The 56,406-nt window shown below is 72.0% G+C and carries 52 protein-coding genes and 1 pseudogene (2 of these 53 running past the window's edge); 23 read left to right on the top strand and 30 right to left on the bottom strand.

Translation table 11 applies throughout. The features are described from left to right. Window positions 1-1,634, top strand: the 3' portion of a protein-coding gene (locus ACBJ59_RS07355) for an MFS transporter (protein WP_375109375.1). Its footprint begins 88 nt before the window's first position; only the last 1,634 of its 1,722 coding nucleotides appear in the window; the start codon falls outside the window, past its left edge; it ends in the stop codon at window positions 1,632-1,634. Between the two features lie 151 nt (window positions 1,635-1,785). Here ACBJ59_RS07355 and aspS read toward each other — a convergent pair whose 3' ends face one another. From aspS to ACBJ59_RS07330, 5 genes are all read right to left on the bottom strand, one after another. After that, window positions 1,786-3,048: an aspartate--tRNA(Asn) ligase gene (gene aspS / locus ACBJ59_RS07350; RefSeq protein ID WP_375109374.1), complete on the bottom strand. Its 1,263-nt coding sequence runs from the start codon at window positions 3,046-3,048 to the stop codon at window positions 1,786-1,788. Window positions 3,049-3,344: 296 nt separating this feature from the next. Continuing rightward, the gene (gene der / locus ACBJ59_RS07345) at window positions 3,345-4,736 is read right to left on the bottom strand and encodes a ribosome biogenesis GTPase Der (protein WP_364134876.1); all 1,392 of its coding nucleotides are present in this window, start codon (window positions 4,734-4,736) and stop codon (window positions 3,345-3,347) included. A gap of 38 nt (window positions 4,737-4,774) precedes the next feature. After that, window positions 4,775-5,431, bottom strand: a complete 657-nt coding sequence (cmk, locus tag ACBJ59_RS07340) for a (d)CMP kinase (RefSeq protein ID WP_375109373.1) — start codon at window positions 5,429-5,431, stop codon at window positions 4,775-4,777. 54 nt (window positions 5,432-5,485) lie between these two features. Then, a complete protein-coding gene (locus tag ACBJ59_RS07335; RefSeq protein ID WP_375109372.1) occupies window positions 5,486-6,844 on the bottom strand; it encodes a carotenoid oxygenase family protein in 1,359 nt (452 codons plus the stop codon). Next, window positions 6,841-7,467: a TetR/AcrR family transcriptional regulator gene (locus tag ACBJ59_RS07330; protein ID WP_375109371.1), complete on the bottom strand. Its 627-nt coding sequence runs from the start codon at window positions 7,465-7,467 to the stop codon at window positions 6,841-6,843. Before ACBJ59_RS07330 ends, ACBJ59_RS07335 begins: the two co-directional genes overlap by 4 nt. A gap of 115 nt (window positions 7,468-7,582) precedes the next feature. Here ACBJ59_RS07330 and ACBJ59_RS07325 point away from each other — a divergent pair, with 115 nt between their 5' ends. The 3 genes from ACBJ59_RS07325 to ACBJ59_RS07315 are packed head-to-tail and all read left to right on the top strand — an operon-like array spanning window position 7,583 to window position 9,535. Continuing rightward, window positions 7,583-8,431 (top strand): glycosyltransferase family 2 protein, encoded by an 849-nt coding sequence (locus tag ACBJ59_RS07325; RefSeq protein WP_375109370.1) that lies wholly within the window; start codon window positions 7,583-7,585, stop codon window positions 8,429-8,431. After that, complete coding sequence (locus ACBJ59_RS07320; RefSeq protein ID WP_375109369.1) at window positions 8,424-9,320, top strand: glycosyltransferase family 2 protein; 897 nt, start codon at window positions 8,424-8,426, stop codon at window positions 9,318-9,320. Before ACBJ59_RS07325 ends, ACBJ59_RS07320 begins: the two co-directional genes overlap by 8 nt. 20 nt (window positions 9,321-9,340) lie before the next feature. After that, entirely contained in the window at window positions 9,341-9,535 is a 195-nt protein-coding gene (locus tag ACBJ59_RS07315) for a DUF2795 domain-containing protein (protein WP_364134888.1), read from the top strand. A gap of 93 nt (window positions 9,536-9,628) precedes the next feature. Here ACBJ59_RS07315 and ACBJ59_RS07310 read toward each other — a convergent pair whose 3' ends face one another. The 10 genes from ACBJ59_RS07310 to ACBJ59_RS07265 form a co-directional block, all read right to left on the bottom strand. Continuing rightward, entirely contained in the window at window positions 9,629-10,777 is a 1,149-nt protein-coding gene (locus ACBJ59_RS07310) for an NAD(P)/FAD-dependent oxidoreductase (protein WP_375109368.1), read from the bottom strand. A 73-nt stretch (window positions 10,778-10,850) separates the two neighbouring features. After that, window positions 10,851-12,011, bottom strand: coding sequence for a prephenate dehydrogenase (locus tag ACBJ59_RS07305; protein WP_375109367.1), 1,161 nt, complete (start codon window positions 12,009-12,011; stop codon window positions 10,851-10,853). A gap of 96 nt (window positions 12,012-12,107) precedes the next feature. Next, the gene (gene aroH / locus ACBJ59_RS07300; protein ID WP_364118642.1) at window positions 12,108-12,467 is read right to left on the bottom strand and encodes a chorismate mutase; all 360 of its coding nucleotides are present in this window, start codon (window positions 12,465-12,467) and stop codon (window positions 12,108-12,110) included. A 72-nt stretch (window positions 12,468-12,539) separates the two neighbouring features. Continuing rightward, window positions 12,540-13,403 carry a pseudouridine synthase gene (locus ACBJ59_RS07295; protein WP_364118640.1) on the bottom strand — a complete coding sequence of 288 codons (864 nt, stop codon included), beginning with the start codon at window positions 13,401-13,403 and terminating at the stop codon, window positions 12,540-12,542. Window positions 13,404-14,476: 1,073 nt separating this feature from the next. Beyond that, complete coding sequence (gene scpB, locus ACBJ59_RS07290; protein ID WP_364118670.1) at window positions 14,477-15,028, bottom strand: SMC-Scp complex subunit ScpB; 552 nt, start codon at window positions 15,026-15,028, stop codon at window positions 14,477-14,479. A gap of 433 nt (window positions 15,029-15,461) precedes the next feature. Continuing rightward, the gene (locus ACBJ59_RS07285) at window positions 15,462-16,280 is read right to left on the bottom strand and encodes a segregation and condensation protein A (RefSeq protein ID WP_375109366.1); all 819 of its coding nucleotides are present in this window, start codon (window positions 16,278-16,280) and stop codon (window positions 15,462-15,464) included. Then, window positions 16,277-17,212, bottom strand: a complete 936-nt coding sequence (locus ACBJ59_RS07280; RefSeq protein WP_375109532.1) for a ParA family protein — start codon at window positions 17,210-17,212, stop codon at window positions 16,277-16,279. The genes ACBJ59_RS07285 and ACBJ59_RS07280 overlap by 4 nt, the downstream gene beginning before the upstream one ends. Before the next feature lie 123 nt (window positions 17,213-17,335). Beyond that, the gene (locus ACBJ59_RS07275) at window positions 17,336-18,241 is read right to left on the bottom strand and encodes a site-specific tyrosine recombinase XerD (RefSeq protein WP_375109365.1); all 906 of its coding nucleotides are present in this window, start codon (window positions 18,239-18,241) and stop codon (window positions 17,336-17,338) included. 15 nt (window positions 18,242-18,256) lie between these two features. Beyond that, a complete protein-coding gene (locus ACBJ59_RS07270; protein ID WP_375109364.1) occupies window positions 18,257-18,868 on the bottom strand; it encodes an NUDIX domain-containing protein in 612 nt (203 codons plus the stop codon). Beyond that, complete coding sequence (locus ACBJ59_RS07265; RefSeq protein WP_375109363.1) at window positions 18,865-20,529, bottom strand: CTP synthase; 1,665 nt, start codon at window positions 20,527-20,529, stop codon at window positions 18,865-18,867. Before ACBJ59_RS07265 ends, ACBJ59_RS07270 begins: the two co-directional genes overlap by 4 nt. A 131-nt stretch (window positions 20,530-20,660) precedes the next feature. Between ACBJ59_RS07265 and ACBJ59_RS07260 the strand changes: the two genes are divergently transcribed. The 3 genes from ACBJ59_RS07260 to ACBJ59_RS07250 all read left to right on the top strand — a co-directional run bounded on the left by ACBJ59_RS07260 (window position 20,661) and on the right by ACBJ59_RS07250 (window position 23,312). Beyond that, window positions 20,661-21,284: an acyltransferase gene (locus ACBJ59_RS07260; protein ID WP_375109362.1), complete on the top strand. Its 624-nt coding sequence runs from the start codon at window positions 20,661-20,663 to the stop codon at window positions 21,282-21,284. 94 nt (window positions 21,285-21,378) lie between these two features. Further along, entirely contained in the window at window positions 21,379-22,503 is a 1,125-nt protein-coding gene (locus ACBJ59_RS07255; protein ID WP_375109361.1) for an NAD(P)H-dependent flavin oxidoreductase, read from the top strand. Window positions 22,504-22,553: 50 nt separating this feature from the next. After that, the gene (locus ACBJ59_RS07250; RefSeq protein ID WP_375109360.1) at window positions 22,554-23,312 is read left to right on the top strand and encodes a GntR family transcriptional regulator; all 759 of its coding nucleotides are present in this window, start codon (window positions 22,554-22,556) and stop codon (window positions 23,310-23,312) included. On the opposite strand, the gene ACBJ59_RS07245 is transcribed toward ACBJ59_RS07250, so the two are convergent. After that, complete coding sequence (locus ACBJ59_RS07245) at window positions 23,290-25,650, bottom strand: FAD-dependent oxidoreductase (protein ID WP_375109359.1); 2,361 nt, start codon at window positions 25,648-25,650, stop codon at window positions 23,290-23,292. The two genes, ACBJ59_RS07250 and ACBJ59_RS07245, sit on opposite strands and share 23 nt — an antisense overlap. A 69-nt stretch (window positions 25,651-25,719) precedes the next feature. Here ACBJ59_RS07245 and ACBJ59_RS07240 point away from each other — a divergent pair, with 69 nt between their 5' ends. Next, complete coding sequence (locus ACBJ59_RS07240; RefSeq protein ID WP_375109358.1) at window positions 25,720-26,625, top strand: phosphotransferase; 906 nt, start codon at window positions 25,720-25,722, stop codon at window positions 26,623-26,625. A 4-nt stretch (window positions 26,626-26,629) separates the two neighbouring features. Next, window positions 26,630-27,235 (top strand): DUF4126 domain-containing protein, encoded by a 606-nt coding sequence (locus tag ACBJ59_RS07235; protein ID WP_375109357.1) that lies wholly within the window; start codon window positions 26,630-26,632, stop codon window positions 27,233-27,235. A 166-nt stretch (window positions 27,236-27,401) separates the two neighbouring features. Here the strand turns inward: ACBJ59_RS07235 and ACBJ59_RS07230 are convergent, their stop codons facing one another. Together ACBJ59_RS07230 and ACBJ59_RS07225 are read right to left on the bottom strand one after the other, a co-directional pair. Next, window positions 27,402-28,217, bottom strand: a complete 816-nt coding sequence (locus tag ACBJ59_RS07230; RefSeq protein WP_375109356.1) for an alpha/beta fold hydrolase — start codon at window positions 28,215-28,217, stop codon at window positions 27,402-27,404. After that, entirely contained in the window at window positions 28,218-28,994 is a 777-nt protein-coding gene (locus ACBJ59_RS07225; protein ID WP_375109355.1) for a glucose 1-dehydrogenase, read from the bottom strand. 135 nt (window positions 28,995-29,129) lie between these two features. Between ACBJ59_RS07225 and ACBJ59_RS07220 the strand changes: the two genes are divergently transcribed. The 3 genes from ACBJ59_RS07220 to ACBJ59_RS07210 all read left to right on the top strand — a co-directional run bounded on the left by ACBJ59_RS07220 (window position 29,130) and on the right by ACBJ59_RS07210 (window position 30,726). Next, complete coding sequence (locus ACBJ59_RS07220) at window positions 29,130-29,735, top strand: hypothetical protein (protein ID WP_375109354.1); 606 nt, start codon at window positions 29,130-29,132, stop codon at window positions 29,733-29,735. Window positions 29,736-29,926: 191 nt separating this feature from the next. Continuing rightward, a complete protein-coding gene (locus tag ACBJ59_RS07215; protein WP_375109531.1) occupies window positions 29,927-30,307 on the top strand; it encodes a helix-turn-helix transcriptional regulator in 381 nt (126 codons plus the stop codon). Between the two features lie 5 nt (window positions 30,308-30,312). Then, entirely contained in the window at window positions 30,313-30,726 is a 414-nt protein-coding gene (locus tag ACBJ59_RS07210) for a VOC family protein (RefSeq protein ID WP_375109353.1), read from the top strand. 87 nt (window positions 30,727-30,813) lie between these two features. Here the strand turns inward: ACBJ59_RS07210 and ACBJ59_RS07205 are convergent, their stop codons facing one another. Then, window positions 30,814-31,374, bottom strand: coding sequence for a hypothetical protein (locus ACBJ59_RS07205; protein WP_375109352.1), 561 nt, complete (start codon window positions 31,372-31,374; stop codon window positions 30,814-30,816). 241 nt (window positions 31,375-31,615) lie between these two features. On the opposite strand from ACBJ59_RS07205, the gene ACBJ59_RS07200 reads away from it, so the two are divergent. Further along, window positions 31,616-32,497, top strand: a complete 882-nt coding sequence (locus ACBJ59_RS07200; protein ID WP_375109351.1) for a serine protein kinase RIO — start codon at window positions 31,616-31,618, stop codon at window positions 32,495-32,497. Window positions 32,498-32,724: 227 nt separating this feature from the next. Here ACBJ59_RS07200 and ACBJ59_RS07195 read toward each other — a convergent pair whose 3' ends face one another. Next, entirely contained in the window at window positions 32,725-33,276 is a 552-nt protein-coding gene (locus ACBJ59_RS07195) for a PadR family transcriptional regulator (protein ID WP_375109350.1), read from the bottom strand. Window positions 33,277-33,334: 58 nt separating this feature from the next. Between ACBJ59_RS07195 and ACBJ59_RS07190 the strand changes: the two genes are divergently transcribed. Then, on the top strand, window positions 33,335-34,096 hold the full coding sequence (locus ACBJ59_RS07190) for an alpha/beta fold hydrolase (protein ID WP_375109349.1): 762 nt from the start codon (window positions 33,335-33,337) through the stop codon (window positions 34,094-34,096). Between the two features lie 102 nt (window positions 34,097-34,198). On the opposite strand, the gene ACBJ59_RS07185 is transcribed toward ACBJ59_RS07190, so the two are convergent. Genes ACBJ59_RS07185 through ACBJ59_RS07165 form a run of 5 tightly spaced genes read right to left on the bottom strand, consistent with a single transcriptional unit; the run spans window position 34,199 to window position 39,020 of the window. Next, window positions 34,199-34,801 carry a PepSY domain-containing protein gene (locus tag ACBJ59_RS07185; protein WP_375109348.1) on the bottom strand — a complete coding sequence of 201 codons (603 nt, stop codon included), beginning with the start codon at window positions 34,799-34,801 and terminating at the stop codon, window positions 34,199-34,201. A gap of 58 nt (window positions 34,802-34,859) precedes the next feature. After that, a complete protein-coding gene (gene uvrB / locus ACBJ59_RS07180) occupies window positions 34,860-36,971 on the bottom strand; it encodes an excinuclease ABC subunit UvrB (RefSeq protein WP_364118601.1) in 2,112 nt (703 codons plus the stop codon). Between the two features lie 35 nt (window positions 36,972-37,006). Continuing rightward, a complete protein-coding gene (locus ACBJ59_RS07175) occupies window positions 37,007-37,240 on the bottom strand; it encodes a helix-turn-helix transcriptional regulator (RefSeq protein WP_375109347.1) in 234 nt (77 codons plus the stop codon). A 14-nt stretch (window positions 37,241-37,254) separates the two neighbouring features. Further along, entirely contained in the window at window positions 37,255-38,109 is an 855-nt protein-coding gene (locus ACBJ59_RS07170; RefSeq protein ID WP_375109346.1) for an ABC transporter permease, read from the bottom strand. After that, on the bottom strand, window positions 38,106-39,020 hold the full coding sequence (locus ACBJ59_RS07165) for an ABC transporter ATP-binding protein (RefSeq protein ID WP_375109345.1): 915 nt from the start codon (window positions 39,018-39,020) through the stop codon (window positions 38,106-38,108). Before ACBJ59_RS07165 ends, ACBJ59_RS07170 begins: the two co-directional genes overlap by 4 nt. 140 nt (window positions 39,021-39,160) lie before the next feature. Here ACBJ59_RS07165 and ACBJ59_RS07160 point away from each other — a divergent pair, with 140 nt between their 5' ends. From ACBJ59_RS07160 to ACBJ59_RS07130, 7 genes are all read left to right on the top strand, one after another. Further along, window positions 39,161-40,786, top strand: a complete 1,626-nt coding sequence (locus tag ACBJ59_RS07160) for an SPFH domain-containing protein (protein ID WP_375109344.1) — start codon at window positions 39,161-39,163, stop codon at window positions 40,784-40,786. Continuing rightward, a complete protein-coding gene (locus ACBJ59_RS07155; protein ID WP_375109343.1) occupies window positions 40,786-42,027 on the top strand; it encodes an SPFH domain-containing protein in 1,242 nt (413 codons plus the stop codon). The genes ACBJ59_RS07160 and ACBJ59_RS07155 overlap by 1 nt, the downstream gene beginning before the upstream one ends. A gap of 9 nt (window positions 42,028-42,036) precedes the next feature. Beyond that, complete coding sequence (locus ACBJ59_RS07150) at window positions 42,037-42,810, top strand: sporulation protein (RefSeq protein WP_375109342.1); 774 nt, start codon at window positions 42,037-42,039, stop codon at window positions 42,808-42,810. 188 nt (window positions 42,811-42,998) lie between these two features. Then, window positions 42,999-44,057: a hypothetical protein gene (locus ACBJ59_RS07145; RefSeq protein WP_375109341.1), complete on the top strand. Its 1,059-nt coding sequence runs from the start codon at window positions 42,999-43,001 to the stop codon at window positions 44,055-44,057. Then, the gene (locus ACBJ59_RS07140) at window positions 44,054-44,671 is read left to right on the top strand and encodes a hypothetical protein (protein WP_375109340.1); all 618 of its coding nucleotides are present in this window, start codon (window positions 44,054-44,056) and stop codon (window positions 44,669-44,671) included. Before ACBJ59_RS07145 ends, ACBJ59_RS07140 begins: the two co-directional genes overlap by 4 nt. 10 nt (window positions 44,672-44,681) lie before the next feature. Then, the gene (locus ACBJ59_RS07135) at window positions 44,682-45,482 is read left to right on the top strand and encodes an inositol monophosphatase family protein (protein WP_364118587.1); all 801 of its coding nucleotides are present in this window, start codon (window positions 44,682-44,684) and stop codon (window positions 45,480-45,482) included. A 107-nt stretch (window positions 45,483-45,589) separates the two neighbouring features. Continuing rightward, window positions 45,590-45,832 (top strand): hypothetical protein, encoded by a 243-nt coding sequence (locus ACBJ59_RS07130; protein WP_375109339.1) that lies wholly within the window; start codon window positions 45,590-45,592, stop codon window positions 45,830-45,832. 16 nt (window positions 45,833-45,848) lie between these two features. Here the strand turns inward: ACBJ59_RS07130 and ACBJ59_RS07125 are convergent, their stop codons facing one another. Then, complete coding sequence (locus ACBJ59_RS07125; RefSeq protein WP_375109338.1) at window positions 45,849-47,021, bottom strand: SLC13 family permease; 1,173 nt, start codon at window positions 47,019-47,021, stop codon at window positions 45,849-45,851. A 57-nt stretch (window positions 47,022-47,078) separates the two neighbouring features. Between ACBJ59_RS07125 and ACBJ59_RS07120 the strand changes: the two genes are divergently transcribed. Continuing rightward, window positions 47,079-52,658, top strand: coding sequence for a TIR domain-containing protein (locus ACBJ59_RS07120; RefSeq protein ID WP_375109337.1), 5,580 nt, complete (start codon window positions 47,079-47,081; stop codon window positions 52,656-52,658). Here the strand turns inward: ACBJ59_RS07120 and ACBJ59_RS07115 are convergent. Beyond that, on the bottom strand, window positions 52,655-54,052 hold the full coding sequence (locus ACBJ59_RS07115) for a family 43 glycosylhydrolase (protein ID WP_375109336.1): 1,398 nt from the start codon (window positions 54,050-54,052) through the stop codon (window positions 52,655-52,657). The genes ACBJ59_RS07120 and ACBJ59_RS07115 overlap by 4 nt on opposite strands. Window positions 54,053-54,115: 63 nt before the next feature. Next, window positions 54,116-54,718 (bottom strand): dephospho-CoA kinase, encoded by a 603-nt coding sequence (gene coaE, locus ACBJ59_RS07110; RefSeq protein ID WP_375109335.1) that lies wholly within the window; start codon window positions 54,716-54,718, stop codon window positions 54,116-54,118. A gap of 62 nt (window positions 54,719-54,780) precedes the next feature. Between coaE and ACBJ59_RS07105 the strand changes: the two are divergent. Beyond that, window positions 54,781-54,933, top strand: a pseudogene (locus tag ACBJ59_RS07105) (Clp protease N-terminal domain-containing protein); the annotation flags it as partial. A gap of 421 nt (window positions 54,934-55,354) precedes the next feature. Here the strand turns inward: ACBJ59_RS07105 and ACBJ59_RS07100 are convergent. Both ACBJ59_RS07100 and ACBJ59_RS07095 read right to left on the bottom strand, forming a co-directional pair. Then, the gene (locus ACBJ59_RS07100) at window positions 55,355-55,825 is read right to left on the bottom strand and encodes a GNAT family N-acetyltransferase (RefSeq protein WP_375109530.1); all 471 of its coding nucleotides are present in this window, start codon (window positions 55,823-55,825) and stop codon (window positions 55,355-55,357) included. A gap of 18 nt (window positions 55,826-55,843) precedes the next feature. Continuing rightward, a protein-coding gene (locus ACBJ59_RS07095) for an alpha/beta hydrolase (protein ID WP_375109334.1) crosses the window boundary here: on the bottom strand, window positions 55,844-56,406 show its end. Its footprint extends 1,351 nt past the window's final position; 563 of the gene's 1,914 nt are visible here — the last part of the coding sequence; its start codon lies beyond the right edge, outside the window — the gene reads right to left on this strand; it ends in the stop codon at window positions 55,844-55,846.

Genomic DNA, 56,406 nt, shown 5'->3' with positions numbered 1-56,406 from the left:
TGATCGACATCGCCGAAGACGTGGACATCCCGCTGAACCACCTCGAGCGCGCCACCCCGATCGTCACGGGCTTCCTGCTCGGGTACATCGCCGCGATGCCGCTGCTCGGCCAGCTCTCCGACCGGTACGGCCGGCGCCCCCTGATCCACGCCTGCCTGGCGGCGTTCGCGCTCGGCTCGGTGCTGACGGCGCTGGCGACCGGTGATGTGATGGTGGTGGCCGGGCGTACCGTCCAGGGGGTGGCCGGGGGCGCGCTGCTGCCGATCACGATGGCCCTCATCGGGGACCTGTGGGAGGCGCGGGAACGCCCGGTGGCCCTCGGCGCGGTGGGGGCGGCGCAGGAGCTGGGGAGCGCGCTCGGGCCGCTGTACGGCGGGCTGCTGGCGCTGGTGCCCAGCACGGTGGTGGCGGGGATCGAGCTCGGGGAATGGCACGCGATCTTCTGGATCAACGTCCCCCTCGCCGCCCTGGCCGCCCTGGCCGTCCACTTCACCGTCCCACCCCGCACCACCACCCCTCCGTCCGGCTCCGACACGCCAGGCCAGGTCCAGGCGGACGCGGCCACGGCGACCCCCCTCGGCGCCCCCAGCGCCACGTCCCCCAGCACGCCGAACACCGGCCAGGCGAGCGCGGGCCGAACGGGCGCGGGCCAAACGAGCGGGGGCCAAACGAGCACAGACCAGGCGGGTGCGGTGGCCGCGAGCGCGCCGGACGCCACAGCCGTCAGCCGGAGCCGGGAGGGCGGGCGGGTGGACGTGGTCGGTGGGGCGTTACTGGCCCTGGCGCTCGGCCTCCTGGTCGTGGGCCTGTACAACCCCGACCCCGCCAGCTCCGTGCTCCCCCCGTGGGGCCTGCCCGTGATCGCGGCCGGCGCCGTGACGGCCGCCGGCTTCGTCTGGTGGGAGATCCGCTCCCCCGTCCGCCTCCTCGACCTCACCGGCACCCGCAAGGGCCCGCTGCTCGCCACCCTGGCCGTCAGCTTCCTGGCCGGGGCGGCGCTCCTGGTCACCATGGTGTTCGTCCAGTTCACCGCCCAGACCCTGCTCGGCGAGGACGCGCTGGGGGCGTCGCTGGTCCTGGCCAGGTTCCTGGCGGCCCTCACCGTGGCCGCCCTGCTGGGCGGGCTCCTGGCGCGCCGGCTGGGCGACCGGGCGGTGGCGGTGGCGGGCATGGCGGTGGCGGCCGTCGGCTACTGGCTGATGAGCCGCTGGCCGCTCGACCTGGCCGGCGCGGGCCTCGTCATGGACGTCGACCTGGTGGTCGCCGGGCTGGGCCTCGGCCTGGTGATCGCCCCGGTGTCGTCGGCGGTGCTGCGCGTGAGCACGGCCGCCCAGCACGGCGTGGCGTCGGCGGCGGTCGTGGTGGCCAGGATGATGGGCATGCTGATCGGCATCGCGGCCGTGTCGGCCTGGGGCTTCTACCGGTTCCAGTCCCTGACCGCCCACCTGGACACGCCGCTCCCGTTCGGCGTGGACCCGGAGACGTATCAGCGGCGGCTGGCCGACTACACCGCGAAGGTGCAGGGGGCGCTGCACACGGAGTACACCGAGATGTTCCTCGTCACGGCGTTCATCTGCCTGCTCGGCGCGGCGGTCGCCCTCCTGATGCCGTCCCACGACGCCAGGCGCCGCTGACCGGGCGACCGGAACGCGACCGCGCCCGACGACCCCCCGGCGAGGACGCCCACACAGGGCGCCTCACCGGGCGCGTCGATCCGTCGGGTTTCCGCGAGGCCGTCCGGGCGGCCTCGCGGGGCTCGGGAACTCGCGGAGCGTCAGAAAAGGGTCATGGCGAGAGGCGGTGGAGGTCCCGGGGGAACGCGGTGGTCTGGCGGATGTTGGCCGCCCCCGTCAGCCGCGCCGTCCACCGCTCCAGCCCCAGGGCGAACCCGCCGTGCGGCGGCATCCCGTACCGGAACGCCTGGAGGTAGCCCTCGTACGCCTCCACCCCTTCGCCACGCTCGGCCAGCGCCCGCGCGTAGTCCTCGTACCGGTGCAGCCGCTGCCCGCCCGTGACCAGCTCCATGCCCCGGAACAGCAGGTCGAAGCCGTTGGAGTAGCCGGGCCGCGCGGGGTCCGGGTGGGTGTAGAACGGCCGCTTGGACATCGGGTACCCGGTCACGAACAGGAACTCCGACCCGTGCTCCCGCTCCGCCCACTCCGACAGCCACCGCTCCTGCCAGGGCGACAGGTCGGGCTCGTCGGACGAGGTCAGCCGCTGCGCCTCGGCGAAGTGGACGGCCGGGATCTCGGCGGGCACCGGCGGCGGCACGGCGCCGAGGAGGTCGAGGGCGGAGGAGGCGCGGCGGCGTACGGACTCCAGCATGCCCGCCACCACCTCCCGCAGCACCGCCATCACGTCCCGGTGGTCGCCGACGAAGCCCAGTTCGGCGTCGAGGCTCGTGTACTGGGCCAGGTGCCGCACGGTGTCGTGCGGCTCGGCCCGGAAGACGGGCCCCACCTCGTAGACCCGCTCGAACACCCCGACCATCGCCTGCTTGTAGAACTGCGGCGACTGCGCCAGGTACGCGGGCCGGCCGAAGTAGTCGATGCCGAAGACGTTCGCGCCCGACTCGGTGGCCGAGCCGACGATCTTCGGGGTGTGGATCTCGGTGAAGCCGAGCCGGTCGAGCGTCTCGCGGAACCCGGCCACGCTCGCGGCCGAGATCTCCAGCGGCGCCCGCAGCAGCGGGTGCCGCAGCGCGACGGGCGCGTGGTCGAGGACGGTCGGCAGCGCCGCCCCGACCACGGGCCGGTAGAGGTCGAACGGCGGCGCCACCCGGGGCTCCACCAGGACTTCGACCTCCGGCGAGACCAGCTCGTAGCCGCCCGGCGCCTGCGGGCTGGCCGCCACGGTGCCGGTGACCTCGACGACGCTCTCCTCAGGAGGCAGGTCGCGGGCGGTCACCGCCTGGGCCAGGCCGGTACGGTCCCTGACGACGAGAAAGGACACGGATTTGAGTTGCCGGCGACGATGGACCCAGCCGGCGATCGTCACTCGTTGCCCGGCGTGCTCAGCGAGCTCCGCCGACATGACACGAGAGATCATCACAGCTCCTCACGAGGAATTGCATGACCCCTTGGGAGTGCGGGGGAGAAGGGAACTCCCGGTGCCACCGCACTTTCGCCGCCCCGGCACGGAGGCGGCCTCGACGACCCGATGACGGGGGTCAGACCGGCGGGGCATTTCCTCCCCGCACTCGGGAGTGTCTTCACCAGCGGGGCACGGCGCCGCCTTCGCAGCTACCGGCGGCTCTCTGGACCCGTGCGGGCCCGCTGGCTACTCGGCTCCGTCAACGCGTTGCCGTAGATCCTACGATCAGGCCCGGGGCAACGGCAAAACCATTACTTGTCCTTCTTGGGGCGCTTCTCCCTGATCTTCATCGTCACGTCGATGGGCGACCCGGCGAAGCCGAACTCCTCCCGGATCCGCCGCTCGATGAAGCGTCGGTAGGTGTCCTCCAGCCACCCCGAGGTGAACAGCACGAACTTGGGCGGCTCGACCGACGCCTGCGTGGCGAAGAGGATCTTCGGCTGCTTGCCGCCCCTCACCGGCGGGGGCGTCTGCTGCACCAGCTCGGTCAGGAACGCGTTGAGCCGGGCCGTCGGCACCCGCGTGGACCACGAGTCGAGCGCCTTCTCCAGCGCCGGGACCAGCCGGTCGAGGTGGCGCCCCGTCTTGGCGGAGATGTTGACGCGCAGCGCCCACGGGGTGCGGACGAGCTGCCGGTCGATCTCCTTCTCCAGGTAGTAGCGCCGGTCCTCGTCGACGAGGTCCCACTTGTTGAAGGCCACCACCATCGCCCGCCCGGACTCGATGACCAGGCCGATGATGCGCAGGTCCTGCTCGGTGAGCGGCTCGCTGGCGTCGATCAGCACGATCGCCACCTCGGTGCGCTCCAGCGCCGCCCGCGTGCGCATGGCGGCGTAGAAGTCGGCGCCCTGCAGCTCGCGGTCGCGCCGCCGGATGCCGGCGGTGTCCACGAAGCGCCAGGTGCGCCCGCCCAGCTCGATGAGCTCGTCCACCGGGTCGCGGGTGGTGCCCGCCATGGGGTCGACGAGCACCCGCTCCTCGCCGGCCAGCTTGTTGAGCAGGGAGGACTTGCCGACGTTGGGCTTGCCGAGCAGCGCGACGCGGGCGGGGCCGCGCTCGGCCCCGAACGTGACCTGCGGCGTCTCGGGCAGCGCGTCGAGCATCACGTCGAGCAGGTCGCCGCTGGAGCGCCCGTGCAGGGCGGAGACGGGGTACGGCTCGCCCAGCCCGAGCGCCCACAGCGCGGCGGCCTCCAGCTCGAGCTGCTGGTTGTCGACCTTGTTGGCGGCCAGGATGACCGGCTTGCCGGACTGCCGCAGCACCGAGCCCACGATCTCGTCGGCGTCGGTCGCGCCCACGGTCGCGTCCACGACGAACACGACCACGTCGGCCAGCTCGACGGCCACCTGGGCCTGCTCGGCGATGCGCAGGTTCATGCCGGTGGCGTCGGGGTCCCAGCCGCCGGTGTCGACCACAGTGAAGCGGCGGCCGCGCCAGTTGGCGTCGTAGGTGACGCGGTCGCGGGTGACCCCGGGCACGTCTTCCACGACGGCCTCGCGGCGGCCGATGATGCGGTTGACCAGCGTGGACTTGCCGACGTTGGGCCGCCCTACGATGGCGACGACCGGCAGCGGAACGCCGTGGTCGTGCTCGGTGATCTCGAGCTCGTCGAGGTCAGCCTCGACCCAATCCCCCGTTGTCACGAATTTTCATCCTTTGCGAGTACCGCACCGAGTTTGGCTCAGGTGCGCTCTTTGACCAGCCTCAGCACCTCCCCGATGACCTCTTCCAAGGTCAGCGGGGTGGTGTCGAGCTCGACGGCGCCAGCCGCCATCGAGAGTGGGTCCGTCTTACGTGTCGAGTCCAGGGTGTCACGCCGGGCCATGGCCGCCTGCTGGGCCTCCACCGTGGAGCCGGTCACCTCGGCGCTGCGCCGGCGGGCGCGGGCCTCCGCGCTGGCCGTCAGGTAGACCTTGACGGCCGCGTCGGGCCAGACGACCGTGCCGATGTCGCGGCCCTCGACCACGATGTCACCGGCGCCGATGATCTCCCGCTGCAGCGCGACGAGGCGCGTGCGCACCTCGGGAACGGCGGCGACGACCGAGACCGCGCCGGTGACCTCGCTCTCCCTGATCGGCCCCGCCACGTCCACGTCGTCGACGCGGATCGTCGGGCCGTCGGGGTCGGTGCCGGAGACGATGGCGGGCTCGGCGCAGCGGGCCCCGATCGCGTCGGGATCGGCCAGATCGACGCCCTGCCGGAGCATCCACCAGGTCATCGCGCGGTACATCGCCCCGGTGTCGAGGTAACGCAGGCCCAGCGCGCGGGCGACCCCGCGCGACACGCTCGACTTGCCCGACCCCGAAGGACCGTCCATGGCGACGACCAGACCGGTCACGGCCTCTCCCTCTTCACGTTGTCCACCCAACCTGAAGAGGCTACCGCCTCCGGCTCAGTCGGCGATCCAGCTTCCGTGGAAGCCGAGCGGCACCCGGGCGGGCAGGTGCACCGTGGCGAGCGGCTCGCCGGTGAAGTCCTGCGCGGGGAGGATCACCAGGTCGGCCGCTCCCCTGGCCGGGTTGTTGACGTACGACATCACGTAACCGTCGTCCTCGGCCTGCCCGGAGCCGACGAAGACGGGCTCGCCCACGTACGCCCCCCGCCCGAACTGCCGCGACTCCTGCGTCCCCCGCTCCAGGTCGTGCTTGATGAGCGTGTTGTCGAACGCCTCGTCGGGCAGGTCCTCCAGCTCAGCGGCCGGGCGGACGATCTCGTGCAGCTCGCGGGTGGCGGCGGTGTAACCGTAGCGGTAGGGCCGTCCGGTGCGGCGCTCGTCCATGCGCGGGAACTCCTGCGCCCGGTCGTCCAGCCGCGCCACGCCGACCCGGCCGGTGGCCAGGTTGACCCGCCACCGGTCGAGCGTGGGCGAGCCGCCGGCGTCGAGCCGGGCGTCCACGAACCCCTTCGGGTAGCTGACCACGTCCACGACCACCTCGTCGCCGTCGTCGTAGGCGTTGAGCGTGTGGAAGACCCAGCAGGACGGCGCCTCCACCCACCGCACGTCGCCCGTCTCGCGCGACATGAGCCCGAGCCTGGGCGCGTGCGCGTCGTTCCACGCGTACGGCAGCGACACCCCCTTCTCCGCGTGGGCCATGCTGAACGTGACCGGCAGGTCGTAGATCACCACGAACCGCTCGGTGAGCGCGAAGTCGTGCACCATCGGCGCGTCGGCGATCGGGATCCTCCTGACCTGCGTCACCGCGCCCTTGGGGTCGATGACGACGTGCTGGTGGTGGTCCCAGCCGAAGAAGTACGCCAGCGCGTGCAGCTCCCCGCTGACCGGGTCGAGGTGGGTGTGGGCGGCGTACCCGCCGGGCAGGCCGCCGTCGAAGTCGCAGGAGCCGATGGTGTCGAGCTCGTAACCCAGCTCGTACGGCAGCGCCCCCGCCTCCACGGTCGCGAACGTGCGCCCGGCCACCCCGATGACGTGCGTGTTGGCCGCGAAGTCCATGCCCTCGTGCACGGGCCCCGGCCTGGCCGGCTCGCCGAGCCGCTCGGCGACGGCGGCGCTGCGCACCCAGCGGTTGCGGTACCACTCGGCGCGGCCGTCGCGCAGCCGGACCCCGTGCACCATGCCCTCGCCGAGGAACAGGTGGCCGGCGTTGGGGTCGTCGAGGCTGAGCGGGTTGGGGCCGTTGCGCAGGTAGCGGCCGTTGAGCTCGGCCGGGATGCGGCCGGTGACCTCGAGGTCGAAGGCGGTGATCTCCTCGGCGACCGGGGCGAACCCGTTCTTGAAGGGGGTTGTGCTCATGGCGTGTCCCTCTCTTCTGGAGCCAGGAATGGGGTGAGCACCGAGGTGCACAGCAGGCGGTAGCGCCGCTCGGCCTCGGCCCGATCGAAATAACCCGAAATTTCCAGACTTACGGCGCCGTGCATGGCCATCCACAACACGTCGGCGATCTCCACGGCCTCCGCGCCCCTCAGTCGGCCGGCCTCCAGGCAGGCCGCCACGCCGCGCACCAGCAGCTCGAACGTCCTCTTGGACGCCCGCACCGCCTCCTCCCCCGGCGTGAACCCCGGCATCGCCCCCTGGAACATGACCCGGTAGTAGTCGGACTCGCTCAGCGCGTACTCCCGGTAGAGGGCCAGGCCCGCGTGCAGCCGCCGGAGCGTGTCGTCGTCCGGCGGCACGGCCAGCAGCCGCCGCTCGAACCGGGCGAACCCCTCCAGCCAGAGCGCCTCGCTGAGCCCGTCCTTCCCGCCGAAGAGCGTGTAGATCACCTTGGTCGAGCAGCCGGCCTCGGCGGAGATCCGCCGCACGGTCAGCGCCTCCGGCCCCGCGCCGATGAGCAGCCGTTTGGCCGCGTCGAGGACGGCCGCCCTGACGGCCTCCTGCCCCTGCCGCTGGGCCTGCTGATAGGTGGTGATCGTCATCCAGAAACGCCGTTTCTTCCGGGTAACACTGTTACCACCCTTTCTACGCCCCTCCCACCGGCCCGTCAACGGCCGCGGGAGGACTAAGAGCTGCCCGCCCGGTAAGTGACACGGTGTGAAGAACGGAGCCCGCGTCACGGTGGTGGTGGCGAGCAAGGACCGCCTTCGGGCGCTGACCCGCTCGCTCCCCCTGCACCCGCGCCCGGTGATCCTCGTGGACAACGGCTCCACCGACGGGACCGCCGTATTCGTCCGCCGCCACTTCCCCGACGTCCACGTGGTCGAGGCGGGCCGGAACCTGGGCGCCCCCGCCCGCAACATCGGCGTCCAGATGGCCGAGACGCCGTACGTCGCCTTCGCCGACGACGACTCCTGGTGGGCGCCGGACGCCCTGGAGCGGGCCGCCGACGTGCTGGACGCCCATCCCCGCCTGGCGGTGCTGGGCGCGCGCGTGCTGGTGGGGCCGGAGGAGCGGCTGGACCCGGTGTCGGAGCTGATGCGCGACTCCCCGCTCGGCGTCGAGCCGGACCTGCCGGGGCCGAGTGTGCTGGGGTTCCTGGCCTGCGGGGCGGTGGTGCGCAAGGAGGCGTTCCTGGAGGCGGGCGGGTTCGACGACGTGATCTTCTTCTTCGGCGAGGAGGAGCGGCTGGCCATGGACCTGGCCGCGAAGGGGTGGGGGCTGGCGTACGTGGACGACGTGGTGGCCCACCACCATCCCTCGCCGGCCCGGGACCCGCGCGGCAGGCAGGTCCTGGCCGCCCGCAACGCCGTGCTCACAGCGGTGCTGCGCCGCCCCTGGCGGGTGGTGGCGCGGCGCTCGTTCGAGGCGCTGCGCGGCGGGCCCGCGGGCTGGGAGGGGCTGCGTACCGCCGTGCGGAGGCTGCCGCGGGCGCTGGCCGAGCGGCGCGGGCTGCCGGTCTCGGTGGAGCGCGCGCGGCGCAGGCTGGAGCGTACCGGTGGCTGATCAGCGCGTGGGAGCCGTCGTGATCACCTGGAACCGGCGCGAGGAGGTGCTCACCTCGCTGGGCAGGCTGCTGGCGCTGCCGGAGCGGCCCCAGGTGGTGCTGGTGGACAACGGCTCGGACGACGGCACCGCTCAGGCCGTCGCGGCCGCCTATCCCGAGGTGGACGTGGTCGCGCTCGACGAGAACCTGGGCGCCGTGGGGCGGAACGTGGGGGTGGAGCGGCTGCGCACGCCGTACGTGGCCTTCGCCGACGACGACACCTGGTGGGCGCCGGGCTCGCTGGCGCGGGCCGCCGACGTGCTCGACGCGCATCCCCGGCTGGCCGTCGTCACGGCCCGCATCCTGACCGAGCCGGGCGGGCGCGACGACCCGATCGTGGCCGAGCTGCGGGACTCACCCGTACGCGGCCCCGCCTGGCTGCCCGGCCCCGCGCTCGGCAGCTTCCTGGCGGGCGCCTCGGTGCTGCGGCGGGAGGCGTTCCTGGAGTGCGGGGGCTTCGACCGGCGGCTGTGGCTGGGCGGTGAGGAGGAGCTGCTCGCCGTGGACCTGGCCACGGCCGGGTGGGAGCTGTGCTACCTGGCGGAGCTGACCGTGCACCACCAGGCCTCCAAGCAGCGCGACGCGCACGCCAGGCGCCGGGTGGGGCTGCGGAACACGCTCTGGTTCACCTGGCTGCGGCGGCCGGTCCCGGCGGCGCTGCGGCGTACCCTGCGACTGGCGGCGACCGTGCCGCGCGACCGCGTCTCGGCGCTGGCGGCCCTGGACGCCCTGCGCGGCCTGCCGTGGGTGCTGGCCGAGCGGCGGCGCGTACCGCCGCGGGTGGAGGCCCGGCTGGCGAGCCTGGAGGCGTCGCAGGCCAACTCGCGGGCGCGCCGTTACGTCTCGTGAACGCGGGGCAGCAGGCAGGTATGAGTACTGCACCCAACCCGATCGACCTGCAGAAGCATCTGAGCGGGGTCGACTACCCGGCCACCAAGGACGATCTGATCAAGGCAGCTCGCGAGCACAACGCGGGCAACGACATAGTCCAGGCCCTGGAGGCCATGCCCGACCGCCGCTACGACGGCCCGAACGCCGTCAGCGAGGCGGTCACGAAACGCTGATCCGTGGGGAGCACGGCGGGCGGGACCACCGGTCCCGCCCGCCGCGCTGTCTGCCGCCCATGAGGGCCCTCATGAAGGCCCTCATGAGGGCCCTCATGAGGGCAGGGCGCTCAGCGCGAACGCCCGCACGGGCACCAGCCCCCGCTTGAGCAGCCGGAACATCGGTATCGGGCTGCTGCTCACCGTCTCCTTGTAGAAGACGGCCGCCCGCCCGGTCAGGTACCACCTGCGCGGGCTGTCGTCCGGCCGGGTGAACTGGATGACCGCGTCCCCGCGTCCCAGGCTGACCGGCTGGTGGAAATATCCGAACTTGAAGGGCCTCGGCGCCTTCCCGCGCAACGTGTCGGCCAGCGAGTCGGCGGCGTGCAGGCCGGTGGGGATGCCGCCCTGGCAGGTGCCGTGCATGACGCCGAACTTCTGGCTGACGGCGGCGGCGTCGCCGACGGCGTACACGTCGGGGTGGGAGACCGAGCGCAGCGTGGAGTCCACCACGATCCGGTCGCGGGCGTCGACGCTCAGTCCCGACCCGGCGGCCACGGGCAGCCCCCTGGTGCCGGTGGTCCAGAGCGTGGCGTCGGAGTGGAGGAGCTCGCCGCCGGCGAGCTCGACGCCGTCCGGCAGGACCTTGGTGATGTCCACGCCGCTGCGGACCTCCACGCCGAGCCGCTCCAGCGCCGCGTCCAGGTACGCGCGGGCGCCCCGGCCCATCATCGAGCCCGGCCGGCCCCTGGTCAGCAGGATGACGCGCAGGTGCGGGCGGGTCTCGGCCAGCTCGGTCGCCGACTCGATGCCGGTCAGCCCGCCCCCGGCCACGATCACCGTGCCGCGGGTCAGGGTGTCGAGATGCTTCGAGAGCCGTACGGCGGCCGCGTGGTCGTCGTAGGAGTAGGCGTGCTCGGCGACACCGGGGACGGAGACGTCGGTGACGGTGCCGAGTGCGTAGATCAGCTTGTCGTAGCCGAGCGTCCGCCCGTCGTCGAGCCGCACCTCGCGCCGCTCGGGATCGACCGCGCTCACCCGGCCCTGGACGAACGCGATGCCGGTGCCGGCCACCACCTCGTCCAGCGGGTGGTCGGCCAGCCGCTGCCCCGCCGCCGTCTGGTGCAGGCGCAGCCGCTCGGTGAACCTCGGCGACGCGTTGACCAGCGTCACCTTGCCGCCGGTGCGGCGGGTCCTGCGGGCGACCCGGATGGCCGCCATGACGCCCGTGTAGCCTGCGCCGAGTACCAGGATGTCAGTCATCTTCCGTACCTCCTCGATTCGACCTGCAGACGGATCGAGGAGGCGCGGATGTGACATCAGGCCCCGAGTATTTTCAGGGAACCTGCCAGCCCCGCTCGCGCAGGGCCTCGGTGAGCGTCGTGGCGGCGTCGGGCTCGACCGACAGCTCGGCGATGCCCAGGGGCAGGCCGGGGGCGTGCTCCAGGCGTACGTCCTCGACGTTGACCCCCACCTCGTCGCAGACCTGGAACAGCCGGGCGAGCTGGCCGGGGCGGTCGCCGATGACCACCTGGACGGCGGCGTAGTCGGAGGCGGGGCCGCCGTGCTTGCCGGGGATGCGGTCGTGGCCGGCCACGCCGCGCTTGAGGAGCTGGGTGAGCTCGCCGGTGGCGGTGCCGTCGCCCTCCGCCAGAGCACGCAGCGCGCTGGCGGCGTCGGCCAGGTCGTTGGCCACGGCCTCCAGCACCTCGGCCACCGGGGAGGCGTTGCCGGACAGGATGCCCAGCCACAGGCTCGGGTCGCTGCCCGCGATCCGCGTGACGTCGCGTACGCCCTGTCCGGCCAGCCCGAGCGCCACGTCGGTGGCGTCGGCCAGGCGGGCGGCCACGGCGGAGGCGGCCACGTGCGGCGCGTGGGAGACCACGGCGACGGCGCGGTCGTGGTCGACCGCGCTCACCTCGACCGCGTTGGCCCCGCACAGCTCGATCAGCCGCAGCACGGCCGCCTTCGCCTCGGGGTCGGACTCCTCGGTGGGGCACAGCGCCCACGGCCGCCCGAGGAACAGGTCCTCCCTCGCGGCCCCGGGCCCGGACTTCTCGCGCCCGGCCAGCGGGTGGGAGGCCACGTAGGCGGACAGGTCGCAGCCGAGCTGCGCGGCCCGGTGGATGGGCTCCGCCTTCACGCTGGCGACGTCGGTGTAGAAGCGGGCCGCGTCCATCCGCTGCAGCTCCAGCAGCTCGGTGGCCACGTGGGCGGGGGGCACCGCGATGATCGCGAGGTCCACCCGCTCTGCCGGCTGCGCGGCGGGGCTGATATCGGAGTCCGTGGCCGGATTTGCGGCGGGATTTGCGGCGGGATTTGCGGCGGGATTTATGGCTGGGGCCCACTCCTCGCCCGCGCCGAGCTCCCGTGCCAGCCGTACGGCTCCCTGGTCGCGGTCGGCGAGCAGCACGCGCACGCCCCGCTTGCGCAGCGCCAGAGCAGCGGAGGTGCCGATGAGACCGGTGCCGACGACGAGCACGGTGCGAAGTTCCATCTCGATGTCCTGATTTATCGGGCGATACGGATGCTGGAGTGTTGCACGGCCGACTTGCCGGTCGCTTACTTACTAGGCTTACCTGCTCGGGCTCGCTTATTGGGCGATGTCCTGGCGCAGCGCCACCGCGCCCCGCAGATAGACGTGCTGGATCTCGGAACGCGGCCGGTCGGTCTCCACGTGGGCCATGAGGCGTACGACGCGGGGCAGCGCCCCCGGCACGTCGATCTCGGTGCAGCAGATCAGCGGCACCTCGTGGAAGCCCAGTTTGCGCGCGGCGAGGGCCGGGAACTCGGCCGTCAGGTCGGGCGTGGCGGTGAACAGCACGCTGATCACGTCGTCGGGGGTCAGGCTGTTGCGCTCCATGATCGCGCTGACCAGCTCGGTCGTGCCCGAGATGACCGAGTCGCGGTCGTTGGCGTCCACCTGGATCGCCCCACGGATCGCCCGCACCATGTGGTTCGTTCCCCTCTTATAACCGGGAGAGCCCGTGCGGAGGTTCCGCACGGGCTCCTGCGTCCGGCCAGATTACAGCTTCACGGCCGCGTACAGCTCGCCGACTTCCTTCAAGCTCAGCGCCCTGACGGTGCCCGGCTTGGTCCGGCCGAGCTTCACCGGCCCGAACTCGATCCTGGCCAGGTCGATCACCCGGTGACCGGCCTCCTCCAGCATCCGCCTGACGACGTGCTTGCGGCCCTCGTGCAGCACCACCTCGACCAGCGCCTGCTGGCCGTGCTCGTGCACGATGGCGAAGCTGTCGGCCCTGGCGATGCCGTCCTCCAGCTCGATGCCCTGCTTGAGGCGGCGCCCCAGGTCGCGCGGGATCGGCCCCGGCACCTTGGCCCAGTATTTCTTCTGCACGCCGTAGCTCGGGTGCGTCAGCCTGTTGGCCAGCTCACCGTCGTTGGTGAGCAGCAGCAGGCCCTCGGTCTCGGTGTCGAGCCGGCCCACGTGGAACAGCCTCGGCGCCAGCTCCTCGACGTAGTCGGCCAGGCACGGCCGCCCCTGCGGGTCGTCCATCGTGGAGACCACGCCGATGGGCTTGTTCAGGGCGTAGTAGACCAGGTCGGGCGCGGTCGGGATGCGCTTGCCGTCCACGTGGATGACCTGGGCGGCCGGGTCCACCTTGGCGCCGAACCTGCGTACGACCTGCCCGTTGACGGTGACGCGGCCGTCGCCGATCATCTCCTCGCAGGCCCTGCGGCTGGCCACGCCCGCCTGGGCGAGGACCTTCTGCAGGCGTACGCCGCCGGGGACCTCGGTGGTGTCGCGCTCGTCGGTGTAGCCCTCGGGGTAGAAGTTACGGTCGCGCAGGGGCTGCCTGGCAGCCTTCACCCGGTCGTGCTGCGGGCTCCCGTAGCTCTCGCGCCTGCCGCCACCGACGGTCTGCACGTCGTCGCGGCGCGGCGTACGGGGTGCGCGCCGGTCACCGCCGCCCTGCCGGGCACCGCGATCGTCGCCGTCCCGCCTGCCGTACCGGGACCTGGTCGAGCCCGCGCTCCCGGGAGCGGCATCCTCCCGGCGCCCGCTCCGCCCGGCCCGGAACCCGCCACGCTCCTCACGCGCCTCGCCCCGGAACCCACCGCGATCGTCACGGGACTCGGGACGGAACCCGCCACGCTCACCGCGCGCCTCGCCCCGGAACCCACCGCGATCATCACGGGACTCGGGACGGTAGCCGCCCCGCTCGTCCCCACGGGGCCGCTCACCACGGGCCCGCTCACCACGGCCGTACCGGTCCTCACGGCCGTAGCGGCCGCTGTCCCGGCCCTCGCGACCGTAGGCGCCCTCACGGTCACCACGACCGAAACGGGAGCCCTCACGCTCGCCCCTGGACCGCTCACCACCACGGTCGAAACCACGATCGGCCCCACGATCGGGCCCACGGTCGAAACCGCGGCCCCGGTCGCTGCTCCGGTCGCTGCTCCGGTCGCTGCTCCGGTCGCTGCTCCGGTCGCTGCTCCGGTCGCTGCTCCGGTCGCTGCTCCGGTCGCTGCTCCAGGAACTACCACGCTCACCACGCGAGAACCGCTCCTCACGCGGATAGCGGCCGCCGCTACTGCTGCCGCCACTGCCGCCACGGCTGTCGTTGTCGCCGTCCCGCCTGCCGAACCGAGCCCGGGATCCGCCCCGGTCGGCGCGCAGGGAGTCACGTGAGGTGCGCTCACGGAAGTCGTTGTCACGGCGGGGCCCACCGCGGAAATCGCCGTCACGGCGAGGCCCGGAGTCCCTTCGCCCGGCCCCACCACGGAAGTCGTCATCCCGGCGGGGGCCACCACGGGAGTCGTCGTCACGGCGGAAACCGCCACGAGGGTCGTCGTCACGGCGAGGGCCGCCACGGGAATCGTCGCGACGGAAACCGCCGCGCGTGTCGTCGGAACGGAAGGCGGGACGCCCGCTGCGGCCGGAGCCGCCGGTACGCCCACGACCGCGTCCATCACCGGACGGGGTGCTGCGCCTGTTGATCACTTTGTTGTCTCCTCGAGATTTTCCAGGTCGTCGGGGAGGAAGGGCGCGAGCTCGGGGAGCTCGCTCAGATCCCGCAGTCCCAGACGTTCAAGGAAGTATGAGCTTGTCCGGTAGAGCACTGCCTGGCTCTCCGGGTCGGTGCCGGCCTCCTCGACCAGCCCCCTGGCGACGAGCGTCCGCATGACGCCGTCGCTGTTGACGCCGCGCACGGCGGCGACGCGGGCACGGCTCACCGGTTGCCGGTAAGCCACGACCGCGAGTGTTTCCAGCGCGGCCTGGGTCAGCCGCGTCTGCTGGCCGTCGCGTACGAACCGCTCGACCAGTTGCGCACAGTCGGCACGCGTGTAGAACCGCCAGCCGCCCGCAACTTCTCGCAAGTCAAAACCCCGCCCGGCAGCGGTATATTCCGCAGCCAGGCCACGCAGAGCCGCACCCACCTCATGGGTGGGCCGCTCCAGCACCTGAGCCAGGGTCACCTCGGCGACGGGCTCGTCGACCACCAGCAGGATAGCCTCCAACGCCGCCCCCAGCGTCGGCCCCTCCCCCACCGCCCCCTCACCGTGCCCCTGAGCCCCGTCCTCCGTGTCCTCAACGTCAGCCACGCCGACCGCCGCACGCGTTGCGCCGAGCTCCGCCGCACCACGCCCCACCGACCCGGCGCCCGAAGGCCCCGAGCCGGGCGCGTCGTCCGCAGGATCGTCCGCCGCGGCACCCTCGCCCGCGGCACCCTCGCCCGCGGAGTCCTCGCCCGCGGAGTCCTCGCCCGCAGCACTCTCGGCCGCGGCGTCCTCGGCCGCGTCTGTCCCGCCGGGCTCCCCCGGCCCAAACGCCGCCACGTCCTCCCCCGACGGCACCTCATCGGCCGGGGCGTCCTCCACATGGGGGGCGCCCGGCTGGACGAGGGAGCCCGGGAGGGTCATCCAGGCGGGCAGCGGCGGCTGCGAATCCGGTGACCTGCGGGGGTTGGGCAGCGGGTTGTCGTCAGTCATCAGATGGTTTCTCCGCCGATTCCTCGTAGTCGTCGCCCACCGCGACATCCCCGTCGTCGGTCCCCGTCCAGGTCACGTGCAGATCCCCCAGCGGCTCGACCTGCTCGAACGTCACTGCCGACTCCCGGAACAGCTCCAGCACGGCCAGGAACCGCGCGATGACCTCGAAGGTCCCCTCGCAGTCGGAGACCAGCGCGCGGAAGGTGGCCCGCCGGAGCCGGCGCAGGTGCATGACCAGGATCGCCGCCTGCTCCTTGACGCTGGCCAGCGGCTGGTAGATGTGCCCCACGCTCACCGTGGGCGGCAGCTTCGGGATGAAGGCCTTGGCCGCGATCCGGGCGAGCTGCTCGGGCCCGATCCCGAGGATCAGCTCGGGCAGCAGGCTGGCGAACTGCTCCTCCATCCGCACGGTACGCGGGAAGCGCAGCGCCTCCTCCGCCATCCGCCCGGCGAAGACTTTCGCCACCTCTTTGTACGCCTTGTACTGCAGCAACCGGGCGAACAGCAGGTCCCTGGCCTCCAGCAGCGCCAGGTCCTCCTCGTCCTCCACCTCGCCGGACGGCAGCAGCCGGGCCGCCTTCAGGTCCAGCAGGGTCGCCGCCACCAGCAGGAAGTGGCTGGTCTGGTCGAGGTCCCACTCGGGGCCCCGAGACCGGATGTACGCGATGAACTCGTCGGTGACCTTGGAGAGCGAGACCTCGGTGATGTCCAGCTTGTGCTTGGCGATGAGGCCGAGGAGCAGGTCGAACGGACCCTCGAAGACGTCCAGGTGAACCTGGAAGCCCTGAGGTGAGGTCTGCTCTGCGGTCACCTGGCCATTGTCGCAGGCGCCGGCCAGCGCGACAGCACTTCGCGGGCCAGCTCACGATAGGCGTTGGCGCCCAGGGAGGACGGGTCGAACGTGGTGATCGGCTCGCCGGCCACCGTGGCGTCGGGGAAGCGGACCGTACGGTTGATCACGGTGTGGAACACCTTGTCGCCGAACGCCTCCACCACCCGGGCCAGCACCTCGCGCCCGTGCAGCGTGCGGGCGTCGTACATGGTGGCGAGCAGCCCCTCGATCTCGAGCTCCTCGTTGAGCCGCTCCTGCACCTTGGAGATGGTGTCCATGAGCAGCGCCACGCCGCGCAGGGCGAAGAACTCGCACTCCAGCGGCACCATCACGCCGTGCGCGCAGGTCAGCGCGTTGATGGTGAGCAGGCCCAGCGACGGCTGGCAGTCGATGAGGCACACGTCGTAGTGCGGCAGCAGCGGCTTGATCACGCGCCCGAGCACCTGCTCGCGGGCGACCTCGGTGACGAGCTGCACTTCCGCGGCCGACAGGTCGATGTTGCTCGGCAGCAGGTCGAGCCCCTCGACGCCGGTCTCGAGCAGCACGTCCTCGGCGGTGACGTTGCGCTCCATCAGCAGGTTGTAGACGGTCAGGTCGAGCTGGAGCGGGTTGATGCCCAGGCCGACGGACAGCGCCCCCTGCGGGTCGAAGTCGACGAGCAGCACCTTGAGGCCGCATTCGACGAGGGCGGCCCCCAGGTTGATGGTGGTCGTGGTCTTGCCGACGCCACCTTTCTGGTTGACCATCGCGACCACGCGCGCCGGGCCGTGCACCGCCGGGGGCACCGGCTCCGGGAACACGGGTCTGGGTCGCTGCGTGGGACCCAGATTGACGCCGTTCGAAGGCGCGTTGGTCTTCGTGTCGCCCCAGGGGTTGTCGGGGGTCCCCGGGGTCGAACCCTTGGTCGTCACAGTCACCAGCTCGAACCTCCCTGACGATCCCGAACCGGACCGTCCGGACGGACACTATGGCGTCACCACTTAACGCGGCAAGGCGGCACGCCGAGGGCGGCGCACGTCCCAAAAGACTATAGATCACTGCCGGGCACGCGGATGCGCGGCGGCATAGACCTCGCGGAGCTTGTCGACCGTCACCAGCGTGTAGACCTGAGTGGTCGTCACAGAGGCGTGGCCGAGCAACTCCTGAACCACCCTAACGTCCGCCCCGCCGTCCAAAAGGTGAGTTGCGAAGGAATGCCGGAGTACGTGCGGGCTTATCCCGTCGAGTCCGGCGCGTTCGGCGGCGGCCTGGAGCACCTCCCAGGCTCCCTGCCTGGTCAGCCGCCCGCCGCGGGCGTTGAGGAAGACCGCGGGGGTGCCGCGGCCGTGGGCGAGCAGGCCGGGCCGGGCCCGCACGAGGTACGCGTCCAGCGCCGACCGGGCATAGCGCCCCAGCGGCACCACCCGCGTACGGGCGCCCTTGCCCCGCAGCCGCACCTGGTCGTCCTCCAGGTCGTCCACGGCCAGCCCGACGGCCTCGGAGATGCGGGCGCCGGTGCCGTACAGGACCTCCAGCAGGGCGCGGTTGCGCAGCGTGAGGGGGGCGCCGTCGGGGCCGGAGGCGGCGATGAGGCGCTCGACCTCGTCCACGCCGATGGGCTTGGGGAGCCTGCGGAGCTGGCGCGGCGGGCGTACCTCGTGGGCGGGGTCGTGGGCCGTGACGCCTTCGCGCAGGGCGAAACGGTGCAGCCCGCGTACGGCGGAGACGGCGCGGGCGGCGGAGCTGGCGACGAGCGCGGGGTGTTCCCCGTCGCCCTCGCGCAGCGCGGCGAGGAAGGCCAGCACGTCGGCCTCCCCCACCTCGTCGAGCTCCAGGCGCCCGCGCGCCTGGAGGTGCTCGAAGTATCGGCAAAGGTCACGACGGTAGGACGCGAGCGTGTTGGCAGCCAGGCCCCGTTCCACCGCCAGATGGGCGAGGTAGCTGGAGAGCACTGCCTCCACGAACTGGTCCTTCCGTCACGCCTCCGGGGCGTCGGCGGGGCGCAACAGGGCCAACCCCTCAACCGAAGCCGCATATGCGGCGAGGATACCGGCCACGGTCGAGGAATTGTGGATCATTCCCATGAGTGCCTTCTCGACCGCGTCGGCCAGAGGGACCCATTCGACCGGCATGTCGATCTCCTCGTGCCGGTGCACGAAGCCGTTCTCCGCGTCGGGGATCCTGGTCAGGCCGCGGGCGAGGAACACGCGTACGCGCTCGTCGGTCATGCCCGGCGAGGAGCGCAGATCGACCAGCGTGTGCCACGTGTCGGCGCGGTATCCGGCCTCCTCGGCGAGCTCGCGGGCGGCGGTGGTGACGAGCGGTTCGCCCGCCACGTCGCGGATCCCGGCCGGCAGCTCCCACATCAGGTGGCGGGTGGGATGGCGGTACTGCCTGATCATCAGGACCCGGTCGCGGTCGTCGAGCGCGAGCACGGCGACGGCTCCGGGGTGCACGACGTAGTCGCGCTCGGCGACCTCGTCACGCGGCATCCTGACGGTGTCGGTGACCACGTCGATGATGTGGCCCTTGAACCGAGGTCTCGATTCGACCACGTCCCACGCCTCGGGCGTGTCTTCGATCCTCACGGCCCCACCTTGGCGCTCACGCGGCTGTCGGCGTAGGCCAGGGCGGCGCTGACGAGACCCTTGAACATCGGGTTGGCCCTCGTGGGGCGGGAGCGGAACTCGGGATGCGCCTGGGTGCCGATGAAGAAGGGGTGGACGTCGATGGGCAGCTCGGTGTATTCGACCAGGCGGCCGTCGGGCGACAGGCCGGAGAAGACCAGCCCGACCTTCTCGAGCCGCTCGCGGTAGGCGTTGTTGACCTCGTAGCGGTGGCGGTGGCGCTCGTCGGCCTTGGCCTTGCCGCCGTAGAGGTGCCGGGCGAGGGTGCCCTCGCCGAGCTTGGCGGTGTAGCTGCCCAGGCGCATCGTGCCGCCCATGTCGCGCTCGCCGGCGACGACGTCCTCCTGGTCGGCCATGGTGGAGATGACGGGGTGCTTGGTGTCGGGGTCGAACTCGGCGGAGTTGGCGTCCTCGATGCCGGCCATGTTGCGGGCGGCCTCGATGACCATGCCCTGCATGCCGAGGCAGATGCCGAGCAGCGGGATCTTGCCCTCCCGGGCGTGGCGGATGGCGCCGATCTTGCCCTCGATGCCGCGTACGCCGAAGCCGCCGGGGATCAGCACGCCGTCCACGCCGTCGAGCTCGCGCTCGGCGCCGTCGGGGGTCTCGCAGTCGTCGCTCTTGACCCAGCGGATGTTGACGCGCGCGTCGTTGGCGAACCCGCCGGCGCGCAGCGCCTCGGTGACCGACAGGTACGCGTCCGGCAGGTCGATGTATTTCCCGACCAGCGCGATGGTGACCTCCTTCGCCGGCCGGTGCACCCGGCGCAGGAGCTGCTCCCACTCCTTCCAGTCCACGTCGCGGAAGGGCAGGCCGAGCCGGCGCACCACGTAGGCGTCGAGCCCCTCGGTGTGGAGCACCTTCGGGATGTCGTAGATCGAGGCGGCGTCCACGGCGGAGACGACGGCGTCCTCGTCGACGTCGCACATCAGGCTGATCTTGCGCTTGATCGCCGTCTGCACGGGCCGGTCGGACCGCAGCACGATCGCGTCCGGCTGGATGCCGATGCTGCGCAGCGCCGCCACGCTGTGCTGGGTCGGCTTGGTCTTGAGCTCCCCGGACGGCCCGATGTACGGCAGCAGGGAGACGTGCAGGAAGAACACGTTGTCGCGCCCGACCTCGTGCCTGATCTGCCGCACGGCCTCCAGGAAGGGCAGCGACTCGATGTCGCCCACCGTGCCGCCGACCTCGGTGATGACCACGTCCACGTCAGGACCGGCCATGCCCCGGATCCGGTCCTTGATCTCGTTGGTGATGTGCGGGATGACCTGGACGGTGTCGCCCAGGTATTCGCCCCGCCGCTCCTTGGCGATGACGTTGGAGTAGACCTGCCCGGTGGTCACGTTGGCCGAGCCGTGCAGGTGGGTGTCGAGGAACCGCTCGTAGTGGCCGACGTCGAGGTCGGTCTCGGCACCGTCGTCGGTGACGAACACCTCGCCGTGCTGGAACGGGTTCATGGTGCCGGGGTCGACATTGAGGTAAGGGTCGAGCTTCTGCATGGTGACCCTGAGACCGCGCCCTTTGAGCAGGCGACCGAGGCTGGATGCCGTGAGCCCCTTGCCGAGACTGGAGGCGACACCGCCGGTGACGAACAGATGCTTGGTTTGCGATGCGCTGCGCAAAGGGGCTCCCGTGGCTCGAGGTGTGGTCGAAGTGTCCACGGGCTCTCAGGATATCAAACAACGCCCCTCACATGCCCGAACGGCATGACCTAGCGGTAACTTTGGTGCTTATGTCACTAGTACGTCGGGCTTTGGGCACATTGATTCACCGTGCCTACACGGCGATCCGGCACGCCGGTGCGATCACTCCGGCCGCTCCCGCCGGTTACCGGTTCCGCCGGCTCGGCGACGGGGTCAGCATCGCCTTCCCTCCTGGCGCGATCTTCGGCGAGCAGTGGATCGAGATCGGCGAACACACGCTCATCGGCGAGCGGGTGTCGCTCTCGTGCGGCATGATGCCGGGCCCGGACCTCGGCCCCTCCTCCATCCTGCGCATCGGCGGGAGCTGCTCGATCGGCAGGGGCTCGCACATCGTGGCCCACCAGTCGATCGACATCGGCGACGACGTCTTCACCGGCCCGTACGTGTACATCACGGACCAGAACCACGTCTACGACGACCCGGACATCCCGATCGGCAGGCAGTGGCCGCGCAACAGCCCGGTCGCCATCGGCTCCGGCTCGTGGCTGGGCGCGGGCGCCATCATCCTGCCGGGCACCACGCTGGGCCGGCAGTGCGTCGTGGCGGGCGGGGCGGTGGTGCGCGGCACGTTCCCCGACCACAGCGTGGTCGCCGGGGTGCCGGCCAGGCGGGTCCGCGGCTACACGCCCGAGCTGGGCTGGCACGCGCCCGTCGCGATGGACGCGGCCACCTGAGACGGCCCCCGCCCGGCGCGGCGGACGCGGCCACCTGAGACGGCTTGCCGGACAGGGATGGACCGAACAAGGTTCTGACCGTTAGCGTCGGGTCATGCGGACCGCCATATGTGAGCGTTTGGGGATCGAGTTCCCGCTGTTCGCCTTCAGCCACTGCCGCGACGTGGTGGCCGCAGTCACGAACGCGGGCGGGTTCGGGGTGCTGGGCGCGGTGGCGTACTCACCCGACCAGCTCGACACGGAACTGACCTGGCTGGACGCGCGGGTGGGCGGCCGGCCGTACGGCGTGGACGTGCTCGTACCGGGGAAGATCGACGCCTCCGCGCTCGACCGGCGCGCGCACCTCATGGACTCCGTCCCGGACCGGCACCGGGACTTCGTCACGCACCTGCTGGCCAAGTACGGCGTGAGCGCCCCCGGGCAGCCGCTGACGGCGGCGGCGGACGAGCTCGGCCGGCGCGTGACGGCGAGCGGGGCGACGGGGCTGATCGACGTGGCGCTCAAGCACCGGATGGGGCTGATCGCCAGCGCCCTGGGGCCGCCCCCGCCGGAGATGGTGACCCGGGCCAGGGAGGCGGGCGTGCCGGTGGCCGCGCTGGTCGGCACGGTCGAGCACGCCCGCAGGCAGGTGGCGGCGGGCGCGGACCTCATCGTGGCGCAGGGCACCGAGGCGGGCGGGCACACCGGCGAGATCTCCACGATGGTGCTGGTGCCGCAGGTCGTGGACGCGGTCGCCCCGGTCCCGGTGCTGGCGGCGGGCGGGATCGCGTCCGGGCGGCAGATGGCGGCGGCCATGGCGCTCGGCGCGGAGGGCGTGTGGTGCGGCTCGGTCTGGCTCACGACCGAGGAGGCCGAGACCTCGCCCGCGGTCAAGCGCAAGATGCTGGCGGCCTCGTCGCTGGACACGGTCCGGTCGCGGTCCCGTACGGGCAAGCCGGCCCGGCAGCTCAAGTCGGCCTGGACCGAGGAATGGGACTCCGGCCAGGAGAGCCCGGGACCGCTGGGCATGCCGCTGCAGATGCTGGTGGCCGAGGGGGCGATGGCCCGCATCGTGGCGGCGGCGGAGAAGGGCGAGCCGGGCGCCGTGGAGCTGGCCAACTACTTCGTGGGGCAGGTCGTGGGCCAGCTCGACCAGGTCAGGCCGGCCAAGGACGTGGTCTACGACCTGATCGGCGAGTTCGGCGAGGCGGTGGAGCGGCTCCGGCGCCTGTCGGAGTGACCTGCCGCGGCGCCTGTCGGAGTGGCTCACCGGGCCGGTAGCCTGCGCGTGTGGTCGGGAACCCGCCTGAGCTGGAGCGTGGCACCGGCGTCCCCGCGCACGTGCAGATCGAGCGGTGGCTGCTGGAGTCGATCGCCGGCGGCGAGCTGGCGCCGGGCGACCGGCTGCCCGGCGAGCGGGAGCTGGCCGGGCGGCTCGGCGTGAGCAGGATGACGCTCAGGCAGGCGCTGTCCACGCTGGAGCGCGACGGCGTGCTGCTGCGGGTGCCCGGCAGGTCGGGCGGCGCGTTCGTGGCCGAGCCGCGCATCGAGTGCGACCTGACCGGGCTGGCCGGGTTCACCGAGCAGATGCGCCGCTCCCACCTGCGGGCCGAGGCGCGGATCTTGCGGGCCGCGACCGTGCCCGCGCCCGCGGCCGCGGCCAGGGCGCTGCGCGTCGAGCCGGGCTCGCCGGTGCACGAGGTGGCCCGGGTGCGCTCGGCGGGCCGCTCCCCCGTGGCGCTCGAACGCTCCTACTTCCCCGACCTGCCCGGCCTGCTCGGCCAGGACCTGACCGGCTCGCTCTACGCCCTGCTGGCCGCCCGCTACGACCTGGAGCCGCGCACGGCGGTCGAGCACCTCGACCCGGTGACCGCCCGGCCGGCCGAGGCCGCCGAGCTGGGCATCGAGCCCGGCACGCCGCTCATGCGGATCGAGCGCACCGCCTTCGCCGGCGACGGCACGCCGGTGGAGTACGCCCTCGACCTGTTCCGCCCCGACCGGGTCCGGATCTCGGTACGCAGCGGCGTCACGGGACCAGCGGCTCCTTGACCACGGTCCCCGGCACCCACACGCCCTCGATCTCGATCTCCACGTCGGCGCCCGGCTCGACCGGCAGGTAGGCGTAGGCGATGGAGCGCCGGGCGGTGTAGCCGTAGCCGCCCGAGGTGACCCGGGCCACCGTCCGCCCGTCGAGCCGCACGGGCTCGTTGCCGAGCGCGACCGCCGCCGGGTCGTGCAGCGTCACGCACCGCAGCCGCCGTTCGGGCGCGGGATCCAGGGCGTCCCTGCCCAGGAACTCCTTGTCGGGCTTGACGCAGAAGCCCAGCCCCGCCTCGTACGGCGTCGTCTCGGGCCCGAGGTCCGCGCCCCACACCCGGTAGCCCTTCTCCAGCCTGAGGCTGTCGATGGCCCGGTAGCCGCCCGCCACCAGCCCGTGCGGCCGGCCGGCCCGCCACAGTGCCTGCCAGAGCCCGAGGCCGTACTCGCTGGAGCAGTAGAGCTCCCACCCGTGCTCCCCCACGAACGTCACCCGCAGCGCCAGCACCGGCACGTCCCCCACGGTGAGCTCCCGTGACGACATGAACGGGAAGTCCAGCGGGTCGGGCGTCAATTCGGCCAGGACGTCGCGGGCGCGCGGTCCCCACAGGGCGAAGCAGGCGTACTGGCCGGTCACGTCGGCGATCCTGGCCTTCGAACCGGTGAGCGCGGCCTGCTTGCGCAGCCAGCCGAGGTCGTGGGAGCCGAACGCGGTGCCCGTGACGACGAGGAACTCCTCCTCGCCGCGCCGGGTGACGGTGAAGTCGCACTCGATGCCGCCGCGCCGGTTGAGCGCCTGCGTGTAGGTGACGGCGCCGACCTGCCGGGCGACCCGGTTGTCGCACACCCACTCCAGCAGCGCGGCGGCGTCCGGACCGGTGACCTCGATCTTGGCGAACGAGCTCTCGTCGAACAGCCCCGCCGTCGTGCGCGTGGCCCGGTGCTCGACCCCGATCGCGGGCGACCAGGCCCGCCCGGCCCAGCCCCGCGGCCGCTCGTCCTGGCCGTCCCCCTCGTTGGCGGCGTAGTGGTTGACCCGCTCCCACCCGGACTTCTCCCCGAATACGGCTCCGTGGGCGGCGTGCCAGGTGTAGGCGGGCGAGACCCGCAGCGGCCGGCCCGCCGACCGCTCGTGGCCGGGGTAGCGGATGTCGTAGTAGGTCTCGTAGTTCTCGACGGCCCGCTTGATCGTGTACGACGGCGAGCGGTACTGGCGGCCGAACCGGCGGATGTCCATGTGCCAGACGTCCATGCTGGGCTCGCCCTCGACGATCCACTCGGCCATGATCCGGCCGATGCCGCCCGCGCCCGCGATGCCGTGCGCGCAGAACCCGGCGGCGACGAAGAACCCGCCCACCTCCGTCTCCCCCAGGCAGAACTCGTTGTCCGGGGTGAACGCCTCCGGCCCGTTGATCAGCTTGCGGATGCCGACGTCGGCCATCGCGGGCACCCGCACCCTGGAGTTGTCGGAAATTTCCTCAAATCTGGGCCAGTCCTCGGCGAGCAGACGGCCGTTGAAGTCGGGCGGGACGGCGTCGAAGGAGTTCGGCCCGGCCGTCCAGGGGGCGCAGGTGCGCTCGTAGCCGCCCATGACCAGGCCCTGCACCTCCTGCCGGTAGTAGACGAGCAGGTCGGGGTCGCGCAGGGTGGGCAGGCCGGTGTGGTCGTGGAAGGCGTCGGTCACCACGTACTGGTGCGACATGGGCACGATCGGGACGCGTACCCCGGCCATGCGGCCGATCTCGGCCGCGAACATGCCGCCGCAGTTGACCACGATCTCGCAGTCGATGTCGCCCTGGTCGGTGCTGACCCCGGTGACCCGGCCGTTCGCCACCTTGATCCCGAGCACCCGGGTGCGGGTGCGCAGCCTCGCCCCGCCCTCGCGGGCGCGCGCGGCCAGGGCGTAGCACAGCTGGGAGGGGTCCACCTGCCCGTCCGTCGGCAGGTACGCCGCCCCCACCACCCCCGCCGGGTCCATGAGCGGGAACAGCTCCACCGCCTCGGCCACCGAGATCTCCTCCAGCGGCAGCCCGAACGTGCGCGCCCAGCCGATCTGCCGGCGGATCTCCGCCATCCGCTCGGGCGTGGCGGCCAGCTTGATGCCGCCGCACTCCGTCCACCCGGCGTCCAGGGTGCGGTAGAGCTCGACCGAGTACTGGTTCATCCTGGTCAGCGTGGGGTCGGCGCGCAGCTGCCCGACGAGCCCGGCGGAGTGGAAGGTGGAGCCGCTGGTGAGCTCGTCCCGCTCCAGCAGGACGACGTCGCGTTCGCCGAGTTGGGTGAGGTGGTAGGCGACGGACGCGCCGCCCACCCCGCCGCCGATGATCACGATCCGGGCCGAGTCGCTCATGCCCGCGAGGCTAACCGGCACGCCGCAAAAGGTCTAGACCGTTTAGGCCGGTGGCGCCTAGCATCGAGCATGGCCGCGCCCGAGGTCCTCGATCGCATCCCGCTGCTGTCCGGCCTGCCGCGCTCCGTGGAGGAGCTGCCCGGCGGGCTCACCAACCACAACTACAAGGTCACCACCCCTTCTGGCACGTACGTGGTGCGCGTGTCGGCCAGCGACGGCGCCCTGCTGGCCATCGACCGGGACGCCGAGCACGCCAACTCCATCGCGGCGGCGCGCGCCGGGGTCGGGGCGCCGGTGCACGACTACCTGCCCGGGCTCGGGGTGCTGGTGGTGGGATACCTGCCGGGGCGTACGTTCACGGAGGCCGACCTGCACGACCCGGCGAACCTGCCGCGGGTGGCGCGGGCCTGCCGCCGGCTGCACGCCGGGCCCCGGTTCGTCAGCGACTTCGACATGTTCGAGGTGCAGCGGCGCTATCTGGAGATCGTGCGCGAGCGGGGCTTCCGGCTGCCGCCGCGCTATCTGGACTTCCTGCCCGTCGTCGCCGACCTGCGCAAGTGCCTGGCCGTCCGGGACGAGGGGACGGTCCCCTGCAACAACGACCTGCTGCCCGGCAACATCCTCGACGACGGCGAGCGTCTGTGGCTGATCGACTACGAGTACGCCGGCAACAACGACGCCTGCTTCGAGCTCGGCAACATCTGGAGCGAGTCCGACCTGCCGCTCCACCACCTGGACGAGCTCGTCACCGCCTACTACGGCCGCCGGCTCCGCCACAAGATCGCCCGGGCGCGCCTGCTCGGCCTCATGTCCAAATACGGCTGGACCCTCTGGGCCTCCATCCAGGACGGCGCGAACGACACCATCGACTTCGACTTCTGGTCGTGGGGCATGGAGAAGTACGAGCGGGCGGTGGCCGAGTTCACCTCTTCCGGTCTGGCGGGCCTCATGGACGAGGCGGCCCGGGCAGACTAGGGGCATGCTCGCCGCATTGACCGGTCTGGGCCTGTCCACGGCCGCCGGGCTGAACGCGTACATCCCGCTCCTGGTCGTGGGCGTGCTCGCGAACCTCACCGACACCGTGCGACTGCCCGACGGCTACTCCTGGCTGTCGAACTGGGGCGTGCTCGCCGTGCTCGCGGTGCTGCTGATCGCCGAGATGGTCCTGGACAAGGTGCCCGCCGTCGACAGCGTCAACGACGCCATCCAGACCGTGGTGCGCCCGGCCTCGGGCGGGGTGGTCTTCTCGGCCACGAACGCCGCCGCCGAGTTCGAGAACTCGACGTGGATGACCGAGCACCCGTGGGCCGGCTGGCTGCTGGGGATCGTGGTGGCGCTGGCCGTGCACGCGATCAAGGCCACCGCCCGCCCGGTGATCAACGCGGGCACGGCTGGGGTCGGGGCGCCGGTCGTCAGCACGGCCGAGGACGCGGGAGCGCTCGGCATGAGCCTGATCGCGCTGTTCGCGCCCGTGCTGGTGATCGTCGCGTTGCTGCTGCTCGCGGTGCTGGCGTGGTGGCTGATCAGGCGGGTACGCCGCTTCCGGGCGCGCAGGAGGGCGGCCAGGGGTCACCCTCCAGGCTGACCCGCCATCCGCCTCCGGGCTGATCCGCCGCCGCCCGCGCCGGCCCTACGGTTGGGCCCGGGAAGCGAACACGAGGTAACGAAAAGACGTGTGAGCGTCTACGTGGCCCCCAACCCTGGCACGCTCACGCGGTTGGCGCCCGGCGGCCGTTCGGCCGCCGGGCCCTTCACAACCTGTCCAACCTGCCCAGCCAGCCCTCCAGGACCTGCACGAACTCGGCCGGCCGCTCCTCGTGCAGCCGGTGGCTCGACCCCTCCCAGCACACCACCTTGGACGCGGGGTCCTTGAGCAGCCCCGCCTCCCAGGCGGCCCGTCCCGGGTCGGCCCAGATCGACAGCACCGGGCACCGCCGGCGGGCCAGGTAGTCGTCGCTGACCGGGCGCACCCCGATGGCGCCGGGGGCGGTGAACATGGCCTCGAACGCCTGGACCAGGACGTGCGGCGGCATGCCGTGGAGCCTGCGCTTGTGCCAGCGCCTGATGACGGCGGGGGTGGCGGCGTTCGTGCACCACTCGTCGATCTGCTCGGCGGCGGCGTGGGCGTGCGGGCCGCGCAGGGCCGCGATCATCTGGGGGAAGCCGCCGGCGATCCGGTCCGTCATGCCGTAGCCGGGGTCGAGGGTGACCAGCGCGCGCACCCGTTCAGGGTGCTCGACGGCGAGGATGGACACCACCTGGCCGCCCATGGAGTGCCCGACGGCGACCACCTGGGGGAGGTCGAGGTGGCCGAGCAGGGCGTGCAGGTCCTCGGCCATCATGCGCGGGGTGTTGCCGGTCTCGGGGACCGAGGAGTAGCCGTGGCCGCGCAGGTCCACGGCGATCACCCGGTGCCGGGCGGCGAGCGCGTCGATGTGCCAGGACCACTGGTGCGAGTCGGTGCCCCAGCCGTGCACGAGCAGCAGCGGCGGCCCGTCGCCCGCGCCCGTACTGTGGTCGTCGGTGTAGAAGAGCCTGACGTCCGCGCCCACCTCCGCGTACGGCATCTATCCCGCGCTCCCCTCGGGGGCCGGCGGCGGGGGCAGCAGCGAGCCCTCGCCCGCCGTCCAGCCGCCGTCGATGGCCAGCTCGGCGCCGGTGACGTACGAGGCGGCGTCCGACAGCAGGAACACGATCGCCGCCGCCACCTCCTCCGGCTCGCCCCAGCGCCCGGCGGGGGCGAGGGAGAAGGTGCCCTCGCCCGACACGGCTCCGAGCGACTGCGTCATCGGGGTGACGATCATTCCGGGATGTACGGAGTTGACCCGGATGCGGTCCCGCCCGAACTCCAGCGCCGCGATCTTCGTCAGCCCGCGCACGCCCCACTTCGAGGCCCCGTAGCCGCCGGTCGCCGGCAGGGCGAACAGCCCGGCGACCGACGACAGGTTCACCACGGCCCCGCCGCCCGACCGGCGCATCGGCCCGACCACGGCCTTGAGGCCCAGGAAGGTGCCGACCAGGTTCACCTGGAGCACGCGCTCGAACTCCTCCAGCGGCTGCTGCTCGATCGTCAGCATGGTGGCGATGCCGGCGTTGTTCACCAGGCCGTCGAGCCGCCCGTACTCCTCCACGGTCTCGGCGACCACCGCCGCCCACGCGTCCTGGCTCGTCACGTCGTGCGCGATGAAGCGGGCGTCCAGCTCCTTGGCGGTGGCCGTACCCTCCTCCACCAACACGTCGGTGAGCACGACCCGGGCCCCCGCCGCGGCGCAGCGCCGGGCGGTGGCCGCTCCCATCCCCCTGGCGCCGCCCGTGATGATCACAACCTTGCCGTCAAGCACCATGTACGCCCTTTCCGGGGTGTTCTGCGAACATGTGAACTGAAACACAGCGCCCAGGTCCGATCAAGGGCTTGCTTGGGCATGCGCGCCGGAACCGCTCCGGCGGACTATCCTTCAAGGCATCGACGGCGAGTGGGGGTGGCGAAGATCGGCGAATTCCTGGTCATCGTGCTGGTGATCCTGGCTTTCCTCCTGCTCTTGGGCGGCGTGGGGATCTATGTGCTGGTCAAGCTGGGCAAGAAGGCCGCGGTGAAGGCCAAACAGGCCACCACGCGGCTCACCACGCACGTCAACGCGATGGGCACCGGAGACGCCGCCGAGGTCGAGCGCCTGCGGCTCGACCTGCGCCGCGAGGTGTCCCTCACCCGGCAGGCCGTCGAGCAGGCCCAGCGCCAGGGCTGGGGGCTGGGCGAGCTGCCGCGGCTGCTGGCCGACCTGACGGCCCAGGCCGACGTGCACGACGGGCAGCTCGGCATGTACGCCCAGCAGCGCCGCCTGTCCTCCTACGTCGACCACGCCACCCTCGACCGGCTCAGGGAGCACCAGGCCAAGCTGACGGCGATGTGCGCGCGCATCCGCGCCGACCTCCTCGGCGACCAGGTGCAGCACACCGCGACGGGCATCGCCGACCTCCACTCCCGCACGGACCTGGAGATCGAGGCCCGCCGCCGCGCCCCTGACCCGCTGGACGAGATCGACGAGCTCTACCGCCGTACGATGGAGGAGCGCAGGGACCTCCCCTGACCATAGATCGTGATGTCGATGCCCGCTGTGACGAATCGTGCGCCCTCGGCACCCCGTTCTCGCGGACGGGGGGCTTCCGGAAGGCGCGCTCTCGGACGACAGGGCCACGGCGATGGCGGCCGGCGTTGTGGGACGGTGGTCACGTGACGACGCTGGACGACCTGGTCCGGTTGCGCCGGGCGCGCGACACGATGGACCGCGACTACGCGCAGCCGCTCGACGTCCCGGCGCTGGCGAGCGTGGCCCTCATGTCGCCGGGCCACTTCTCCCGCAGCTTCCGCGCCGCCTTCGGGGAGACGCCCTACAGCTACCTGATGACCCGCCGGATCGAGCGGGCCAAGGCGCTGCTGCGGCGGGGCGACCTGTCGGTGACGGAGGTCTGCTTCGAGGTCGGCTGTACCTCGCTGGGGTCGTTCAGCTCGCGGTTCACCGAGCTGGTCGGCGAGAGCCCGAGCGCGTACCGTGCCCGCAACCATGACGACGGCGCCGCCATCCCGGCCTGCGTCGCCAAGATCTACACACGACCCGTCAGGAATGGAGCAGCAAAATCCGGCTCGCCGCCGATAGCGTGAAACCCATGGACATCAAGCTGCAACAGTGCTTCATCGCCGTCGACGACCACGACAAGGCGATCGCCTTCTACCGGGACGTTCTCGGCATGGAAGTGCGCGCCGACGTCGGGTTCGAGGGGATGCGCTGGGTGACGGTCGGCTCGCCGTCGCAACCGGACGTGAACATCGTCCTCGAACCACCCCTCGCCGACCCGAACGCCTCCCCCGCCGACGAGGAGGCCATGGCGGAGCTACTGGCCAAGGGCCTGCTGCGCGGCGTCATCTTCGAGACCGACGACTGCGACGCCACCTTCCGGCGCATCCAGGCGGCGGGGGGCGAGGTGCTGCAGGAGCCGGTCGACCAGCCGTACGGTGTCCGCGACTGCGCCTTCCGCGACCCCTCCGGCAACATGCTGCGCTTCAACCAGACCCGCAAGTAGCGGCGCCGGTGCTCCGGCCCGGCGGGTCCGCCCGGCCGTGCCCGCACGTACGCCAGGCCGGCCGGTGACGTCGGCGGCCTCCCGGCATCAGCCGGTGTCCCGATCCCGGTAGATGACCGCGGCGAGCTCCGCCTCCGTGGCACCGTTGTTCGCCATCGCCTTGACGGCCTGCGCCTGCGCCGTCGTCGGAAGGCCGCCCTCGACGAGAACGGGCAGGAACAGACGCCGCAGAAGCACCTCCGAGGCCGATATGCCCGAGGGGCGGCGAGCCACCGACACGTTGACCCGCAACGCGTGCTCGTTGCCCGGCGGCACGGCCGGGCGGTCGATCTCGATGGCGCTGTAGCGGAAGCCGTTGGCCAGGTCGCAGGGGGCACAGCCGGCCGGGCCCCTGCTGAGCCGGCCGCCGCACTCCGGGCAGGTCAGGCGGTCGTAGGCGGCGTCGACCACGCGCCACGGATGCTTGTCCGGCTCGTCGACGACCATCTCGGCGATCAGGCGCTCGTCGGACGGCTCGCGGGTGCCGAACTCGCGCGTCAGGAAGTGGCGCCAGCCCTCCTCCACGATCTCGTCCACCAGCCCGGCGCACCGGGCGCAGTCCGGCGCGCCGGCGGGCTCCCAGTGGGCGCACTCGCCGCATCGTCGCATGGGCGCACCGTACAAGGCGGCCACCAGGCGGCGCACCGCAATTTCCGCCGGTAAATCCGGTTGCACCGGTGCCCGCGTGATCGGCATACTCGGGCACCGAGCCGATCGCTGCCGAAGGGAGGGTGAGACCGTGATGACGACTGTTCGCGTGCCGTTCCCCGCGTCCTCATGCCTTCCCACCGGGAGCCCGCCGGCCTGATTTCGGCGCGCCGGTGGGTCTCACACCTGGAGCTCTCCCACCGTGCCGAAGCACTCGCAACACCGCCGCCGTGGCAAGCACGCCCTCGACGCCGACGACGTCGAATGGCTCGAGACCACCGCCGTCCCCGACACCTTCGACGGCCCCCCTGAAGGCGATCGCTGGTCCACCTGGGACCAGAGCACGCCGACGGAGAAGGGGCCGCGGCCCCACCCTGACTGGCTGGTCACCGAGCTGGCCGCCGTGGACACCGAGCACGGCGTGCTCAAGACCGGCAAGGAAGCCGACGTCCACCTGATCTCCCGCGGCGTACCCGGCACGGACCGGGTGTGCCTGCTGGCCGCCAAGCGCTACCGCTCCTCCGAGCACCGCCTGTTCCACCGCGACGCCGGCTACCTGGAGGGCCGCCGGACCCACGACAACCGCATGAACCGGGCCATGGCCAACCGCACCGCCTTCGGCCGGCAGGCCATCGCGGGGCAGTGGGCGGTGGCCGAGTTCTCCGCGCTGTGCCGGTTGTGGGAGCTGGGGGTTCCCGTGCCGTACCCGGTGCAGATCGTCGGTACGGAGATCCTGCAGGAGTTCATCGGCACCCCGGACGGGTACGCGGCGCCGCGGCTGGCGCAGGTGTCGGACGGGCTCGACTCCCTGTGGGAGCAGCTCGTGGCGGCCATGGTCACGCTGGCCCGCGAGGGTCTCGCCCACGGGGACCTGTCGCCGTACAACCTGCTGGTCCACGACGGCAGGCTGGTGATCATCGACCTGCCGCAGATCGTGGACGTGATCGCGCACCCGGCCGGCCCGTCCTTCCTCGACCGCGACGCCCGCAACGTCGCCACCTGGTTCGCCGCCAAGGGCCACCCCACCGCCGCCCCCGACACCCTCGCCACCCTCCTCCGCCACGAAGCCCGCCTAACCGACTAGCCCACGCCCCCACCCCCCGGACCCTCGTACTCCGGCACCCGCGAACGCCGACCCCAGAGCGCGAGGCCCCCGGCGCGTCACCTGGCAACCCGAGCGCACATGGACGCGAGGCGCCCGGCCGCGGCACGCCGGGCGCCGAGGGCGGGGCGCCGGGGGTCGGAGGTCGGGAGGTCGGGGGTCGGGAGGTCGGGGGTCGGGATGCCGGGATGCCGGGCGCAGGCGCTGGCCTAGCAGGCGGCCTTTCCCGGGTGGGCGCCCGACTCCAGGGACTCGATGGTCGCGTGCAGCCACGCCAGCTCGGCCTGGCTGGTGGCGTGGGCGATGGTCAGCAGACCCTGCCGGAACGGGTCGCCGAACTCCGCGGCCCCCATCGGCCGGTCCCCGTCGTAGAAGAAGCTCGTCGGCTCCTCCAGGAACGCCAGCCGCCGGCGCAGCACCGCCGCCTGGTCCTTGGGCTCGTCCAGGTGGCGCAGGAAGGCCAGCAGCGCGAACCACCGGTTCTCGTCGCTGATGTCGAGCTCGTCCGGCTCGCGCAGCCGTCGTTCCAGCTCCGCGCGCCCCTCCGCGGTCAGGTAGAGCATGCGCCGTGGTGCGGCGGCCTTGCCCGGCTCGTCCTTCCGGGTCAGCCAGCCGGACGTGGCCATGCGCTTGATCGCGGGGTAGAGCGTCCCGTCGGCCACCGGGCGTACGTGCCCCATCAGGGCCGCCACCCTCCGGCGCAGGTCATATCCGTGTAACGGCTGATCCCTGAGGAACCCGAGTATCGCCAGCTCCAACATGACTTCAGTATACCTCGGAGCCGATATATATTGGTGCCGATATACAAGGAGGCCCGCCATGCACGATGCCATCGTTCATCCCAGCGGCGCTCGCATGCGCTGGGTGGAGCTGCCGGGCGCGGATCCGGCCCGCGTCTACGTTCACGGCCTCGGCGCCACCTCGGCCCCCTACTACGCGGAGGTCGCGGCCCATCCCCTGCTGCCGCGGCACCGCTCGCTCCTGATCGACCTGCTCGGGTTCGGCATCAGCGATCGCCCGCAGGACTTCTCGTACACGCTGGAGGCCCACGCCGACGCCCTGGCCGAGGCCATGCGCAAGGCCGGGGTGGCCGGCGCGGCGGTGATCGCGCACAGCATGGGCGGTGCGGTGGCCACGGTCCTGGCCGCCCGCCACGCCGAGCTGGTCGCCGACCTGATCCTGGTGGACGCCAACCTCGACCCCTACCCCCCGACGCCCGCCCAGCCGGGCAGCACCGGGATCGCCTCCTATGGCGAGGAGGAGTTCGTGGCGGGCGGCTGGAAGGACGTGCGCGAGCGGGTGGGCCCGCACTGGTGGTCCACGATGCGCCTGGCGGACCTGCGCGGCCTGCACCGTACGGCGGTCAGCCTGGCCGCGAGCACCACGCCCACCACGCGGGAGCTGCTGGTCGGCCTGCCGATCCCGCGCGCCTACCTGTATCCGGAGGGCGACGAGCCCGCCGGGGCCGAGGAGCTGCGCGCGGCGGGTGTCCAGGTGCTGGGCATCCCGGAGTCGGGGCACAACATCATGCTGGACAACCCCGAGGCGTTCGCCCGGACTCTCCTCACCCTGTTCCCCTGATCCCCTGATCCCCTGAGCTCACTGATCCCGTGGTCAGGTGGGGCCGATGTCGGCGCAACAGCGGGCCGGAGGCCCCGCTGGAGGGCCCCCGGCCCGCGGGCGTCACGAGGTGGCGCCGTTGTTCCCGGTGACCGTGCCCGTGGCGGCGTCGAGGACCACCTCGTGCTTGGTGCCGTCGGGCGTGACCACGTCCGACTCCCACACGGTCTTGCCCTGCTCCATGTCCAGGTTCAGCTCGGTGACCCGCCCTTCCGGCACCGTGGCCGCGATCTTGTCGGCCGCCTGCGCGTAGTCGAGCTTGGCCGCGGCCACCCGTTCCCGGTGCTTGGCCTTGTCCTCCGCGTCCTCTTCCTCCGTCGTGGGGCCGCTGACGACCTTGCCCGACTCCACGTCCATCTGGTGCTCGGTCCCGTCTTTCCCGACGACCTGCACTTCCCAGATCCGGCCGTCCTGCTCGGTCTCGATGGAGATGAGCGTGGAACCGGGCACCGCGGCCAGGGCCGCCTGGGCGGCCTGCTTCAGGTCTCCGGCACCCGGGCTGCCGGACGGCGAGCCGGTGGGACTGGCCGTCGGCGTGATGGCCGTGGGCGTGCCCAGGGTCGGCGACGACTGGACGGACAGCCGCTCGACCTCCCGGAGCACGGTGCCGCAACCCCCCGCGAGCACCGTCGCGCCGACCAGGGCCCCAACGATCGTCTTGTTCATACCCTGGACGTTGCCCACCCGAAGGTAAACCATTCGCCCAGGTCAGATGGCATATGCCCTACTTGACCCCCGCCTCGCGCATGTCGCGCAGCTCGCGCTTGAGCTCCTTGATCTCGTCACGCAGCCGCGCGGCCACCTCGAACTGGAGGTCCGCCGCCGACTGGTGCATCTGCTCGGTCAGCGACTCGATGAGCGACTCCATCTGGGCGCGCGGCATCTCGCCGGCGATGGCCTTGGCGTGCTGGCCGGCCTGGCGGACCTGGAAGCCGGGCACCGGGGCCTTGCCGCGCGACTGCTGGCGCCCGCTGCCCCAGAGCAGCTTGTCGGTGTCGGCGTCCTCGCGCTGCAGGGAGTCGAGGATGTCGGCGATCTTCTTGCGCAGCGGCTGCGGGTCGATGCCGTTGGCCTCGTTGTAGGCGATCTGCTTGGCCCGGCGCCGGTTGGTCTCGTCGATCGCCCGCTCCATCGACGGGGTGACCTTGTCGGCGTACATGTGGACCTGGCCGGAGACGTTACGGGCGGCGCGGCCGATGGTCTGGATCAGCGACGTCTCGGAGCGCAGGAAGCCCTCCTTGTCGGCGTCGAGGATGGCCACCAGCGACACCTCGGGCAGGTCGAGGCCCTCGCGCAGCAGGTTGATGCCGACCAGCACGTCGAACTCGCCCGTGCGCAGCTCGCGCAGCAGCTCGATGCGGCGCAGCGTGTCGACCTCGCTGTGCAGGTAGCGGACCCGGATGCCCAGCTCCAGCAGGTAGTCGGTGAGGTCTTCCGACATCTTCTTGGTCAGCGTCGTGACCAGCACGCGCTCGTCGCGCTCGGCCCGCTCGCGGATCTCGTGGACCAGGTCGTCGATCTGGCCCTTGGTGGGCTTGACGACGATCTCGGGGTCGACCAGGCCGGTCGGGCGGATGACCTGCTCGACCACGTCGCCCTTGACCCGCCCCAGCTCGTAGGGGCCCGGCGTGGCCGACAGGTAGACGGTCTGACCGATCCGCTCGAGGAACTCCTCCCACTTCAGCGGCCGGTTGTCGAGGGCCGACGGCAGCCGGAACCCGTGCTCGACCAGCGTGCGCTTGCGGGAGGCGTCGCCTTCGTACATCGCGCCGATCTGCGGCACCGTCTGGTGGGACTCGTCGAGGACCAGCAGGAAGTCCTCGGGGAAGTAGTCGAGCAGCGTGTTGGGCGCGCTGCCGGCCTCGCGGCCGTCCATGTGGCGCGAGTAGTTCTCGATGCCGGAGCAGGTGCCGATCTGGCGCATCATCTCGATGTCGTACGTCGTGCGCATCCGCAGCCGCTGCGCCTCCAGCAGCTTGCCCTGCCGCTCCAGCTCCGACAGCCGCTCGGCCAGCTCCGCCTCGATGCCGGTCACGGCGGCGGCCATGCGCTGCTCGCCCGCCACGTAGTGGGAGGCGGGGAAGATGTAGAGCTCCTCGTCCTCGGTGATGACCTCGCCGGTCAGCGGGTGCATGGTCGAGAGCTTCTCGATCTCGTCACCGAACATCTCGATGCGCACGGCCAGCTCTTCGTATTTCGGGATGATCTCGATCGTGTCGCCGCGCACCCGGAACGTGCCCCGGGTGAAGGCCAGGTCGTTGCGGGTGTACTGCATGTCGACCAGGCGGCGCAGGAGCTGGTCGCGGTCGACGTCCATGCCGACGCGCAGCCGGGCCATGCGGTCCACGTATTCCTGCGGCGTGCCCAGGCCGTAGATGCACGACACCGAGGCGACCACGATGGTGTCGCGGCGGGTGAGCAGCGAGTTGGTGGCCGAGTGGCGCAGCCGCTCGACCTCGTCGTTGATCGAGGAGTCCTTCTCGATGTACGTGTCGCTCTGCGGGACGTAGGCCTCAGGCTGGTAGTAGTCGTAATAGGAGACGAAGTATTCGACCGCGTTGTTCGGCAACATCTCCCGCAGCTCGTTGGCGAACTGCGCGGCGAGCGTCTTGTTGGGCTGCATGACCAGCGTGGGCCGTTGCAGCCGCTCGATCAGCCAGGCGATCGTGGCCGTCTTGCCGGTGCCGGTGGCGCCCAGCAGGACGTTGTCCTTCTCCCCGGCCTTGACGCGGCGCTCCAGCTCGGCGATGGCCGTCGGCTGGTCGCCGGAGGGAGTCATCTCGGTGACGACCTCGAAGGGCGCCACCTTCCGCTGCAAATCAGTGACCGGTCGCATGTTGCCACTGTAGGCGGCCCGACCGACATAAACCGTCAGGCCGAACGCTCCCCGATGCGGGGGAAGGGAGTGGTGGAGAAGACCACCTCGACGGGCACCTCGAAGTATTCGGCGATGCGCAGCGCCAGGTAAAGGCTGGGGCTGTATTCGCCGCGTTCGAGATAGCCGATGGTCTGGTAGTGCACCCCCAGCGCGTCGGAGAGCTGCCTGCGGGTCACGTTCCGCTCTGCGCGCAGCAGCGCGATGCGGTTGTAGACGGTCTCGCTCATCACCGCGTATCTTCTCAGGTCACCCGCTGCATCGCCCGCTGACGGCGCTCTTCCATCGCCGAGCCCGACTCCCGCCTGGCCATCCGGCGCAGGATGGGCGGCGCCAGCACCAGCCCGGCCACGGCCCACGCGAGCAGCACGAGGGTGGTCTCCACGGGCCGCCACGAGCCGCCGATCTCCGCCGCGGCCGCCGCGTCGGGCAGCAGCGCCGAGCGCATGCCGAGGCCCAGCCAGTAGAGCGGGAAGACGTGGGCGAGGGCCTGGAGCCAGCCGGCCAGCGCCGTGATCGGGTAGAAGATGCCCGAGATCGCGGTGAGCCCGCCGACGGTGAGCATGGACAGCCCGGCCGCCGCCTGCGGGCTGGTGGCCAGGGCGCCGATGACGGCACCGAGCGGCAACGAGGACAGCAGCCCCAGCAACGCGATCCAGGCGACGGTGAGCCATCCGCCCGGCCCCACCCCGAGCAGCCCGGGCACGAAGAACAGCCCGGCGACGAGCATCAGCACCAGGGAGCCGGCGGTGGACACGGAGAGCATCACGATCCGGCCCACGAGGTAGCCGACCATGCCCTGGGGCATGGCCTTGGCCCTGAGCAGGGTGCCGTCCTCGCGCTCGACGGCCAGCGAGCCGACCGCCCCCATGAGCGCGTTGAACGGGACCAGGAGCCCGAGCATTCCCGGCAGCGTGGCCGCCGCGAGCGAGACGTCGGTGCCGGGCAGCTTCGCGTCGCGCTGGAAATAGAGCACGACGATGAGGCCGACGGTGCTCACCACGGTGAAGCCCATGTCCTGGACGCTGGTGAGCTGTTGCCTGAACTCGATCCAGCCGCGGCTCAGCCCGAGCCGGGCCGCGTGCAGCGTGGGGTTCACGCCTCCTCCTTCTTGACGATGGCCATGTAGGTGTCCTCGAGCGTGGCCCGCCGCACCTCCAGGTCGCCGATCTCGGTGCCGTGCTGCTCGAACAGGCCGCGGACGAAGCCGGTGGCGTCCTGCGTGGCGTGCACGAAGTGCTCCCCGTCGCGGCTCCAGCGCACCTGGGCGTCGCGGGAGACCTCGCGGGCCAGCTTGTCGGGGCTGCCGTCGGCGACGATCCGGCCGCCGGCCAGGATGAGGATGCGGTCGGCGAGCTTCTCGGCCTCGTCCAGGTCGTGCGTGGTGAGCAGGATGGTGGTGTCGTCGAGGTCCGACAGGCGATGGACGAGATCGTGGAAGTCGCGCCTGGCCTGCGGGTCGAAGCCGGCGGTCGGCTCGTCGAGGAAGAGCACCTCGGGCCGCCCGACGATGCCGATCGCGACGTCGAGCCGGCGCCGCTGCCCCCCGGACAGCCGGTTGATCCGGTGGCCGGCGTGCTCGGTGAGCCCGACGGCCTCGATCAGCTCGTCGGTGTCGAACGGCGGCCTCCCGTGATGCGCGTACGGCTCGTAGTAGCGGCCGAGGTGGTGCAGCAGCTGGTGCACCCGCCAGCGGCCGTGGTCGCGCCACGACTGCAGCACGACGCCCAGCCGGGCCCGCCAGCGCTCGTCGCCGCGCGCCGGCTCGACGCCCAGCACCCGTACGTGACCCGCGGACGGCCTCCGGAACCCCTCCAGGACCTCGATCGTCGTCGTCTTGCCCGCGCCGTTCGGCCCGAGCAGAGCGATCACCTCGCCGGGGCTGACGGTGAAGGTCACGTCGCGCAGGACCTCCTTGCTCCCGTACGCCATCCGCAGCCCGGCGACCTCGATGGCGGAGCCGTTCTGCCCGAGGTCGACGCCACTTTCAAGCGCTCTCACCGCTCCCATCCGCCCTCCATATAGTAGGTCTACTACATCAATAGCACACCTACTACAGTAAGCAATAGATATGTGACACCACATTGCAAGCGAACAGTAAGTCACACCCGATACGGTCTGAATCGCCCGTAGCGGAAAAGGAAGGTTCAATGTCACGACCCAGAGAGGCACTGATCCAGGCGGGGCAGGGCATAGCCCAAGCGGTTGCCCAAGGGGGTGACGTACGCCAGGCGATGGGCCAGGCCATGGGGCAGGTCGTGGACCAGGCGGGGCAGTTGGCGGGCCAGGGCCGTGGCTTCGCGCTGAACCCGCATGACTTCGCCGCGGCGCGCGACGGCGGCGCGTCCGTCGGCACCCTCATCGAGGCCCGCTCGGCGTCGCTGAACGAGGCCGGCGAGATCGTCAACCGCAGCTTCGCCGAGAACGGCATGCACGTCATCTCGCCCGTGGTGATCCCCAAGAGCGGCACCGCCAAGATACTCATACCGCTGGGCATCCTCGTGCTGCTCGGCCTGATCGGCGCGCTCGGCAACGTCGTCCCGAACGTCGACGTGGTCTTCGGCCCGCACTACTGGGTGGTCCTCATCCTGGCCGCCGTGTTCCTGTGGTGGCGGCGCAGCGTGGTGATGGTGCCCGAGGGCTGCAAGGCGCTGATCACCCAGTTCGGCAAGCTGGTGCACATCGCGGACCCGGGCCGGGTGACGCTGTTCAACCCGTGGAAGCGGGTCAGCTACATCGTCAACACCACCCGCGAATACCCGTTCAACGCGCCGATCAGCGAGGCCCCCACGCAGCAGGGCGTCAAGGCCAGCGTGGACCTGTTCCTGCAGTTCCGGATCGAGAACCCGGCGGAGTTCATCTTCGTGCTCGGCTCGGTCAGCGGCTTCCAGTCCAAGCTCCAGAACGCCATCAGCGAGGTCACCCGCTCGCTGATCTACGCCCAGCGCGCCGAGGAGATCTACGACCTGGTGGGCGAGAGCACGCTCGGCATGCTGGAGAGCCTCAACCAGCAGTTCCTGCCCGCCGTCCGGCTCACCGACGTCAACATCACGCACGCCGAGCCGTCCAGCCAGGAATACCGCATGGACCTGGCCGCCCCCGAGATGGTCCGCGTCGCCAAGGAGGCCTACACCTACGAGTACGAGCTCCAGCTGCGCAAGGAGCAGAACGAGGGCGACCTGATCAAGGAGCTGGCCGGGCTGCAGGAGACGCTGAGCGCCATCCAGGCGGAGATCGCCGGCTACCAGGCCCGCATGGACACCGCGCTCGAACGCGCCACCCACCAGGCCACGGCACAGGCCAGGCAGCGCCTGGTCGAGGCCGAGTCCACGGCCAACGCCAACGCCGCGCTCCTGGAGGCGCAGGCGCTGGACATCAGGGCGCTGTCGGCCGCCGAGGCGCCCGAGATCCTCGACTACCGCTTCCAGCAGGACCTGCTGACCAAGCTGGAGTCGGTCGCCCACAGGCTGCCGCAGGTGGTGCAGGTGGGCGAGCACACCGACATCGACTTCCTGGCCCTGGCCCAGCAGCTCGTGGGCGGCAAGGACGCGGCGCTGTTCTCCGCCGAGGACATGGCCGCCATCCGCTCCAGGCTCGACGAGATCGGCGCCCGCGTACGCGACCGCGAGGCCGAGATCGCCGCGCTGCTGCACAAGGCCGCCGCCGACGTGGAACAACCGCCGGCGACGCCGGAGCCCGACTCCGAACTGGAGCGGACCGTCGAGCGGCTGCTGCCGGGCGGGCAGCAGCACGGACAGGCTGGGAGTGAGATCTGATGAGCCGCGAGTTTTCGAAGATCAAGGAATCGCTGGCCTCCTGGGGAGACATCCGCCAGCTCCTGCGCGGCGGCGAGCAGGGCCAGCTCGTGCCCGTCGTGATCCCCAAGGACCGGCGCGGCTTCGCGTGGATGACGCTGGTGTTCCTGGCGCTCTACTTCGCCGGCATGGCCGCGCTCACCGACCTCACCCTCGTCGCGGCGTTCGCGGCGCTGTTCAGCCTGCTCATCGCCATGGTCACGATGTGGCGCAAGGCGATCATCGAGATCGAGGAGGGCACCACCGGCGTGCGCAGCCGCTGGGGCGCCATCACCGGCACGCTGCCGCCGGGCCGCCACTACCTGTGGCTGCCGTGGGACCGGGTGGACGCGGTCGTCGACACCTCCACGGAGATCCCGTACTCGGCCCCGATCGTGGCCTGCCCCACCGCCGAGAACGTGCCGCTGAAGTCGATCGAGTTCTTCCTGAAGTTCCGCATCGTGGACCCGGTCGCGTTCGTCCGCACGATCGGCGCGGGCAACTTCGACCTGGTGCTGTCCAGCGCGGTGCAGGACGCGATCAGGCAGCGCAGCCGCCGGGTCAACACCGAGCGCGCGTACGACCTGCGCGGCTCCGACGTCGGCGACATGCAGGACGCGCTCAACCGCCAGCTGGGCCGCTACGGCGTGCGCATCACCGGCGCCAACATCCCCGACGTGCAGCTGCCCGACCAGTACCAGCAGCACCTGGCCACCCGCGAGAAGGTGGCCAAGGAGCTCTCGGCCTACGAGCGCGAGTGGGAGCTGACCCGCAAGCGCCGCATCGACACCCTGTTGATGGAGATCGAGCGCTCCAAGAAGACCCGTGACGCCCGCGTCGTCGAGGTCAAGGCCGCCCACAACAACGCGCGCAAGAACGTGGCGCGCATGCTGGAGGAGCAGGAGACCGAGGCGCAGCGGGTGACGTGGGAGATCGAGGCGCGGGGCAGGGCCGACCTGACCTCCGCCGAGAACGAGGCCAAGGCACTGCGCCGCCTGGCCGAGTCGTACCGGGACAACCGGGCCGTGCTGCAGTACGAGCTGGCCCGCAAGCGCCTCGACGTGGGCGCGAAACTGACGGAGAACGCCCCCCAGCCGCTGGTCGTACGCACCCAGCAGGGTCAGTCGGACTCCGCGCTCTCCACCCTCATCCTGGCCCAGCTGCTCCCCCGCATCTCGGGCACGGGAACAGGCCAGATGAACGGCCACACCCCTTCCGCATAGGAGAACCCCATGGTGTTCCGCAAATTGATGGCCGCGTTCGGCGCGGGCGTCGAGGTTGACACGGTGTTGACCAACACGGGCGTGCGCCCCGGCGAGCTGCTGCGCGGCGTCGTCCATTTCCGTGGTGGCAACTCCGACTACAAGGTCGAGGGCATCTACATCGACCTCACCGCCGTGGTGGAGGTCGAATCCGGCGACAACGAGTACAAGACGAGCTACAGCTTCCTGCGCCAGCAGGTGGCGGGCACGTTCCAGCTCGCGAAGGGCGCGCAGCACCAGCAGCAGTTCGAGATCGCGATCCCGTGGGAGACGCCGATCAGCGCGATCGCCGGGCACCCGCTGCACGGCATGAAGCTGGGCGTGCAGACGGAGCTGGCGCTGGCGGGCGCGCTCGACAAGGGCGACCTCGACCCGCTGTTCGTCAGCCCGCTGCCGGCCCAGGAGCACGTGATCGGCGCCCTCGACCGGCTGGGCTTCCAGTTCAAGAAGGCCGACCTGGAGCGCGGCACCCTGTACGGCTCGACCATGCCGTTCTTCCAGGAGATCGAGTACTACGCGGGCGGCCAGTGGCGGCGCCACTTCAACGAGCTGGAGCTGACGTTCATCGCCGGGGCGCGGCAGATGGACGTCATCCTGGAGGCCGACAAGCGCGGCGGCTTCCTGAGCTCCAGCCACGACTCCTACAACCGCTTCACCGTGCGCTACGACGACTCGCCGCAGTCGGCGGAGACGGCCCTGCAGCGCGGCCTGGAGCAGATGGCCCGCCACCGCGGGTGGTTCTAGCCCGGAGTCACGGCTCCCCGATGAGGGCGGAACATCCGCCCCCATCGGGGATGTGAGGCGATAATTCACCACATCTCCCGCTAGGAGATCGCTCCTTTGCGTGCAGTGGCAGTCGCATGGCGCGGTCGTTACCATGACCTCGGGAACTGACTGATCGTCGGACGGCGGGGCGAGCGATGGCACGGTTCATGGCGGCGTTGAGACGGACCGCCCCGTGGGCGGCGCGCAACGCCGACGGCGCCATCGCGCTCACCCTGGCCATCGCGGTCGGCGTGCTCGGCATCATGCCGCCCGAGATCTTCGGCGCCAAGGGCGCCGACATCCAGCGCCAGCTCGTCACCGCCTCCACCTTGGTGATCATGGCCCTGGTGGCCACCGCGCTGCTGCGCGACCGCGCCCGCCAGGCCCCCGTGGAGAAGACGATCACCTCGGGCGCGCTGGCCGAGCTCCCCGTGCGCCTGGCGCGCCTGGAGGAGATCGAGACGATGGTCCACGGCACCCGCAGAGCGCTCGACTCGCTCCAGCTCGTCCGGGTGCTGGCCAGCAAGCAGGAGATCGCCCAGTCCCACGCCGAGGCGCGCAAGGACACCACCCGGTGGAGCTTCAAGGGCGGCACCGGCACCTACCTGCGCGCGGTCACGCTCCCCCTCTGCGTGGCGGCCGCCCGCAGGGACAAGCGCCACCTCACGGTCAGGGTCGAGGTCATCGACCCGTCCAACGCGGAGGTGTGCGAGACCTACGCGCACTACCGGCGCTCGCTGTCCGACGTCCCCGACGGCACCGGGGAGACGTGGACGACCGACCGGGCCAGGAAGGAGTCGTACGCGACCATCCTGGCCGCCTTCTGGCACCGCCAGCGCTACGGCCTGCTCGACATCGGGGTGGGCCTGTCGTCGACGATGACCACGTTCCGCTGGGACCTGTCGAGCAGCCGCCTGATCATGACGGTCGAGGACCCGAACCGGGCCATGACCGCGCTGGCCGACACGTTCTACTACGAAAACTGCGACACCGAGCTGCGGCTCAGCTTCGAGCAGGCGCGGCGGGTGCCGCTGGAGATGTACAAGAAGGTGCCGCTCGGCGACGAGCCCACCATCGAGGAGGTGCAGGAGCTGTTCGAACGCATCGGGGTGCCCCTGCCCAAGTCCTACAACGGCCGTGACGTCGTCGACATCGCCCGCAAGGCCCTGCGTGCCGTTGACCCGTACGGTGAGCCGCGCCCGCCGGTCCCCGCCCACCCGTCATGAGCTACCACGGCGTCCGGGAGCTCCTGCGGGCGGGCGAGGCCAGGTCGTGGGCCCTGGCGGAGCTGTCGCGGCCCGGCCTGACCGGGGTGCGCCACCCGCTCGGATTCGTCTGCCTGCCGCTGGAGCGCGACGGCGGCGAGGGGGTATGCCTCCACCTGTGGTCCGACTCGCTCACGCCCGCCGAGAGCACCACCTCGCAGATCCACTGCCACAGCTGGGACCTGGTCAGCCACGTGCTCTACGGCCAGGTGCGCAACGTGCACGCCGTGGTCACCGACGCCGGCGCGGACGCCACGCACCGGGTGTTCGAGGTGGTCAGCGGGGCCGACGGCGACCGCATCTCGCCCACCCGCCGCACCGTGCGGCACGCCACGGGCCTGGTAGAGGTCTTCGGGCCCGGCGACACCTACACGCTGGCCGCCGACCGGTTCCACAGCAGCATCGTGCCCGAGGGCGGCGAGGCGGCCACGATCGCGCTCGGGCGGGGCCGGGCCGGCAGCCGCGACCTGTCGCTCGGGCCGCTGGGCGGCGGCCTCCACCACGTCTCCAGGCAGCCGCTGAACGCCGGGGAGACGGCCCTGGCCGTACGCCTGATCGCCGCGCACCTGACCTGAGAGGGACCCGATGGACCTGGATCACGCTCGCACGGTGGCCGTGGACGCCGCCGAGGCCGCGGGGGCGCTGCTCCTGGAGGGCACCCGGGGCGCGCTCGGCGTGCGGGCCAAGGGCGAGGCGGGCGACGTGGTGACCGACCTCGACCTGGCCTCGGAGAAGCTGCTGCTGGAGCGGATCCTGACGGCGTACCCGTCGCACGCGGTGATCGCCGAGGAGTCCGGGCTGGCCGGGGCGGCGGGCGGCGAGTGGACGTGGCTGGTGGACCCGCTCGACGGCACCAACAACGTGGCGATCGGGCTGCCCACGTACGTGGTGGGCCTGGCGCTGTGCCGGGGCGGGCTGCCGCTGCTGGGCGTGGTGCACGACCCCGTCTCGGGGCAGACGTGGTCGGCCGTCCGGGGGAAGGGCGCGGTGGCCTCCTCAGGGGCCCGCCTGGCTCCCCCCTACGCGCCGAGCCCCCACGGGCCGCTGGTGGCCTGGACGCAGGGCTACGGCATCGCCAGGGACGACGCGACCGTGCGGGGGCTGAAGACGGCACTCGACCTCGGCGCGCGCCGGGTGCTGCAGCTGTGGGCGCCGCTGCTGGCGTGGGCGATGCTGGCGCGCGGCGACATCGACGGCATGGTGGGCTACCGGGCCGGGGTGGTGGACCTGCCGGCCGGGGCGCTGCTCGCGCAGGAGGCCGGCATCGAGATCCGGGCGCTGGACGGCGGCCCGTACGACGAGTGCATCGACGCCCCCGCCGGGGAGCGCAGCTTCGTGGCCGCCCACCCCCGCGCCCTGCCCGGGCTGCTGGCGCTGCTCCACTGAGGAAAAGTGCGCAGAAAATGTGTGTCCTTTGTCGATGAGTTCTGTCGCCGTTCGACGTCTAGTTAGAGGGTGCCCGGCAGACGGCACCGAACGGAGAGGAGCCCGACATGATCACCACCACCGAGCTGGCGCAGGTGCTCTTCGCCACCGCCCTGCAGCCCTCCGACACGCTGTCCCCGTTCCAGATCCGCGCGGCCGTGAACGAGCGGCTGTGCGCGTGCGGCGGCGACCCGTCCTGGTGCGCGGCGTACGTGGCGCAGGAGGCCGGCGACCACCCCGAGATGTACGTGCCCCGGATGCGCTGGGCCCTGGACGCGGTCGCCGGCGCCTACGAACTGGCCGCCGCCTGACCCGCTCCCGGCGGGCTCAGCCGAACTCCACCAGCGCCCACACCGTCGCCAGGAGCCCGGCGACGGCCAGGCCCGCCCCGGTGAGCAGGAAGCGGCGCATCGGGACCCTGACCTCGTGGCGGCGGCACGACTCGAACCACAGCAGCGTGGCCAGCGACGCCCACGGGGTGATGACCGGGCCGACGTTGGTGCCGACCAGAAGAGCCAGCAGGCGGTCCTGGTCGGCGGGCGGGATGACGATCTCGACGGCCTGGTAGGCGGGCAGGTTGTTGATCAGGTTGGACAGGCCGGCGCCGACGGCGGCCGTGCGGTAGGGGTCGCCCTCCGTGCCGATCATCCAGGTCATCAGAGCGGACAGGCCGTGGCCGCTGAGCGTGGGCACGACCAGGAACAGGCCGGTCACGAAGATGACGAGCTGCCACGGGACGAGGCTCCACGTCAGGCGCCGGCGGGCGCGCAGCACGAAGGCGCCCAGGACGATGGCCGCGGCCACCGTGGCCGCGACGGCGACGTGCGCCTTGAGCAGCAGCAGGACGATGAACAGCAGGCAGCCGGCCGAGGCGGCCGTGAACAGCACGCGGTCGGCCACGGGCTCCAGCACCGGCGGGGTGTAGCGCAGGTCGCGCCGCTCGCCGCGGCGCCAGTAGAACACCCACAGGAACACCATCGTCACCGCGATCGAGACGATCTGGGGCGCCCACATGCGGGCGGCGAACTCCTGGGCGTCGAGGCCGATCTTGTCCATGCCCAGGAGGTTGGTCAGGTTGGAGACCGGCAGCAGCAGGCTGGCGGTGTTGGCCAGCCAGATCGTGGTCATGGCGAGGGGCAGGGCGGCGATGCGGGCCTTGGGGGCCAGGGCGAGCATGACCGGGGTGAGCAGGACAGCCGTCGTGTCCAAGTTCAGAAATATCGTGACAAATGACGCGAAAGCGGCACAAAGAAAGAAGAGGGCGGCGTAGTTGCCACGTCCGAGCACCGCCATCCTCGCCGCGATCGCGTCGAAGACCTGGGCCTCCTTGGTCAGCTCGGCCAGCACGATGATCGCGACCAGGAAGACCAGCAGCGGGCCGATCTCGTCGAGGCTGCGCACCGCATCGGCCCAGGGCAGCAGCCCCGTCGCCACGAAGACCAGGCCGAGAACCAGCAGCCCGATCCTGATCCAGTCGAGCACGCCAACACGCCGCAACACCCGATGATGATCGCACACAGGCTCCAAAATGCCGATCCCGCAGGGGATACTGGGCAGATGGCGCGCGACGGCAGGCCGACCGAGATCTTCGTCAGCTACTCCCCGGCCGACACGGCCTGGGCGACGTGGATCGCCTGGGAGCTCGAGGCGGCGGGCTACAAGACCATGATCCAGGCCTGGGACTTCGTGCCCGGCACGAACTTCATCGACTTCATGGATCGCGGCGTCAGCGAGGCCCAGCTCGTCGTGGCCGTGCTCTCGCGCAACTACCTGGGCTCCCGCTACGGCCGGATGGAGTGGCAGGCGGCGCTGCGGGCCGACCCCGACAACCCCTCCAACAAGCTCGTCACGATCCGGCTGGAGGACGTCCAGGTCGAGGGCCTGCTGTCCACGATCACCTGGGTCGACCTGCTGGGCGTCTCCGACCCCGGGCAGGCCAGGGCGCTGCTGCTCGGACGGGTCAGGGAGGCGATGGCGGGCCGCGCCAAGCCCGACGCCGCGCCCGCCTTCCCCGACGGCTCCACCGTGCCGGCGCCCGTCCCGACGCTGCCGCCGCCCGCCGAGCGGGCCAGGGCCCGGCGCGCGCCGGTCACGGCGCCGAAGTTCCCGCCGTCGGCCGGCGAGAGCAGGGGACGCGAGTCGATCAGCGTGCTGCACATCGGCGGCCCCCGGTTCGGCAGGGCGCTGCCCGACCCCGGCGAGCCCTTCACGCCGGAGGACATGCAGGCCCGCATCTGGGCCGACCTGACCGCCATGTACGACCGCGGCATGCCCCGCCCCGACCTCATGGTCGTCAGCGGCGACCTGACCGAGTCCGGCAGCCTGGGGCAGTTCGGGCAGGCCACGCGGTTCGTGACCGACCTGAGGCTGCTGCTCGGGCTGGAGCCGCACCGGCTGATCCTGCTGCCCGGGCCGCGCGACGTCACCAAGGCCGCCGCCAGCGCCTACTTCATGACCTGCGAGGCCGACGACGTGAGCCCGCAGCCCCCCTACTGGCCCAAGTGGCGCCACTTCGCGAAGCTGTTCGGGGAGGTCTACCAGGGGCTGGACGACCGGGTGTTCGACGGCGGGCAGCCGTGGACGCTGTTCGAGGTGCCCGATCTGAAGGTGGTCGTGGCGGGGCTCAACTCGACGATGGCGATGAGCCATCTGGAGCGCGACGCGTACGCGCAGCTCGGGGAGGCGCAGGCGGCCTGGTTCGCCGAGCGGCTGCGGCCGTACGAGGAGAGCGCGTGGCTGCGCCTGGGCGCGATCGGGCACCCGCCGGACGAGCTGAGGGACGCACCGACGTTCGACCGGCTGCTGGGCCACCGGCTCAACCTGCTCTTCCACGGCGGTTCCGGCCCGGCGGCCGAGGGCCGCATCGCCGCGCCGCGCTCGGGGCGGCACCAGGTCGTCGAGATCGGGCCCGACGGGCTGCGCACCTGGCTGCCGGACACGCAGCCCGCCGGCCGGCCCGAGCCGGTCCGCGCCCGGTGGCGGGCCGCGCAGGCCACGTTCACCGGCGAGGCCCCGGCCGTCCCCTCACCCGCGCCGAAGCCCGAGGAGCGCGAGCCGAGCCCATACGAGCTGCTGCTCGACCGCATCACCGAGGTCTGCGAGGCCCGGCACGAGCGGGCCAGGATCCGCAGGTTCGACACGCACCTGGTGGTCACCCACCCCGAGGACGGGTTCGTCCGGCAGACGATGATCGGCGCGCACGTGGGCGAGCCGGACGAGGCGGCCGCGGCGGAGTTCGTCCGGCGGGCGCACGCCGTGGGCCTGGCCGCCGAGCTGGTCTACCAGGGGCCGCCCGCGTCCCGCGCGATCCGCGACGACCTGATGCGCAAGGGCGTGCGGCTGCGCAGCTTCACCGAGTTCCAGGGGCTGCTCGACCTGAGCGGCTACGTCGCCGAGCAGACCGCCCGGCTGACGACCGACCGGCGCTACCCGCCCGACCTGTACGTACCGCAGCGCTACCGCGAGCTAGACCGCCCCGGCAGCCAGGTCAAGCAGGGCCTGACCGACGAGCTGATGCGCCTGCTGGCCGCCGACCACGGCCGTTTCCTGCTGCTGCTGGGCGACTTCGGCCACGGCAAGACGTTCGCGCTGCGCGAGCTGGCCCGCCGCATCCCCGTCGAGCTGCCGCACCTGACGCCGATCCTCATCGAGCTGCGCGCCCTGGACAAGGCGCACTCGGTGGACGCGCTGGTGGCGGCCCACCTGGCCGGCCACGGCGAGGAGTTCATCGACCTCAAGGCGTTCCGCTACCTGCTGCGGCAGGGGCGGATCGTGCTGCTGTTCGACGGGTTCGACGAGCTGGTGACCCGGCTGACCTACGACCGGGCGGCCGACCACCTGGCCACGCTGCTGGCCGCGGCCGACGACAAGGCGAAGATCGTGGTGGCCAGCCGCACGCAGCACTTCAAGTCCCACAGCCAGGTGCTGACCTCGCTCGGCGAGATGGTGGGGGTGCTGCCGCAGCGCCGGGTGCTCAGCGTCGAGGACTTCACGCCCGACCAGATCCGCTCCTACCTGGCCAACAGGTTCGCCGGCGGTGACGAGGCCACCGCCCGCATGTCGCTGATGGGGGAGATCGAGGACCTGCTCGCGCTGGCGCAGAACCCGCGCATGCTCAGCTTCATCGCCGACCTCGACGCCGACCGCCTGCGCACGGTGGCCGAGGCGCGCCACACGATCAGCCCGGCCCTGCTGTACGAGGAGATCCTCAGCTCGTGGCTGGCCTTCGAGGAGCGGCGGGCCAGGATCCCCGGCTCGCCGGCCGGGCTGACCACCGACGAGCTGTGGCAGGCGGTGACCGCGCTGGCGGTGCGCCTGTGGGACTCCGGGGAGGCGCTGCTGGGCCTGGACGAGCTGACCGAGATCGGCGAGACGCTGACCGACCTGGCCGACGGGCAGCTCTCGGCCGCGCACGCCGCGTTCCGGATGGGGTCGGGCAGCCTGCTGGTGCGCACCGAGGAGGGCATGTTCGGCTTCATCCACGCCTCGGTGATGGAATGGCTGATCGCCCGGCACATCGCCACGACCCTGGACAACCCGCTCCTGCTGTCGCGCCGGCCGCTGTCGGCGCTGACCGTGGAGTTCCTGTGCGACCTGGCCGACGTGCGGGCGCTGCGGGCGTGGGTGGCCGACCCGCCGGGCGACGACGTGTCCAGGGCGAACGCGGTCAAGATCTCCGCCCGGCTGCGCACGCCGGCCCGCGCCGACCTGCGCGGGGCCAACCTGAAGGGCGAGGACCTGTCGGCCAGGGACCTGCGGGAGGTCGACCTCACCGGCGCCGACCTGTCCGAGGCGACGCTGGCGGGCACCAACCTGTCCAGGGCGACCCTGCGCGATGCCCGGCTGGTGGGCGCGCGGCTCGACGGCGCCCAGCTCACCGGGGCCGACCTGCGCGGCGCCGACCTGTCGGGGGCGCGGCTGGCCCAGGTCGACCTGAGCGACGCGGCGCTCGAGGGCGCCCGCTGGCACCGGGCCTCGCTGATCAACGTGACCGGCACGCTGCCGCACCTGCCGGGCGCGGCCGTGGTGCCGGGGCAGCCGGTCGAGGTGGAGTTCGCGCCGGCCGGCATCGGCGTCCCGTACGGCTACCACTTCCAGACCAGCCGCCTGCCCGAGCCGATCGCCTACAGCCTCGACGGCGCCACGATCGCGATCGGCAACGAGGACGGCGGCGTGCTGCTGTGCGTCGGCGGCGCGCCCGTGCGCACGTTGCAGGGGCACCGGGGCCGCGTCTACGCGGTCACGTTCGCGGGCGGGCTGCTGGCCACGGGCGCGAGCGACGGCGCCGTGCGGCTGTGGGACGCGCTGACCGGCGAGCCGCTGCGCCGGCTGGCCGGCCACCCCGACGGCGTGTGGCCGGTGCGCCTCGACGCCTCGGGCGAGCTGGTGGCCGCGGGCGGCGGGGACGGCGTCGTACGCGTGTGGGAGACGGCCACCGGGCGGCTGAAGCACGAGCTGAGCGGCCACCGGGCGCCCGTCTTCACCGCCTCGTTCGGCCGCTCGGCGCTGGTGACCGGCGACTCCGCGGGCGTCGTGCGCGTCTGGGACCTCGGCTCCGGCCAGGTGAAGGAGACGCTCGGGGAGCACCGCGGCAGCGTCTACCGCGCCGTGCACAGCCCCGACGGCCGCCTGCTGGCCACCGGCGACGAGGCGGGCACCGTCCGGCTCTGGGACACCGCCACGTGGACGCTCCTGCACGAGCTGACCGGCCACCTGGGCAGCGTCTACTGCGTGACGTTCTCCCCCGACGGCACGCTGCTGGCCACCGGCGACACGGCGGGCAGCGTCCGCGTGTGGGACCCCTCCGGCGAGGCCCGCGGCGTGCACACCACCCACGCGGCGGCCGTCTACCAGGTCACCTTCAGTCCCGACGGGCAGACCCTGGCCAGCGGCGACTCCAACGGCGTCGTACGCCTGCAGCGGCTCGGCGGCGGCCAGCGGATCGAGCTGACCGGGCACCGCAGCTCGGTCTGGCCCTTCGCGTTCAGCCCCGACGGGCAGCAGCTGGCCACCAGCAGCAACGACGGCACCGTGCGGCTGTGGGACCCGGTGACGGGCCAGAGCCAGCGGGTGCTGCGCGGCCACGGGCGCCGCATCTCCTCCGTCAGGTTCAGCGCCGACGGCACGATGCTGGCGACCAGCGGCAACGACGGCATCGTACGCGTGTGGGAGCCGCGCACGGGGCGGCGGCTGCGCGAGTTCAGCGGCACGGCCGACCGGCTGATCTCGGCCTCCTTCTCCCCCGCCGGGCCCACGCTGGCCACCTCCAGCAACGACGGCGGCGTGCACTTCTGGAACGCCGTCACCGGCGACTACGAGCGCGAGCTGCACGCCGAGACCGACCACGTGTGGGCCGAGGCGTTCAGCCCCGACGGCAACATGCTGGCCACGGCCAACGACGACGACAGCGTGCGGATCTGGTACCGCCCGACCGGGCGGCTGGCGGTCAACCTGATGGACCACCGCGGGCGGGTGCGCTCGATCGCGTTCAGCCCCGACGGCTCCTACGTGGCCACCGGCTGCGACGACAAGCTCGTACGCCTGTGGCACGTCGACTCCGGCGGCCGGGTGGCCACCCTCGAAGGGCACACCGACCGGGTCTACTCCGTGGCCTTCTCCCCCGACGGCCGCCACCTGGCCAGCGCCGGCAACGACGGCAAGGCCCTGGTGTGGGAGCTGCGCCCCGGCCAGCCCTGGCAGCCCCGGCTCGCGCACACGCTCGACCGGCACGACGGGCGGCTGTGGAGCGTGGCGTTCAGCGCCTCCGGCGACAGCCTGGCCACCGGGGGCGACGACCTCCTCGTCCGCGTGTGGGACACCGCGACCGGCCACCTGCGGCACACGCTGGCCGGGCACGCCCGCCGGGTGTGGTCGGTCGCCTTCAGCCCGGCGCAGGACCTGCTGGCCAGCGCCGGCGACGACGGCGTGGTGATCCTCTGGGCGGGCGGCGAGCGGCGGGCGACCCTGCTCGGGCTGGCCGAGGGGTGGGCCGCCCTGGCGCCCGACGGCCGGTACAAGGTCCAGGGCGACCCCGGCGGGCAGTTCTGGCACGTCGTCGGGATGTCACGGTTCGAGCTGGGCGAGCTCGACGCGTACCTGCCGGGGGTGCGCCAGTTGCCGCTCGACTCGCCCTTCTAGTACACCTCGATCCGGTCCATGCTGATCACCGTGCTGCCCGAGGCGGGGTTGCGCTCGCCGGTCACGCGCACCCGCAGCGTGTGCTCGCCGGGCGCCAGGACGGGGCTCAGGTAGTTGAGCTGCTCGCCGACCCGGATGTCGCTGTAGTAGTCGACGCGCTGCTCGGGGCCGCCGTCGACGGAGATGGCGGCGATGCCGTTGCCCCGGTCGCGCACGCTCAGCAGGGCCACCCGCGTGCCGGTGAAGCGGACCGTCGCCGTCGCGCCGGCCTGGCCGCTCCAGTGGTCGTTGCTCCAGAAGCACTGGTTGCCGCAGCCCGAGCCGGACTGCCAGGTGCCCGCGTACGTGACCTGCGGGTCGAAGTCGTTGATCACCGACGTGGCGGCGCCCGAGTCGCCGGCCGGGAGCTGCTGCGTGGCGCCGGCGGCGAGGGGGCGGCCGAAGTTCGGGGTGCCGTCGGCGTTCCAGGTGAACTTCTGCACCCGCGTGGTGCGGAAGTTGTAGGTGTAGGTGCTGGTGTTCTTGCCGTGGTAGGCGATCCAGTCCTCGGTGCCGTCCGGCGAGCGGAAGAACGAGTGGTGCCCCGGGCCCCACACGCCGGTCGCGTCGTTGCGCGCGAACACCGGCCCGGCGTGCTGCGTCCAGCTGGTGGCCACCATCGGGTCGGCGCCGTTCGCGATGCTCTTCATCCACAGCTGGTAGTCGGGCTTGCCGGTGTCGCAGGTGGAGTAGGTCAGGAACGTCCTGCCGTTGCGGTAGAGCGGGGTCGGGCCCTCGCGCACCTCGGTGCAGCCGCCGCCGGCGGGGATCGCGACCCGGCCGCCGGTGACCGTCCACGGGTTGCTCATCCGGGCGATGTACAGCTGCGCCGGGCCGCCCATGCCGCGCCCGGGACCGGCCCAGACGAAGTACTGCTGTCCGTTGTGGGTGATGGGCTCGCCGTCGATGGCGTACTCGCCGAAGTCGGCGATCTTGGCCTTGAACGTGTACGGGCCCATCGGGTCGTCGCCGGCCGACTCCAGGACGTACATGCGGTGGTTGGCGTCCACGCCGTCGGAGGCGGTGTAGTAGATGTACCAGCGGGCCCCGACGTGGCGGAAGGCGGGCGCCCACATCTGCGTGTTGCGGCTGGCGTCGCTGTCGCGCCAGACCACCTGCTCCGGCGCGGCGAGCAGGGTGGCCAGGCTGGGCGAGCGCCAGATGCCGATGCGATCGCCGCGCGTGGTGGCCACGTAGTAGTTGCCGTTGTGGAACATCAGGCTGGGGTCGGCGGCCGGGTTGACCGGGTTGCGGAACGACTGCGTCGCCGCCCCGGCCGGGGCCACCGGGACGATCACGCTCAGGGCGACGGCTACGGCGGTGACGGCGGCTCGCCAGGGCGATAAGCGCGGCATCTGCGGTCCTTCCACGAACCTGTCGGGCGATCTTTCCGATCGTCATGGAAGGGGGTCATGCCGTCAACCGCGGGCGGCGCGCCTCAGCAACTCGTCCCAGACCTCCGCCACCCGGGCGTCCAGCTCGTCCAGCGAGCCCTCGTTGGGGATCACGATGTCGGCGGCGGCCAGCCGGTCCTCGCGGCTCGCCTGGGCGGCGATGCGGGCCTTGGCGTCGGCCTCGGGCATGCCCCGGTGCTCGGCCAGCCGGCTGATGCGCACCTCGTCGGCCGTGTCCACGACGATGACCACGTCGTACATCGGGGCCAGTTTGTTCTCCACCAGCAGCGGCACGTCGTACACCATGATCGTGTCGTCGGCCGCCTGCCGCTGCAGCTGCGCCACCCGCTCCCCCACGAGCGGATGGACGATCGCGTTGAGCGCCGCCAGCTTCTCGGAGTCGGCGAAGACCAGCGAGCCGAGCTTCTCCCGGTTGAGCGAGCCGTCGGGGCGGAGCACGTCGTCGCCGAACGTGGCCACCACCCGGGCCAGGCCGGGCGTGCCGGGCTCGACCACCTCGCGGGCGATCTTGTCGGCGTCGATCACCATCGCGCCCCTGGCCGACAGCCGCTTGGACACCTCACTCTTGCCCGAGCCGATCCCGCCCGTGAGCCCAATCTTCAACACGCGGAAAGCCTATCCACCATCGGGCCGCGCGGGTTCATCATCTTGGGCTCATCATCGTAGGCATGGTCTCTAGCATCTTCCGGGCCGCGCACGAGCAGGCGGCGGCCGCCGGGGACGACTGGGTGGGGCCGCCGCACGTGGTGCTCGCCCTGCTGGCCGGCGACTCCCTCGCCGCGCGGGTGCTGGCGCAGGCCGGGCTCGACCGCGAGCGCGCGGCGGAGCGCCTGCCCCACCACGCCGGGCCGCCGCACCGGGCCGGCGGCTTCGCCAACCCGAGCTTCCACGAGCTGCACGGCATCGCGACCGGCCTGGCCCTGGCCGCCGGGCTGCGCACCCCGACACCGGAGCTGTGGCTGGCCGCCCTGGCCCACCACACCGAGGCGGACCGGGGGCCGACGCCGCTGCACCTGTTCGGGGTGGACCCGAGCGAGGTGCTGGCGGCGCTGCGCGGGCACGGTGTCCCGGTGCCGCCGATCGAGGCGCCCCAGCACGTGCCGTGGCGGGGCCGGCACCAGGTCGTGGTGCCCGCCTCCGCCCTGCGGGCCGCGCTCGACCGGCTGAACGCCGCGCATCCGCCGGGCTCGGAGTGGCGGTGGGGGTGGAACTGGGTGGACGACGACATGGGCCGCGCCGTGATCATCGCGGAGGACGGGATCGATCTGGCGTCCTTCGCAGGTAGACCATCGTCAAATGATCGTCCATCCGCTCGCGGCTCGTCTCCCGGTAGCCCAGACGGCGGTAGAGCCGCAGGTTCCCCTCCGACAGGTGACCGGTGAACAGGTCGAACGCCGTCGCCTCCGGCACCTGCTCGTGCAGGGCGCGCAGCAGGGCCGTGCCCACCCCCTGCCCCTGCCGGTCGGGCGCGACGACGAGGCGGCCCACCAGGCAGGTGGTGCCGGACAGCCGGCCGCGCACCGCGCCGACGATCCGGCCGGCGTCGATCGCCTTGAGCACGAGCGCGCCCTCGACGACCTTGCGGACCTGCTCCAGCGACTCGACGAGCGGCGGGATGTAGGGGTCGCCGTAGAGCTGGGCCTCGCTGACGTACGCCGCCCGCTGCAGGGTCAGGATCTCGCCGGCATCCGACGGCACCGCCCGTTCGATCAGCACGGGCAGCACCCTATCTCAGGACCCCACGCCCGCCGTGAGCTCGCCGGGACACACGGTGCGCGGCCTGGGCAGCACGCCGTTGACGAGGTAGCCGTGCACGCGGGTGCGCAGGCAGGTGGCGCGCAGCTTGCTCACGCCCTGCAGCAGGTACGCGCCGTGCCCGTCGCCGTGCCAGAGCACCGCCGCCCCGGGGATCCGCGCGGCCACGCGGGCGGCGCCTGAAGCGGGGTTGTCGGTGTCCAGCCGGCCGATGGCGACCAGCACGGACGCTCCCTTGCCCACGCGGGCCGGGCGGTACGGCCGGGGCGGCCAGCTCGGGCGGCCGCGCAGCCCCACGCAGCGGGCCACCTCGTACCGGCCGGTCAGCCAGCCCACGCGCGGCGCCAGCTCGCGCAGCCGCGACTCCATCGCCAGGAACCGCCGGTAGCCGGGGGCGGCGGGCATGAAGTCGTGGCACGCCATCGACCGCGCCACCGTGCCGGGCCCCACCGGCTGCGCCACGGCCGCCATCCGCGCCAGCGCGCTCGCGTCGCCCTCCTCGGCCGCCGACATGGCACTGGCCAGCTCCGGCCAGCGCT

The sequence above is a fragment of the Nonomuraea sp. MTCD27 genome (genome assembly GCF_041950495.1).
Lineage (GTDB): Bacteria > Actinomycetota > Actinomycetes > Streptosporangiales > Streptosporangiaceae > Nonomuraea.
This window is presented reverse-complemented; position numbering and strand designations above follow the sequence as displayed.

What these genes read in the sequence shown, in the direction of transcription:
- uvrB (WP_364118601.1), bottom strand. Translation starts at nt 36,971, where the DNA reads ATGCGACCGGTCACTGATTTGCAGCGGAAGGTGGCGCCCTTCGAGGTC.
- ACBJ59_RS07230 (WP_375109356.1), bottom strand. Translation starts at nt 28,217, where the DNA reads ATGCCGTACGCGGAGGTGGGCGCGGACGTCAGGCTCTTCTACACCGAC.
- ACBJ59_RS07335 (WP_375109372.1), bottom strand. Translation starts at nt 6,844, where the DNA reads ATGAGCACAACCCCCTTCAAGAACGGGTTCGCCCCGGTCGCCGAGGAG.
- ACBJ59_RS07165 (WP_375109345.1), bottom strand. Translation starts at nt 39,020, where the DNA reads ATGGGAGCGGTGAGAGCGCTTGAAAGTGGCGTCGACCTCGGGCAGAAC.
- ACBJ59_RS07155 (WP_375109343.1), top strand. Translation starts at nt 40,786, where the DNA reads ATGAGCCGCGAGTTTTCGAAGATCAAGGAATCGCTGGCCTCCTGGGGA.
- ACBJ59_RS07305 (WP_375109367.1), bottom strand. Translation starts at nt 12,011, where the DNA reads ATGGAACTTCGCACCGTGCTCGTCGTCGGCACCGGTCTCATCGGCACC.
- ACBJ59_RS07130 (WP_375109339.1), top strand. Translation starts at nt 45,590, where the DNA reads ATGATCACCACCACCGAGCTGGCGCAGGTGCTCTTCGCCACCGCCCTG.
- ACBJ59_RS07140 (WP_375109340.1), top strand. Translation starts at nt 44,054, where the DNA reads ATGAGCTACCACGGCGTCCGGGAGCTCCTGCGGGCGGGCGAGGCCAGG.
- ACBJ59_RS07255 (WP_375109361.1), top strand. Translation starts at nt 21,379, where the DNA reads ATGCGGACCGCCATATGTGAGCGTTTGGGGATCGAGTTCCCGCTGTTC.
- aspS (WP_375109374.1), bottom strand. Translation starts at nt 3,048, where the DNA reads ATGATCTCTCGTGTCATGTCGGCGGAGCTCGCTGAGCACGCCGGGCAA.
- ACBJ59_RS07210 (WP_375109353.1), top strand. Translation starts at nt 30,313, where the DNA reads ATGGACATCAAGCTGCAACAGTGCTTCATCGCCGTCGACGACCACGAC.
- ACBJ59_RS07115 (WP_375109336.1), bottom strand. Translation starts at nt 54,052, where the DNA reads ATGCCGCGCTTATCGCCCTGGCGAGCCGCCGTCACCGCCGTAGCCGTC.
- ACBJ59_RS07310 (WP_375109368.1), bottom strand. Translation starts at nt 10,777, where the DNA reads ATGACTGACATCCTGGTACTCGGCGCAGGCTACACGGGCGTCATGGCG.
- ACBJ59_RS07315 (WP_364134888.1), top strand. Translation starts at nt 9,341, where the DNA reads ATGAGTACTGCACCCAACCCGATCGACCTGCAGAAGCATCTGAGCGGG.
- ACBJ59_RS07245 (WP_375109359.1), bottom strand. Translation starts at nt 25,650, where the DNA reads ATGAGCGACTCGGCCCGGATCGTGATCATCGGCGGCGGGGTGGGCGGC.
- ACBJ59_RS07215 (WP_375109531.1), top strand. Translation starts at nt 29,927, where the DNA reads ATGGACCGCGACTACGCGCAGCCGCTCGACGTCCCGGCGCTGGCGAGC.
- ACBJ59_RS07235 (WP_375109357.1), top strand. Translation starts at nt 26,630, where the DNA reads ATGCTCGCCGCATTGACCGGTCTGGGCCTGTCCACGGCCGCCGGGCTG.
- ACBJ59_RS07240 (WP_375109358.1), top strand. Translation starts at nt 25,720, where the DNA reads ATGGCCGCGCCCGAGGTCCTCGATCGCATCCCGCTGCTGTCCGGCCTG.
- ACBJ59_RS07185 (WP_375109348.1), bottom strand. Translation starts at nt 34,801, where the DNA reads ATGAACAAGACGATCGTTGGGGCCCTGGTCGGCGCGACGGTGCTCGCG.
- ACBJ59_RS07175 (WP_375109347.1), bottom strand. Translation starts at nt 37,240, where the DNA reads ATGAGCGAGACCGTCTACAACCGCATCGCGCTGCTGCGCGCAGAGCGG.
- aroH (WP_364118642.1), bottom strand. Translation starts at nt 12,467, where the DNA reads ATGGTGCGGGCGATCCGTGGGGCGATCCAGGTGGACGCCAACGACCGC.
- ACBJ59_RS07195 (WP_375109350.1), bottom strand. Translation starts at nt 33,276, where the DNA reads ATGTTGGAGCTGGCGATACTCGGGTTCCTCAGGGATCAGCCGTTACAC.
- ACBJ59_RS07205 (WP_375109352.1), bottom strand. Translation starts at nt 31,374, where the DNA reads ATGCGACGATGCGGCGAGTGCGCCCACTGGGAGCCCGCCGGCGCGCCG.
- ACBJ59_RS07135 (WP_364118587.1), top strand. Translation starts at nt 44,682, where the DNA reads ATGGACCTGGATCACGCTCGCACGGTGGCCGTGGACGCCGCCGAGGCC.
- ACBJ59_RS07160 (WP_375109344.1), top strand. Translation starts at nt 39,161, where the DNA reads ATGTCACGACCCAGAGAGGCACTGATCCAGGCGGGGCAGGGCATAGCC.
- ACBJ59_RS07190 (WP_375109349.1), top strand. Translation starts at nt 33,335, where the DNA reads ATGCACGATGCCATCGTTCATCCCAGCGGCGCTCGCATGCGCTGGGTG.
- ACBJ59_RS07145 (WP_375109341.1), top strand. Translation starts at nt 42,999, where the DNA reads ATGGCGGCGTTGAGACGGACCGCCCCGTGGGCGGCGCGCAACGCCGAC.
- ACBJ59_RS07150 (WP_375109342.1), top strand. Translation starts at nt 42,037, where the DNA reads ATGGTGTTCCGCAAATTGATGGCCGCGTTCGGCGCGGGCGTCGAGGTT.
- ACBJ59_RS07330 (WP_375109371.1), bottom strand. Translation starts at nt 7,467, where the DNA reads ATGACGATCACCACCTATCAGCAGGCCCAGCGGCAGGGGCAGGAGGCC.
- ACBJ59_RS07225 (WP_375109355.1), bottom strand. Translation starts at nt 28,994, where the DNA reads ATGGTGCTTGACGGCAAGGTTGTGATCATCACGGGCGGCGCCAGGGGG.
- ACBJ59_RS07120 (WP_375109337.1), top strand. Translation starts at nt 47,079, where the DNA reads ATGGCGCGCGACGGCAGGCCGACCGAGATCTTCGTCAGCTACTCCCCG.